The sequence below is a fragment of the uncultured Phascolarctobacterium sp. genome (genome assembly GCF_902463975.1).
GTDB lineage: Bacteria > Bacillota > Negativicutes > Acidaminococcales > Acidaminococcaceae > Phascolarctobacterium_A.
Genome location: NZ_CABQHJ010000019.1, coordinates 1 through 53463, shown reverse-complemented (window position 1 = coordinate 53463; position 53463 = coordinate 1). Strand labels below are relative to the sequence as shown.

The 53463-nt window shown below is 46.6% G+C and carries 46 protein-coding genes, 1 tRNA gene, 3 riboswitches and 1 other annotated feature; of the genes, 8 read left to right on the top strand and 39 right to left on the bottom strand.

The window, feature by feature from the left end; genetic code table 11:
- Positions 1-256 precede the first annotated feature (256 nt).
- The 19 genes from RDW05_RS06870 to RDW05_RS06780 form a co-directional block, all read right to left on the bottom strand.
- The gene (locus RDW05_RS06870) at positions 257-922 is read right to left on the bottom strand and encodes a hypothetical protein (RefSeq protein ID WP_307978356.1); all 666 of its coding nucleotides are present in this window, start codon (positions 920-922) and stop codon (positions 257-259) included.
- Positions 923-1051: 129 nt separating this feature from the next.
- Positions 1052-3706, bottom strand: coding sequence for a valine--tRNA ligase (locus RDW05_RS06865; protein ID WP_307978355.1), 2655 nt, complete (start codon positions 3704-3706; stop codon positions 1052-1054).
- Between the two features lie 41 nt (positions 3707-3747).
- Positions 3748-3960: a binding site (T-box leader), on the bottom strand.
- Positions 3961-4040: 80 nt separating this feature from the next.
- Positions 4041-4289, bottom strand: coding sequence for a hypothetical protein (locus RDW05_RS06860; RefSeq protein WP_307978354.1), 249 nt, complete (start codon positions 4287-4289; stop codon positions 4041-4043).
- Positions 4261-4518, bottom strand: a complete 258-nt coding sequence (locus tag RDW05_RS06855) for a DUF4160 domain-containing protein (protein ID WP_178872751.1) — start codon at positions 4516-4518, stop codon at positions 4261-4263. Before RDW05_RS06855 ends, RDW05_RS06860 begins: the two co-directional genes overlap by 29 nt.
- Positions 4511-4789, bottom strand: a complete 279-nt coding sequence (locus RDW05_RS06850) for a hypothetical protein (protein ID WP_307978353.1) — start codon at positions 4787-4789, stop codon at positions 4511-4513. Before RDW05_RS06850 ends, RDW05_RS06855 begins: the two co-directional genes overlap by 8 nt.
- A gap of 220 nt (positions 4790-5009) precedes the next feature.
- Positions 5010-5549 carry a hypothetical protein gene (locus RDW05_RS06845; protein WP_307978352.1) on the bottom strand — a complete coding sequence of 180 codons (540 nt, stop codon included), beginning with the start codon at positions 5547-5549 and terminating at the stop codon, positions 5010-5012.
- A 145-nt stretch (positions 5550-5694) separates the two neighbouring features.
- Positions 5695-6234, bottom strand: a complete 540-nt coding sequence (locus tag RDW05_RS06840) for a hypothetical protein (RefSeq protein ID WP_304106697.1) — start codon at positions 6232-6234, stop codon at positions 5695-5697.
- Between the two features lie 173 nt (positions 6235-6407).
- Positions 6408-7619 carry an OFA family MFS transporter gene (locus RDW05_RS06835; RefSeq protein WP_307978351.1) on the bottom strand — a complete coding sequence of 404 codons (1212 nt, stop codon included), beginning with the start codon at positions 7617-7619 and terminating at the stop codon, positions 6408-6410.
- Between the two features lie 826 nt (positions 7620-8445).
- The gene (locus RDW05_RS06830) at positions 8446-8616 is read right to left on the bottom strand and encodes a hypothetical protein (protein ID WP_009144802.1); all 171 of its coding nucleotides are present in this window, start codon (positions 8614-8616) and stop codon (positions 8446-8448) included.
- A gap of 14 nt (positions 8617-8630) precedes the next feature.
- The gene (gene feoB, locus RDW05_RS06825) at positions 8631-10778 is read right to left on the bottom strand and encodes a ferrous iron transport protein B (protein WP_307978350.1); all 2148 of its coding nucleotides are present in this window, start codon (positions 10776-10778) and stop codon (positions 8631-8633) included.
- 13 nt (positions 10779-10791) lie between these two features.
- Positions 10792-11013, bottom strand: a complete 222-nt coding sequence (locus RDW05_RS06820) for a FeoA family protein (RefSeq protein WP_298880274.1) — start codon at positions 11011-11013, stop codon at positions 10792-10794.
- 17 nt (positions 11014-11030) lie between these two features.
- Complete coding sequence (locus RDW05_RS06815; protein WP_363186546.1) at positions 11031-11240, bottom strand: FeoA family protein; 210 nt, start codon at positions 11238-11240, stop codon at positions 11031-11033.
- A gap of 243 nt (positions 11241-11483) precedes the next feature.
- On the bottom strand, positions 11484-13856 hold the full coding sequence (locus RDW05_RS06810; protein WP_374111020.1) for a heavy metal translocating P-type ATPase: 2373 nt from the start codon (positions 13854-13856) through the stop codon (positions 11484-11486).
- 1056 nt (positions 13857-14912) lie between these two features.
- A complete protein-coding gene (locus RDW05_RS06805) occupies positions 14913-15893 on the bottom strand; it encodes an ABC transporter ATP-binding protein (RefSeq protein WP_307978348.1) in 981 nt (326 codons plus the stop codon).
- Positions 15883-16677 carry an ABC transporter ATP-binding protein gene (locus tag RDW05_RS06800; protein ID WP_276864880.1) on the bottom strand — a complete coding sequence of 265 codons (795 nt, stop codon included), beginning with the start codon at positions 16675-16677 and terminating at the stop codon, positions 15883-15885. Before RDW05_RS06800 ends, RDW05_RS06805 begins: the two co-directional genes overlap by 11 nt.
- A 25-nt stretch (positions 16678-16702) precedes the next feature.
- Positions 16703-18268: an ABC transporter substrate-binding protein gene (locus tag RDW05_RS06795; protein WP_307978345.1), complete on the bottom strand. Its 1566-nt coding sequence runs from the start codon at positions 18266-18268 to the stop codon at positions 16703-16705.
- A gap of 76 nt (positions 18269-18344) precedes the next feature.
- The gene (gene nikC, locus RDW05_RS06790) at positions 18345-19181 is read right to left on the bottom strand and encodes a nickel transporter permease (protein ID WP_307978344.1); all 837 of its coding nucleotides are present in this window, start codon (positions 19179-19181) and stop codon (positions 18345-18347) included.
- A 6-nt stretch (positions 19182-19187) separates the two neighbouring features.
- Complete coding sequence (nikB, locus tag RDW05_RS06785; protein WP_293829774.1) at positions 19188-20129, bottom strand: nickel ABC transporter permease; 942 nt, start codon at positions 20127-20129, stop codon at positions 19188-19190.
- Between the two features lie 84 nt (positions 20130-20213).
- A riboswitch (adenosylcobalamin (AdoCbl) riboswitch) is annotated at positions 20214-20345 on the bottom strand.
- Positions 20346-20469: 124 nt separating this feature from the next.
- Complete coding sequence (locus RDW05_RS06780) at positions 20470-21777, bottom strand: MATE family efflux transporter (RefSeq protein ID WP_307978342.1); 1308 nt, start codon at positions 21775-21777, stop codon at positions 20470-20472.
- A gap of 256 nt (positions 21778-22033) precedes the next feature.
- Here RDW05_RS06780 and RDW05_RS06775 point away from each other — a divergent pair, with 256 nt between their 5' ends.
- The 3 genes from RDW05_RS06775 (at position 22034) to RDW05_RS06765 (ending at position 25248) form a co-directional block, all read left to right on the top strand.
- On the top strand, positions 22034-23008 hold the full coding sequence (locus RDW05_RS06775) for a M14 family metallopeptidase (RefSeq protein WP_307978340.1): 975 nt from the start codon (positions 22034-22036) through the stop codon (positions 23006-23008).
- Between the two features lie 177 nt (positions 23009-23185).
- Positions 23186-23280, top strand: a riboswitch (NiCo riboswitch).
- A gap of 76 nt (positions 23281-23356) precedes the next feature.
- On the top strand, positions 23357-24301 hold the full coding sequence (locus tag RDW05_RS06770) for a cation diffusion facilitator family transporter (RefSeq protein ID WP_307978338.1): 945 nt from the start codon (positions 23357-23359) through the stop codon (positions 24299-24301).
- 158 nt (positions 24302-24459) lie between these two features.
- Positions 24460-25248, top strand: coding sequence for a transporter substrate-binding domain-containing protein (locus RDW05_RS06765; RefSeq protein ID WP_307978336.1), 789 nt, complete (start codon positions 24460-24462; stop codon positions 25246-25248).
- Between the two features lie 199 nt (positions 25249-25447).
- Here the strand turns inward: RDW05_RS06765 and glpK are convergent, their stop codons facing one another.
- The 4 genes from glpK to dctP all read right to left on the bottom strand — a co-directional run bounded on the left by glpK (position 25448) and on the right by dctP (position 30006).
- Entirely contained in the window at positions 25448-26950 is a 1503-nt protein-coding gene (gene glpK, locus RDW05_RS06760; RefSeq protein ID WP_307978334.1) for a glycerol kinase GlpK, read from the bottom strand.
- Positions 26951-27092: 142 nt separating this feature from the next.
- A complete protein-coding gene (locus RDW05_RS06755) occupies positions 27093-28370 on the bottom strand; it encodes a TRAP transporter large permease (RefSeq protein ID WP_210684972.1) in 1278 nt (425 codons plus the stop codon).
- Complete coding sequence (locus tag RDW05_RS06750; RefSeq protein ID WP_307978332.1) at positions 28370-28852, bottom strand: TRAP transporter small permease; 483 nt, start codon at positions 28850-28852, stop codon at positions 28370-28372. The genes RDW05_RS06755 and RDW05_RS06750 overlap by 1 nt, the downstream gene beginning before the upstream one ends.
- Positions 28853-28965: 113 nt before the next feature.
- The gene (gene dctP, locus RDW05_RS06745; protein ID WP_374111019.1) at positions 28966-30006 is read right to left on the bottom strand and encodes a TRAP transporter substrate-binding protein DctP; all 1041 of its coding nucleotides are present in this window, start codon (positions 30004-30006) and stop codon (positions 28966-28968) included.
- A 250-nt stretch (positions 30007-30256) separates the two neighbouring features.
- On the opposite strand from dctP, the gene RDW05_RS06740 reads away from it, so the two are divergent.
- From RDW05_RS06740 to RDW05_RS06725, 4 genes are all read left to right on the top strand, one after another.
- Positions 30257-30985, top strand: coding sequence for a glycerophosphodiester phosphodiesterase (locus RDW05_RS06740; RefSeq protein WP_307978330.1), 729 nt, complete (start codon positions 30257-30259; stop codon positions 30983-30985).
- 48 nt (positions 30986-31033) lie between these two features.
- Positions 31034-32101, top strand: a complete 1068-nt coding sequence (locus tag RDW05_RS06735; RefSeq protein ID WP_307978329.1) for a LacI family DNA-binding transcriptional regulator — start codon at positions 31034-31036, stop codon at positions 32099-32101.
- Positions 32102-32174: 73 nt separating this feature from the next.
- Positions 32175-32870: an AzlC family ABC transporter permease gene (locus tag RDW05_RS06730; protein ID WP_307978328.1), complete on the top strand. Its 696-nt coding sequence runs from the start codon at positions 32175-32177 to the stop codon at positions 32868-32870.
- Positions 32867-33196: an AzlD domain-containing protein gene (locus RDW05_RS06725; protein ID WP_307978327.1), complete on the top strand. Its 330-nt coding sequence runs from the start codon at positions 32867-32869 to the stop codon at positions 33194-33196. Before RDW05_RS06730 ends, RDW05_RS06725 begins: the two co-directional genes overlap by 4 nt.
- A gap of 408 nt (positions 33197-33604) precedes the next feature.
- Here RDW05_RS06725 and RDW05_RS06720 read toward each other — a convergent pair whose 3' ends face one another.
- The 3 genes from RDW05_RS06720 to RDW05_RS06710 form a co-directional block, all read right to left on the bottom strand.
- Entirely contained in the window at positions 33605-34882 is a 1278-nt protein-coding gene (locus tag RDW05_RS06720) for an SLC13 family permease (RefSeq protein WP_303710960.1), read from the bottom strand.
- 16 nt (positions 34883-34898) lie between these two features.
- The gene (locus tag RDW05_RS06715) at positions 34899-35078 is read right to left on the bottom strand and encodes a hypothetical protein (protein WP_009144828.1); all 180 of its coding nucleotides are present in this window, start codon (positions 35076-35078) and stop codon (positions 34899-34901) included.
- A 459-nt stretch (positions 35079-35537) separates the two neighbouring features.
- The gene (locus RDW05_RS06710) at positions 35538-35717 is read right to left on the bottom strand and encodes a hypothetical protein (protein WP_293724114.1); all 180 of its coding nucleotides are present in this window, start codon (positions 35715-35717) and stop codon (positions 35538-35540) included.
- A 300-nt stretch (positions 35718-36017) separates the two neighbouring features.
- Here RDW05_RS06710 and RDW05_RS06705 point away from each other — a divergent pair, with 300 nt between their 5' ends.
- Complete coding sequence (locus RDW05_RS06705; RefSeq protein ID WP_210684980.1) at positions 36018-36950, top strand: LysR family transcriptional regulator; 933 nt, start codon at positions 36018-36020, stop codon at positions 36948-36950.
- Between the two features lie 799 nt (positions 36951-37749).
- On the opposite strand, the gene meaB is transcribed toward RDW05_RS06705, so the two are convergent.
- The 13 genes from meaB to RDW05_RS06640 form a co-directional block, all read right to left on the bottom strand.
- Entirely contained in the window at positions 37750-38925 is a 1176-nt protein-coding gene (gene meaB, locus RDW05_RS06700) for a methylmalonyl Co-A mutase-associated GTPase MeaB (RefSeq protein WP_210684981.1), read from the bottom strand.
- A 10-nt stretch (positions 38926-38935) separates the two neighbouring features.
- Complete coding sequence (gene scpA / locus RDW05_RS06695; protein WP_307978325.1) at positions 38936-41131, bottom strand: methylmalonyl-CoA mutase; 2196 nt, start codon at positions 41129-41131, stop codon at positions 38936-38938.
- A complete protein-coding gene (locus tag RDW05_RS06690; protein WP_307978324.1) occupies positions 41131-43356 on the bottom strand; it encodes an acyl-CoA mutase large subunit family protein in 2226 nt (741 codons plus the stop codon). Before RDW05_RS06690 ends, scpA begins: the two co-directional genes overlap by 1 nt.
- A 238-nt stretch (positions 43357-43594) precedes the next feature.
- Positions 43595-44017: a conserved domain protein gene (locus tag RDW05_RS06685; protein ID WP_009144834.1), complete on the bottom strand. Its 423-nt coding sequence runs from the start codon at positions 44015-44017 to the stop codon at positions 43595-43597.
- Positions 44018-44414: 397 nt separating this feature from the next.
- Positions 44415-44590, bottom strand: a riboswitch (cobalamin riboswitch).
- Between the two features lie 629 nt (positions 44591-45219).
- The gene (locus RDW05_RS06680; protein WP_307978321.1) at positions 45220-46257 is read right to left on the bottom strand and encodes an AbrB family transcriptional regulator; all 1038 of its coding nucleotides are present in this window, start codon (positions 46255-46257) and stop codon (positions 45220-45222) included.
- 5 nt (positions 46258-46262) lie between these two features.
- Positions 46263-46913, bottom strand: coding sequence for a ribosome biogenesis GTP-binding protein YihA/YsxC (gene yihA / locus RDW05_RS06675; protein WP_304271490.1), 651 nt, complete (start codon positions 46911-46913; stop codon positions 46263-46265).
- Positions 46906-49239 (bottom strand): endopeptidase La, encoded by a 2334-nt coding sequence (gene lon / locus RDW05_RS06670; protein ID WP_307978318.1) that lies wholly within the window; start codon positions 49237-49239, stop codon positions 46906-46908. The genes yihA and lon overlap by 8 nt, the downstream gene beginning before the upstream one ends.
- 125 nt (positions 49240-49364) lie before the next feature.
- Positions 49365-50612: an ATP-dependent Clp protease ATP-binding subunit ClpX gene (gene clpX / locus RDW05_RS06665; RefSeq protein WP_021719538.1), complete on the bottom strand. Its 1248-nt coding sequence runs from the start codon at positions 50610-50612 to the stop codon at positions 49365-49367.
- Positions 50613-50637: 25 nt separating this feature from the next.
- The gene (gene clpP, locus RDW05_RS06660) at positions 50638-51231 is read right to left on the bottom strand and encodes an ATP-dependent Clp endopeptidase proteolytic subunit ClpP (RefSeq protein ID WP_009144839.1); all 594 of its coding nucleotides are present in this window, start codon (positions 51229-51231) and stop codon (positions 50638-50640) included.
- Between the two features lie 36 nt (positions 51232-51267).
- On the bottom strand, positions 51268-52551 hold the full coding sequence (gene tig / locus RDW05_RS06655) for a trigger factor (protein ID WP_307978317.1): 1284 nt from the start codon (positions 52549-52551) through the stop codon (positions 51268-51270).
- Between the two features lie 177 nt (positions 52552-52728).
- Positions 52729-52803: transfer RNA gene (locus RDW05_RS06650), tRNA-Gly, on the bottom strand.
- Between the two features lie 97 nt (positions 52804-52900).
- A complete protein-coding gene (locus RDW05_RS06645) occupies positions 52901-53188 on the bottom strand; it encodes a hypothetical protein (protein WP_307978316.1) in 288 nt (95 codons plus the stop codon).
- Positions 53189-53191: 3 nt separating this feature from the next.
- Positions 53192-53463, bottom strand: a 272-nt coding sequence (locus RDW05_RS06640; RefSeq protein ID WP_307978315.1) for a hypothetical protein, incomplete at its 5' end; no start/stop codon positions are given.

Genomic DNA, 53463 nt, shown 5'->3' with positions numbered 1-53463 from the left:
ATAAGTGCGAGAGTAAAGCAACATACTTTTTCTCTTACACTTATATGGTACTAAATAACCGCCCCAATCCTGGCAGATTAGCGGTTATTTTTTAACAACAATCCAAAAGGGTTAACCGTCTATCGGCAGCACCTTTTCTACACTTATAATAACACAGATAAGCGCTTTTGACAAGCTAACCTAGCTTATTTCACAAATTCCGCACGGCTTTCGCCGTGCTTTTTTATTGTTCGCTTACCGCTTTTTACCAAAGTCTTTAATTTCTCTCCGGATGATAACCGGGCAATGCCGATGTTTTCAGCCCTAAACCATACTTGCGCAGCGGTTCAATGTTGCTTGCCACAGCACGCTTATAGGTTTCATTTCTCGCACTGTCACTGGCCATATCCAGCCAGCCCGCTTCAACATTATGGCCATAACGCTCCAGAGCAGTTATGCGGTGCTGAATTTCATCACCCAGCTCCTCATAACGGCACATATCAGGCTCTACCCAGCCAATGCCAGTCTCCTTGGCATGAGTACGCCATTTATCCATATTTTCATATTCCGCTACAAGGCGCGCGTTTGTCATCACATAAATGTTGGTACGGTTATCAAACCAATCCGGGCGCTCCTCAAATGCATCAGGAGGCAGCGGGTCCAGCTCGCCATAAAAAGCAGTCGGCACAGAACCATCAACCTTAGTTCGGGTAATTTTAACGCCCTGCTTTGCCGCAGCTGCATCTGCACGCTCTTCTTTAGTCATGCCTTGTTCGCTCTTCTTACTGCTATCCGTCTTTTTGCTACCGGAATGCATTGCACTGTCCACAGCCTTATTGGCAATCTTGTTGGCAATATTACCCAAGTTAAAACCAGCCTCTGCCTGCAGCGTAAAGCTCAGCAGCATTGCTACACTCGCACCTAAAGCTAATACCTTTTTCATGTCCACGCCTCCCTATATTTATTAACTTTATTATAACACACCCTTTCTGCAAAAAAAGAGAGCTACCGCAAATTTTACGGTAGCTCTCCCAAACTGTCTAAAATGTAACAAAAATCACTTCAGTCAGTCTTATAAGGTCTTCAGGTATTCCAGGCGCTCGTTAATCGCAGCCTTCTTACCATTCAGCTCTTCAGCCTTAGCCTTTTCCTTTTCGATAACAGCCTCAGGTGCTTTAGCCAGGAAACCGGCGTTGCCCAGCTTGCCTTCAACACGGCTCAGCTCCTTGTCGATAGCAGCCAGCTCTTTGTTCAGGCGGGCATTTTCCTTCTCGACATCAATCAGGCCTGCCAGCGGCAGATAAACCTCAATGCCTGCTACAACTGCAGCCATAGCATTTTCCGGTTTAGCAGCGTTGTCAGCCAGCACAGTCAGCTCGCTGATAGCGCCCATCAGGTGGATGTAGTCGGCGTTAGCCTCGATACCGTCCTTCAAATCTGCTGCAGCCAGCATGGTTGCCGGAACCTTCTTTCCGGGCGGTACGTTAACTTCTGCACGCATGTTACGGATAGCCTTGATGCTTTCCATGATTGCGCCCATCAGGCGTTCTGCCTCGTCGTCCATCAGAGCTTCGTCAGCCTCAGGCCACTTGGAAATCATAATGCTTTCTGCTTCATGCGGCAGGCATTGGTAAATTTCCTCGGTGATGAACGGCATGTACGGATGCAGCAGCTGCATAGCGCTGGTCAGTACGGTTGCCAGAACATGCTGTGCGGTTGCACGCTCTTCAGCGTTTTCTTTATTATACAGACGCGGTTTAGCAAGCTCGATATACCAGTCGCAAACCTCGCCCCAGATGAAGTCGTAAATCATGCGGCCAGCTTCGCCCAGCTCGAACTTCTCCAGCATTTCGGTAACGCTCTTAGCGGTGTGCTGCAGACGGGACAGAATCCATTTATCAGCCAAGGTATACGGAGCCAGCTTAGCGTTGGCATCGTAGCCTTCCATGTTCATCAGAGCGAAACGGGAAGCGTTCCAGATTTTGTTGGCAAAATTACGGGTTGCCTCTACACGCTCCCAGTAGAAGCGCATATCGTTGCCCGGGGTGTTGCCAGTAATCAGCATGAAGCGCAATGTATCGGCGCCGTATTGGTCAATAACCTCTAGCGGGTCGATGCCGTTGCCCAGAGATTTGGACATCTTGCGGCCTTGGCTGTCGCGAACCAGACCATGGATGAATACCTTGTCGAACGGAATCTCATGCATGAATTCCATACCCATAATCAGCATACGTGCAACCCAGAAGAAGATGATATCGTAACCGGTTACGAGCACGCTTGTCGGATAGAATTGCTTTAAGAGCGGAGTCTTATCCGGCCAGCCCATAGTAGAGAACGGCCACAGAGCGGAGCTGAACCAGGTGTCCAGTGCGTCCTCGTCCTGATGGATATGTGCGCTGCCGCATTTCGGGCAGACAGTCAAATCGGTGCGGCTGGCGCTCATTTCGCCGCAGTCATCGCAGTACCATACAGGAATGCGGTGGCCCCACCAAATCTGACGGGAGATACACCAGTCACGGATATTATCCATCCAGCCGGTATAGGTTTTGGTGAAGCGTTCCGGTACAAATTGTGTACGGCCGTCTTCAACGCAGTCCACAGCAGCCTTAACCAAAGGCTCCATCTTAACGAACCATTGGGTGGAAACCTGAGATTCAACAGCATGGCCGCAGCGTTGGCAGTGACCAACAGCATGGGAATGCTCTTCAACCTTAACCAGATAGCCGTCAGCCTTCAGGTCGGCAACGATAGCCTTACGGCATTCCTCACGGGTCATGCCTTCGTATTTGCCTGCTTCTTTAGTCATAATGCCGTCCATGCCGATAACAACGATGCTCGGCAGATTGTGGCGGATACCCATCTCATAGTCGTTAGGATCATGGGACGGAGTAATTTTTACAGCGCCGGTACCGAATTTGGTATCAACATAGCTATCAGCGATGATAGGAATAATTCTGTCGGTAGTCGGCAGACGCAGGGTTTTGCCAACCAGGTCGCCATAACGCGGGTCCTCCGGATTAACTGCTACTGCAGTATCGCCGGGCAGAGTTTCCGGACGGGTGGTAGCAATCATCAGGCTGCGGCCTTCTTCTTCAACTACAGGGTAGTTGATGTACCAGAGATGGCCCGGGTCATCCTTATGCTCAACCTCGATATCGCTCAGTGCGGTGTTGCAGTTTACACACCAGTTGGTGATACGGGTGCCTTTGTAAATCAGGCCCTTTTCAAACAGAGTGCAGAAAACCTCGCGAACAGCCTTGGAGCAACCTTCATCCATAGTAAAGCGCTTACGCTCCCAGTCGCAGGAAACGCCCAGATGCTTCAGCTGGTTGATAATGCGGTCGCCATATTGCTCCTTCCATTCCCAAACGCGTTTCAGGAACTCTTCGCGGCCCAGGTCATAACGGGTTTTGCCTTCCTCTTTTTTGATAACCTCTTCAACCTTAATCTGGGTTGCCAGACCTGCATGGTCATAGCCGGGCATCCACAGAGTGTTGTGGCCCATCATGCGGTGCCAGCGGATCAGGATATCCTGCAGGGTATTATCCAGTGCATGGCCCATATGCAGCTGACCGGTGATATTCGGTGGGGGGATAACAATACTGAAGGCTTCCTTGCCCTCTTCTACTTCGGCATGAAAATAACGATGCTCTTCCCAGAATTTATACCATTTCTTCTCTACGGAAGCAGGATCATAAACCTTAGGGATATTATGCTCTTCACACATAAAAAAATTCCTCCTTAAAATAAACAAGCCCTGTCCTTTACGGACAGGGCGAATAATCGTGGTACCACCTATCTTCCTTATGCTTTTTGCACAAGGCACTCAATGCACGTAACGTGTGCGCACGTTTTTGCCTACTGCAATGTTCAGCAAAACAGCTCCCGAGCTACACTCACCTCACCGCCACACAGCTTGCACCAACCGCTGCTTCTCTTTAGTGGCTTTACGGAGATAAGCCTCTCGTTCCTCGCCTGTAGATATTTTGCTATACTCTATATCTTAGCAAGGAACAGGTGGGATTGTCAAGAGGGAGAAAGGATTTATCGACTTCTTTACATTAATCCTTCTCCATATACTTTACATTAGCCTGATAAAGCTTATTAACCTTATACGCTTCAATATCGTCCATATTGGTTTCAATTAGCTCGTTGTTATAAAAACGGGCAAACTCATTTGGCTTATGCAAATTGATTATAGTAACACTGTCGCCTCTATCAAAAAATGCATATCCTTGAACGATAACCTCAGCAGCATCTGCTAAAGCATAAACATCTGCCTTACTGTCCAAAATGTCTGAACCACTCATAAATAATATCCTTCTTATTTAAGCTAATATACATCTGAATCTTTTTCAAATCCTTAGCAGGAATCTGCGCATCATTATGCTCCATAATAATCTCATCATCTTTTATCCAAAATTTTGCAGACACCTTTGACGGAGCGCCTTTGCATACATGAACATGAGGCGGTTCGCCATCTTCGCGCGACCAAAAGAAAAAGACATATCCCATAAAATCAAGTAACGCTTTAGGCACTTTTTTGCATCTCCTTCTCCTTTTCCCTCGCCATTTCCCAAATCAAAGGCATATTATTACGCAAATAACGCTCCTGCATCATAATATCATCCTCTGAAAAACCAAAGGCCTTAGTATTCGCAATGCACGGAAGCTGCCACTCCGAAAAATCAAAACCAGTAGCATTCGGACGTTCAAAACGAGCTACAATACTTGCAAAACCATCTTTGTTACGTGCAATATTAGAAAAAGTAAGAACAACCTCATTTATAGTGCTGTAATAGTTCGTCATAACAATTACCTCCATTCAAGTATCCTATCTATATATCATTATACCATAGACTTCATACTCTGAGTATTTATTTACCACTTCAAAAAGCCGCCACGCTTACGCGCAGCGGCTCACAGCAGTTTACTTATCTCACTACCACATATACTGCTTTTCATCGGCAGCTTGTAAAGATAAGCATTTCATTCTTAGCAAAGACCATAACACCATTTCAAAGTGCAGCTCAATCAAAGGATTTTCTCACAACATATGTAGTTTTGCCGTCAGGAATATCCGGATTCTGCTCGAAAATAGAGCATAGTACAGACGTTAATTTACCGGTAGCAGCCTCTACCTGCATATTGATGGTGTAAACCTGATGCTGATAAACTTCCTTCCCTTTGGAATTTTTAAACTTTATCTTCTTATTATGCTTGGGACCAATGGCATACAGATAAACAGCATGATATTTTTCATTAGGATTATTTATCTTGGAATCATTGACGAATTTACCATTGTAAGACGGGTGGAATTCAAGCGTCGATGCAAAATCATCAATGTACTTAAGCATTTCCGGCGTAATTTTAGGTGTTTGCGTTACATCCTTAATGTAACTGGGATATCTGTAATATTTTCCGTCCTGAGGTTTTACTACAACATTCTCCACCTTCTTATCGGGCTCAGGCGCAGGCTTTTTATCCTTGACATCATCACCGCAGCCTGCCGCCAAAAGCAGCGCTACCAGCAGACCTGCTGTAGCCAGATACTTCCATTGCTTTTTCATAAACTTCGCCTCCTTTTTTACATCTGCTTAAGCTTTTTGCTTTTCTCTACGCTTATTATATGCCAGAGAGCGAAAAAGCGCCCCACCCCAAAAGCCGTTTTAGGGTAGGACGCTCAAAATTTTTATTGATTTATGCTAAAGCAGGTTAATCAAATCTTTTTTTCACAACATATGTAGTTTTGCCATCAGGAATATCCGGATTCTGTTCAAAAATAGAGCATCTTACAGACTTTAATTTATCGGTAGCGGCATCTATCGTCATATTGATGCTGTAAACCTCCTGCTGATAAACTTCCTTACCTTTGGAATTCTTAAACTTGATCTTATTGTTATGATTTGGACCAAGAGCAGACATATTGATATAGTGAATTTTTTCTTCCGGATTCTTTATCAGGGAGTTATTGGTGAATTTGCCCTTGGAATCCGGGTGGAATTTAAGCGTCGAGGCAAAATCATCAATGTACTTAACTATTTCCGGTGTCATCTTCGGTGTTTTGGTCACATCCTTAATGTAATCGGGATATCTGTAATATTTTCCGTCCTGAGGTTTTACTACAACATTCTCCACCTTTTTCTCCGGCTCAGGCGCAGGCTTCTTATCCTTGGCATCATCGCCGCAGCCTGCCGACAAAAACAGCGCAGCAATCAAACCTGCCGTAGCCAAATACTTAAAATGCTTTTTCATAATGTACGCCTCCTTTATCCAGCAGAATATTTTTTTCTCTACGCTCATTATATGCCTGAGAGCGAAAAAGCGCCCCACCCAAAATGCTATTTTAGGGTAGGACGCTTAAAATTTTTCGTTTTTTTAGCTAAAAAAGTGATTTTACAATGTAAATAGCTTCATCAAACAAAAGCTCAGGCAGTTTTGCCCTTCAGCTTAAGCACTGCTGCCAGCAGCAGGCTTACTACAAAGCAGACGCTGAAGAAGTACAGGGTAAAGCTGTAGCTGTGTGTGCGCTCGTAAATTACGGATAAAAGCAGCGGTCCTGCAATACCTGCCAGGCCCCATGCTGTTAAAATACGCCCGTGGATTGCGCTCAGCTGCTTGGTGCCGAACAAATCGCTCAGATACGCCGGCATGCAGGAAAAACCGCCGCCGTAGCAGGTGATGATGATGAACACCAGCAGTTGGAACATAAAGCTTTCATTTACGCCACCCAAAAGGTAGAAGGCCACAATCTCGATAACGAAAAATGCCAGATACGTATTCGCACGGCCAATATAGTCGGAAACAGTGGACCACACAATACGACCGCCGCCGTTCAGCAGGCCGATAATACCAACCATAGACGCCGCCGCAATCGGAGACATACCGATAACCTCCTGTGCCATAGGCGATGCTACCGCTAAAAGGCCGATACCGCAGGTGATGTTCGTAAAGAAAATCCACCACAAAGCATAGAACTGCCAGGTGTGCATAGCCTCCTTCACGGTGTACTGCACATGCTCAGGCATCTTTACCTTAAACTGTCCTTTGCCTGCTGCAGTTTCCTGCTTCGGCGCCTCCAGATAAAGTGCGGAAGCAGTCATAACCACTGCATAAATGCAGGCCAGAATCACAAAGTTTTCTACCAGGCCGTATTTAGCAATCAAAATCTGCATCAACGGACCTGCAACGAGGCTGGCAAAGCCAAAGCCCATAATCGCCAGGCCGGTTGCAAGACCGCGATTATTGGGGAACCACTTTACCAGTGTAGACACCGGGGTAATATAGCCTGTTCCCAGACCGATACCGCCGATAACGCCGTAAAAAAGATATAACATCAGCAAGCTGTGCTGTGTCAGTGCGTAGGCCGTGCCCAACAGACCGCTTACGAAAAAGCACATGGATATCAGACCGCTGCGGCGCGGACCGTATTTTTCAACATACGTTCCCAAAAAGCCCGCAGAAGTACCCAGAAACAAAATCGCCAGTGAAAAGGTCCAGGTAACCTCCTTCAGCGAAAAACCCATAGCCTGCATAATAGGCTTCGTCAGTACACTCCATGCGTATACGCTGCCAATGCTGATGTGAATGCCGATGGCTGCCAGCACGATCAGCCATCTGTTTTTTGTCTGTTGCATCATGAATACCTCTCTTTATAAGTATTACCTAGTCACCCGGGTTTTCCTTTTGCTCCTTATAAAGAAAAAACGTCTGGGCGATTTTGCCCAGACGGTCGGCGCATACATTCATCTGCCTCCACGTGGTCAATTCCACTCATCCGTCAGGAAGCAGACTGCATTAGGTTATGACTCTATTATACACAAAATTCCGCAATTGTCAACATATAGTGTTTTATTAATATTTTAATACTATATAGTGTAGAAAAATTTCCCTTCCGCCTCACTTCGCTCGGCAGCTTTCCCTTATGGGACACAACCCTCAGTCATCGCCTACGGCGATGCCAGCTCCCTTGCAGGGAGCATATAGAAAGTTAGAGGTTCAATATATCATTATATCTTCCCTGAAAGGGAAGGTGGCTGCGAGCTTTGCGAGCAGACGAAAGGGTTGCGATATTTAATTGCGATGCACACATTCCCCTCTCCGTCATCGCTTTGCGATGCCACCTCTCCCCTAGGAGAGGCAAGAAGAAAGCTTAAAGTCAAAGACATGTTAACTGCAAAATGAAACAACCCTCAGTCATCGCCTGCGGCGATGCCAGCTCCCTTTCAGGGAGCATATAGAAAGTTAGAGTTTCAATATATCATTATATCTTCCCTGAAAGGGAAGGTGGCTGCGAGCTTTGCGAGCAGACGGAAGGGTTGCGATATATCAATTGCGATGCACACAGTCCCTTCTCCGTCTCACTTCGCTCGGCACCTTCCCCTATGGGGCAGGCAAGAAAAAGCTCTAACAAACATAAAAAGAGCCGCGCGAACGCGCGGCCCTTCAATACTCATCATACTAAAATTATTTCTTACGAAGATTTACAGTTGTCGTATGCTTGCAATGCGGGCAGCAAGCCTTACCGCCGCCGGCATCACAGCCAATGCAGCCACCGGTTTTATGTGCCTTGATGACCTGCTTGGATGCCAAATACACACAACCAACAATAATCAGACCAATAATCCAGGTTGCCATACGAAACACCTCTTTTATTTTGCATCAATGCTCATAACCGTCTCTTTGTTATATTTCTTAGCTGGACGGAAGAGCAGATACAGGAACGCAATCAGGAAAACAACAGCCACGCCGGTACCAAAGCTGAACGCTTCACCGCCGACAAACACTCTGCCGAACTGGTAAACCATCAGGCAAATGCTGTAAGCATACAGGTTTTGGAAGAGGATAGTTGCCCAGGTCCACTTCTTGCTGTTCATCTCCTGGCTCATAGTGGAAATCGCTGCCAGGCAGGGAGAATCCAGCAGGTTGAACACCAGGAAGGAGAACGCTGCAACCGCACTCGGGAAGAACGCCATAACAGCAGTCCACAAATCAGGCTCATCCTCAGCTGCATCAGCCAAGCCGGAGAGAATAGCCATCGTGCTGACGATAGACTCCTTAGCCACAAAGCCGGAGAAAGCAGCAGCCACAGCCTGCCAGCTGTCAAAGCCCAAAGGAGCGAAGATAGGAGCAAGACCATTACCGATATAAGCAACAAAGCTCTTTTCAGTATCAACCATAGCAACAGAGCCTTCATCAATACCAAAGCTTGCCAGGAACCACATAACAACGCAGCACAGGAAGATAATAGTACCGGCTTTTTTCAGGAAGCCTGCAACACGCTCCCAGGTATGCAGCAGCACGTTTTTGGCAGCAGGCAGATGGTACGGCGGCAGCTCCATAACGAACGGAGCAGGATCACCGGCAAACAGCTCAGTCTTTTTCAGAATGATGCAAGCAGTAATTACAGCGAAGAAGCCGACAAAGTACATAATCGGAGCCATGTACCAGTCACCGCCCATAATAGCACCGGAAAGCAAAGCAATAACAGGCAGCTTAGCGCCACAGGGGATAAAGGTTGTAGTCATGATAGTCAGACGACGGTCGGTTTCGTTTTCAATAGTACGGGAAGCCATGATACCCGGTACGCCGCAGCCTGCAGAAATCAGCAGAGGAATGAAGCTCTTGCCGCTCATGCCGAACTGACGGAAGAAACGGTCCATAATGAAGGCCACACGCGCCATATAACCGCAGTCCTCCAAAAAGCTCAACAGCAGGAAGACAATGGCCATCTGCGGAGCAAAACCGATCGGTGCGCCAATGCCGCCGATAATACCGTCAACAACAAGAGATACCAGCCAATCCTCACATTCGGCAGCCTCCATGTGCTCCTGCACCCAAGGCTGAATCCATTCGCCGAACAATGTATCATTGGTAAAGTCGGTTACAACAGTACCTACGGTTTCTACAGCAATGTAGTAAACCAGGAACATGATAATCGCGAAAATCGGCAAAGCCAGGAAACGGTTCGTTACAATACTGTCGATTTTATCGGAAATCGTCAGACCGGTCTGGCCTTTGACAACTGCATTGCTCATCAGCTCGCCAATGTAGTTATAACGCTCGTTGGTAATAATGCTTTCGGCATCATCATCCAATGCTTCTTCACAAGCTGCAACGATTTCTTCAATCTTAGCCTGCTCGCCCTCACTCAGGCCCAAAGCATCAGCAATTTTCTTATCACGCTCAAACAGCTTTACCAGCAGCCAGCGCTCGCTCATACCGTGCACCTTGTTGCCTGCTTCGCGGGCAATCGCAGTCAGAGCATCCTCAACTTCGCTGCAGAAGCGCATATATTTCGGTGCAGCACCGCCGACAGCTTTAATTGCTTTTTCGGCAGCCTCACCGGTGCCTTCACCCTGCAGTGCGGAGGTTTCCACAATCTCGCAGCCAAGCTCGGCAGCCAGTTTAGCGGTATCAATCTTATCGCCGTTCTTGCGCACGATATCAATCATGTTCAAAGCAATAGTTACAGGATAACTCATCTCCATAACCTGAGTAGTCAGGTACAGGTTACGTTCGATGTTGGAGCCGTCAACCAGATTCAGTACGCCGTCAACATCATTTTGCAGCAGATAGTTACGGGAAACAACCTCCTCCAAAGTGTACGGAGACAAGGAATAAATACCGGGCAGGTCAGTAATAATTACATCATCATGACCTTTGAGGCCGCCTTCTTTTTTCTCTACAGTTACGCCGGGCCAGTTACCAACATATTGGTTGGAACCGGTCAAATCATTAAACATTGTTGTTTTGCCGCAGTTAGGGTTACCAATCAGGGCAATCTTGATCTGTTTCATCTTTTCCCTCCAATTATTCTACAACGATGTGTTCAGCCTCGCCGTTACGCAGTGACAGCTCATAGCCACGTACTGTTACCTCCACCGGATCGCCCAGCGGTGCAACCTTGCGTACAAATACGCTCACACCCTTAGTCACGCCCATATCCATAATACGTCTTTTTACCGCACCCTCGCCAACGAGCTTGGCAACGGTAACTGTTTCACCAACAGGAACTTCTTTTAATGTTTTCATAGCATCCTCCACATACATCAGATAAATATTTTGGCTGCCATCTGCTTGCTCAGGGCAATGCGGGCATCCTTCACATTGACGATAAGGTTACCGTCAATTTCAGAAATAACAGTTACAGCTGAGCCTTCTACAAAGCCCAGGTTAGCCAGAAAGCGTTTGATTTCATCCTTGCCGCGAACAGCGCTGATTTTGTTAGTCTCGCCGCGACGGGCCATTAATAAAGGCATCATAATTCCCTCCAAAGAATTTGTTAGCAGATACTAACTTGACACGATTTTTTTAGTAGTTAGGCATTCCTAACTACTATTGAAAGTTTACGTCAGCTATAAATTTTTGTCAAGCATTTTTTGTAAAATCCTACGCTAATTTACAAAATTAGTTAGCTTATGCTGTTATGTTTACAAAAAATATCGGCTGACTTTATAGTCAGCCGACGTAAACCAAATCAGCATATTAGCTGTAGCTTTTTATTATATCTTTTTGTAGAGAATACGGATAGAATTCAGCACGCACAGCAAAGATACACCGGTATCCGCAAAGACTGCCGCCCACATAGAAGCGTAGCCCATAAGGCCTGCAATCATAATGATAACCTTAACAGTCAGAGCGAAAATTACGTTCTGCCATGCAATCGCACCGGTTGCACGCGCAATGGCAATCGCCTGCGGAATAGCCTTCACTTCGGAATTCATGAACACAACGTCTGCAGCCTCAATCGCAGCGTCTGCACCGCTGCCCATAGCAGCGCCGGCATCCGCACCTGCCAGAACCGGCGCATCGTTAATGCCGTCACCGACAAACATAACCGGGCCGTACTTGTTGCGCAGCATATTCAGCTCGCTGAGCTTATCCTGCGGCAGCAGCTGAGCGCGTACCTCGTCAATGCCTGCTTCCTTAGCCACAGCCTGCGCTTCCTTCTGCGCATCGCCGGTGAGCATAGCGGTTACCAGGCCTTGTGCCTTCAAAGAAGCAATAGCTTCCTTAGCATCTTCCTTCAATGTATCGTTAATCAGCAGCTGGCCCATATATAAGCCATTGTCGGCAACAAGCACCTCACTGCCGCTTTCGGTAGGAGTATAGCCGCCGTATTCAACGTTAAAGCGTTGCAGCAGCTTGGTATTGCCGCACAGAACCTTGCGTGCGCCAAAGTATGCAACCAAGCCTTCGCCGGCAATTTCTTCAAACTTATCGGGACGTACAAGCTCAAGCTTTTCAGCCTTAGCAGCCTCCACGATGCTTACGGCAATCGGGTGAGTAGAAACAAGCTCTGCACTTGCGCACAGGCGCAGCAGCTCGTCAGCTTTCATGCCTTCGGCAGCATTAACCTTCTGCAGCACGAAGTTACCCTTGGTAACGGTACCGGTTTTATCCATAACCACGGCAGCAATGTTTTTCAAAGCCTCCATAGCAACACCGCCCTTAAAGAGAATACCGTACTTGGAGCCGGCGCCGATGCCGGAGAAGAAGGCCAGCGGCACGCTTAGTACCAGTGCGCAGGGGCAGCTGATAACGAGGAAGGTCAGCGCAGTGTAAATCCATTTATTCCAGTCGCCGGTAATCAGGGACGGAATCACAGCAGTCAGTACTGCTGCAGCAACAACAAACGGAGTATAGATACGTGCGAAGCGGGTAATGAAGCGGTCGATGGTCGGCTTGCTGGCAGCAGCGTTCTCCACGCTGTCCAGAATGCGGGTTACCATGGATTCTTCCAAAACCTTTTCTACACGGATTTTCAGCATACCGGAGGTATTTACGCAGCCAGAAACAACCTCATCGCCATATTTACGCTTTACAGGCACAGGCTCGCCGGTTACCGGAGAGGTATCTACCAGGCTTTCGCCGTCAATAACAACGCCATCCAGAGGAATACGGTCGCCTACGCGTACCAGCAGAATGTCGCCTACGTGTGCGTCAGCGGCAGGAATAACCTTCACCTCTTCGCCTACCAGCAGGTTGACAACCTCAGGACGCATGTCAACAGCGTCCATAATCTGGCCACGGCTCTTTTCTACCGCACGCTGCTCAAAATATTCGCCCACACGATAGAAGAACATAACGCCAACAGCCTCTTCCCAAGCCTGAATTGCAAACGCACCTAATGTTGCAACGGTCATGAGGAAGTTTTCGTCAAATACATTGCCCTTCGCAATATTCTTCAAGGCAGTCAGCACAATGCGTCCGCCCAGCAGAATATAAGCAAAAATCAGGAAGTACATATGATATGCTTCCGGCACCAGTCCCAGCCATTCGGTGATGATGAATACTGCACCGCCAAGTACGATTTCTATAATTGTCTGTTTTTCGCTCAGCTCAGAAAGGATACCACCGGATTTTTTGCGTTCCTCCAGCTCGGGCGCCAGGGAAGGCTTGCTTTCAGCCTCCAGCAGCACAACGCCCTCTTCTGTCTTATCGGTTACAGCCTGCATTTTCTCTAGCAGACCGTTGTAATTTTTTGCACTTACGCGCAGCTTTTTCGTAGTAAAGGTCAGGATTGCTTCATCAATCTCAGGCATAGCATTCAGCGCGCGTTCAATCTTGGCACCGCAGTTAGCGCAGTCCAGATTTTTCACTAAATATACTCTGCTCTTGCCGCCTAATTGCGGACGGCGGTCACGCGGTACTACCACTACGTCGGACTCAATAGAGGTACAGATTTTCTGAATTTCCGGCAGCAAAGCCTCATGGTCTGCAGCGCTGAGGCGCAGCTGCTTGGTAGCAAAGCTTACGTTGGCATAGGTTACGCCCGGCAGCTCTTTAATTTTATATTCCATTTTGGCAGCGCAGTTAGCACAGCCAAGATTTTGTAAAATATATACGCGTTTTACCTTATCGGCATCCGGCATACGGCAGGTGCAATTAGCAAGGCTTTCACCGCATACATCGCAGTACTCCTCATGCGGATGGCAGATTTCGCATTGGCAATTATCAGGATGACCAGGAACGTGATGTCCGTGCGCATGACTATGCTCGTGGCTATGGTCATGACCGCAACCGCATTCGTCACCATGTGCGTGAGCGTGTTCGTGCTCATGACCGTGGTCGTGACCGCAACCGCATTCGTCACCGTGTGCATGAGCGTGTTCATGTTCGTGGCCGTGGTCGTGTCCGCAACCGCATGCGTCGCCGTGAGCGTGAGCGTGCTCGTGCTCATGGTCGTGTCCGCAACCGCACTCATCGCCGTGTGCATGAGCGTGTTCGTGCTCGTGTGCGTGGTCATGTCCACAACCACACTCATCGCCGTGCGCATGAGCATGAGTGTGTTCTTCGTGCTCATGGTCGTGTCCGCAGCCACATTCGTCGCCGTGTGCGTGCGCGTGAGCGTGTTCTTCATCTTCATGCTTATGGTCATTGCCACAGCAGCAGTCATCGCCATGCTCATGGGAATGCTCTTCATGGTCATGATCGTGGTCGTGCCCGCAGCCGCAAGCATCGCCATGAGTATGCTTGGGCACATGTCCCATAGTTTTGTGATCATGGTCCTTGCCGCAGTGACCGCAGGTACAGCCTTCCGGATGCTTGCTGTAATCCTCTACGCTATTGATATGGCCGTCAATGTGACGAAAAGCTCTTACATCGCCGGCACCGTTGCGGATATCTTCCAAATCTTGCTTCATTATATTTACCACCTTTCTTTTCAGGTTCTCTTGGTATTCATATGAGTGATTATTCATATATTGTGTAAAAAATAATAGGAAAGGTGACAGCACCTTTCAGTAAAATCCTTGATATCTCTATTATAACATAAATAACGTATGAGTCAATACTCACCTATAGAATTAGTGATAAAAATTCCTAAGAAAAAAATGGGTACAGCATTCGCTGTACCCACTATAAAAAATTGATGGAGAAAATTACTTTTAAAGAAGCTTTATGCTGACGCATATCGCTTCAGAACTACATTAGTCAAACAAATGGCAGGCAACCCAATGGCCGTGCTCAACCTCTTTCAGCTCAGGCTTAACCTGCACGCAATGCTCCGTGCAGTGCTCGCAGCGGCTGGCAAAGGGGCATCCAGGTGGCAGGTCCAGCGGACTCGGGATTTCGCCTTCCAAAGGCTCAATCTTTTCGCCCGGCTTGAAGTCTACCTTAAATACAGCACCCATAAGCGCCTTGGTGTACGGATGCTTGCAGCTTTCTGCAATGCGGCCGTGCTCCAGCCATTCTACTACGTTACCCAAGTACATTACCGCAACCTGATGGCACATCAGGTCTACCAGACCGAGGTCATGGGCAATGAACAGGTAGGTAATATTTTTTTCTTTTTGAATGCGGCACAGCAGCTCGCAGATTTTTTCCTGTACGGAAACGTCCAGCGCACTGGTCGCTTCATCGCACACGATAATCTTCGGTTCCAGTGCCAGAGCGCGGGCAATGCCCAGACGCTGACGCTGACCGCCGGACATGCTGTGCGGATAGCGGTCCTTGAATTCAGCAGGCAGCTCAACCATTTCCAGCAGCTCTGCTGCTTTAGCGTCTACCTCGCTGTTTTTTATCAGACCGAAGTTTTTCAAAGGCTCGGTGAGGATATCCTTAACAAGCATCTTCGGGTTGAAGGCAGCAGTAGGATCCTGGAACACCATCTGGATGTTCTTTCTGTCCTGACGCAGCTGTTCACCGTTAGATTTCATCAGATCGTGACCTTCGAAAATAGCTTCACCGCTGGTAGCAGGGTGAATACGCAACAGAGTACGCACCAAGGTACTCTTGCCGCAGCCGGATTCACCGATAATGCCCAGGGTACGGCCTTCGTATGCACGCAGGTTGATGTCATTGCAGGCAGTCAGGAACTTGCCGCCGTCAACTGCAAATTTTTTGGTAAGGTGGTTAATCTCCAGTACCAGTTTAGTACGTTCATAGGCCGGTCTTTCATTATTGCTCATAATATGTCTTACCTCCTATGACCGGAACTGCCCTCAGCAGCTGTTTTGTATAATCATCCTGCGGATTAGCAATAACGTCCTCACGCTTGCCATATTCCACAACATGACCGCCCTTCATAACCATCAGCTTGTTGGATACATAGGAAGCAACGCCCAGGTTATGCGTAACCATAATTACGGCAACGCCGTATTCGTCACGAATATCAACAATCTGACGGATAATCTGAGCCTGAGTAGTTACGTCCAGGGCACTGGTAGGTTCATCGGCCAGGAGGATTTTCGGGCTGAAAATCATGGCCATAGCGATACCTACACGCTGACGCATACCGCCGGACAGCTCAAACGGATAGCTGTTCATGATATTTTCCGGGTTCGGCAGACGCACGTTAGTCAGCATATCACAGCACATCTTATAAGCCTGGTCCTTAGACTTGTCAGGCTGATGCGCCTGAACGTAGTCAATGAACTGTTGGCCGATACGGCGGATAGGATTAATCATATTGCCGCTGTCCTGGAAAATCATGGACATCTCGCTGCCATACATTTTGCGCCATTCATCGGGAGTATTTTGTAATACATCCTTGCCGTCAAAGATGATGCTGCCGCGGCTAACGCGGCCGGCACCAGGCAGGCAACCCATAATAGCGCGGATAACGGTGGTTTTGCCACTGCCAGACTCGCCAACGATGGACATAATCTCGCCCTTATCCAATTCTAAGCTGGCACCGGTTACGGTGAGCTTGTCACCGTAGCTGATGTCTAAATCTTTTACTTCAAGTAGCATTAAGCGTTACCTTCTTTGTAAATTATTAGTTAGCAGATTTGATATCTTTGGTCAGCCAGTAGTAATCGCAAGGCAGGATTTCTGCGTTAGCAATAGATTTGTTGGAAACCATGTTGGTTTGCGGATGACCGAATACCAGGGAAGCTGCATCGTCGAGGATAACCTTTTGCATTTCGATAACCAGCTCACGACGTTTAGCCGGGTCAAATTCTACGCCCAGTTTATCGGACAGAGCATCAAATTTCGGATTGCTGTAGCCGGAACCGTTCTGCTCTTGACCGGTCTTGAGGTACATGTTCATGAATACTTCAGGATCGCCGGCCTGCAGAGTCAGTACGTTGGAAATCAGCAGGTCATAATCACCTTTACGGCCGATACCATCCAGTACGTTGTAGTCAACGTTCTTCAGGTTAACTTTAATGCCGACTTTCTTAGCGTCAGCCTGAGTAGCTTCTGCATACAGAGGCAGCTCAGCACGGCCGCTGTAGAATACGAAGTTCAGTTCCAGGTTTTTGCCGTCTTTATCAACAAAGCCGTCGCCGTTGGTATCTTTCCAGCCAGCTTCAGCAAGCAGCTTTTTAGCGCTTTCAACATTGTATTGGTTTTTGTCGTATTTGTACAGTTCATCATAACCGTAGTCAACAGAAGGCGGCAGATACGGACCACCGGGAACGAAGGTGTCTTTCAGCAGAACCTTGTTGTAGGTTACACGGTCCAGAGAACGCAGCAGAGCTTCGCGGACTTTGATATCGCCCAACGGTCTGTCAGCACGTACATTCAGACGAGCAAGTACGTCACGCAGGGAAGCGATATTGGAGATGTTGTATTTGTTTTTGTCTTTGAACAGCTGGAGGTCGCCTGCTGCAATGTTAATAGCGAAGTCGATTTCGCCTTTTTGCAGAGCCATAGCACGGGTGTTAGGATCGTCGATAGTCAGGATATCAACCTCTTTGAACGGAACTGCGCCATCCCAGTATTTTTCGTTTCTAACCATTTCAGCTTTAGCTTTGCTGTAGGATTTTACTGTATAAGGACCGGTGCAGATAGCGCCTTGTTTTGCAGTATCGCGGTCTTTAATGGTTTGGGTATCAACGATAATGAACAGAGGGTCACCGAGCATACCGGGCAGAGTCGGTACCGGTTTTTTAGTTTTGATAATTACGTTTTGCCCTTCACCCTTGATGGATTCAAATTCGAACATGGATTTTGCACGAGCTGCTTTTTCAAAGGTACGTTGGATAGAAGCTGCTGCCAGCTCACCGGTCAGTTTTGTGCCGTTGGAGAAGCAAGCCTTATCGTTGATGTGGAAGGTCCAGGTCAGCTTATCATCAGAAACGGTCCATTTATCAGCCAGCCAAGGAATAGCATTCATTTTTTTATCGAATTTAACCAGGCATTCGCCCAGGCCGTAGCGCATTACAATCCAGCCAAAGTAGTTATCGGTGGTTTCCAGGGAGTCAGCGAAGTTGGTAACACCAAATTTTACAACTTCCTTGTGCTCAGCTTTTTTGTCACCGCCACAGCCTGCTGCTGCAAATGCCAGTAAACCGATCATAGCCGCTGCTGCGGTAGCTTTAAACATTTTTTTCATTTGTCATCTCTCCATTTCATATACTCATTTAAACCGGCAGACTTCTGCCGGATATCAAAAACTAAGGCAAAAATAATTAATCCTGTACGTCATTACGCGGGTCAAGCACATCACGCAGATTATCGCCCCAAAGATTGAAAATCATAACGGTAACAAAGATTGCCAAACCGGGGAAGAACATCAGCCACGGTGCAGTCTGCAGCTGCTGACGGCCTTCGTTCAGCATCAGGCCCCATTCAGGAGCAGGCGGTTGGCTGCCGAAGCCAAGGAAGGACAGGCCTGCAAGCTCCATCATCAGAGCACCGATATCTGCTGCTGCGGTAATAACCATCATCGGCAGGATATTCGGCAGGATATGTACCCACAGGATATGGCTGGAAGTACCGCCGTTAACGATTGCTGCTTCTACATAGTCACGACGTTTAATCTGCAGTACCAGGCTGCGGGATAAACGCGCATATTTTGTCCAGCTTACAATCGTCAGCGCGATTACGGCGTTTACAAGGCTGCCACCCATAATACCGGCAACAGCGATAGCCAAAATCATGCCAGGGAAGGAAATCATCATATCGGAGATACGCATGATAACCATATCAACTTTACCACCGAAATAACCGGAAATAACACCCATAGAAGTACCAACGATAAATACGCTGGCTACCAGAAACAATACACCGCTCAGGGAAGCACGCGCACCATAAAGTACACGGCTGAAGCAGTCACGGCCCAGCTTATCTGTGCCGAACAAATGGCTTCCGCCAGGGGCCATAAAAGCATCCTGCATCGTTGCATGAGTCGGGTCATACGGAGCAAGAACAGGTGCAGCAAAAGCAATAGCAATCAGCACCAATACCAGAACTGAGGTTACGGCAAAAGCACGGTTGGTTTTAAAACCATTAATAATTGTTTCCATTTGCTCTTACCTTACCTTTCTCAGACGCGGATCAAGATAGTTATAAGAGATATCAACAATGAGATTGATAACCATATACATCAACGCAATCCACACAACAACACCTTGTACCAGCTGGAAATCACGGTAGGTAATTGCTTCAATCGCCAGACGGCCAAGGCCGGGCCATTGAAAAACAATCTCGATAACCGCAGCACCACCCAGAAGGTTACCTAAAGACAGACCTAAAAGCGTAATCAGCGGCAGCAGAGCGTTCGGAAGAACCTCTTTCCACAGAATATGGCTTTCACTCATACCACGCGCGCGTGCACCGACAACATAGTCCTGATGCAGCTCTTCCAGAATAGCAGCACGCACCTGACGTGTGTACTTGGAAGACATTGCAAAGGCCAACGTTGCCGCAGGCAGGATAATCGTGTCAACACCAATCGTACCGCCAACAATAGGCAACAGGTCAAGTTGCAGACCAAAAATCCACAGCAGCATCAAGCCAACCCAAAAGCCCGGCATTGATACGCCAAGGAAAGTAAAGCTGCGTACTATATAGTCAAACCAGCCACCGCGCTTAACTGCGGAATAAATGCCGGCAGGAATAGATACCACCAGCATCATTGCAATGGAAGCCAGAGACAATAGGATAGTACCGGGCAAACGCTCGAACAGCTCCTCAACAACAGGCTTTTTAGCCATGAAGGAGAAACCGAGGTTGCCATGCAGCGCACGACCCAACCAATCCAGATACTGGAAGAAGAAGGGCTTGTCAAGACCTAATTCTGCACGCAGTGCATCAATTTCGGCCTGACTAACAATAATATCCTCGTTACCTGCAATCATCTGACGAGCTACATCGCCAGGGGCCAGCATTACCAAAGCAAAGGTAATAAAGCTGATGCCCAAGAGGACGAGGATGATCTGCCCCAGTCGGGACAGAAGCTGCTTTTTCGTCAAAGCACATCATCTCCATCAAAAAAATTACCCTTCCTGCAAAAGAGCGCAGAAAAGGTACATACTTACAATGTGCACTATTGTAAACATATATATATTTCCGTCGCTAGCAGGAATATATCAACTGAGGAAATCAACCTGACTTAGCCTTGCGGCATCACAGTGGCTTGACCGCTACGGATTTGCACCGTATTCCGATTATTACCTGCATAGGCAGGCACCTCAGAAGAGTATAGATTTGTAAAAGGTCTTTATATCGGCAAAAAAGAATAATCTAACACTTATAAATTTATAATAGCACGAATTCTCATTATTTGCAACAAATTTGTTACAAAAGGGTTGCTTATGCAAACTCTCTTCTCAAAGAAGACAAATAGAATAAAAGTATTATTGACTGAGACAGCATAAAGCCCAGCAAGGCCAGCCACAGTCCGCTGTTGCCCCAAAGCGGCACCAGCTGCCACTGCAAAAGGTAAAATACTAAGAGTGCCATCAGCATCATGTTGCGTACCGGTGCGGTTTGAGTAGCTCCGCAGAAAACTCCGTAAAGCACCATGCCGATACCGGCGCAGACAGGATAGAACAAAACGAAAATATTATAAGTTATAGACGTTGCTACAACCTCTTCAATATTGGTAAACAGGCGGATGAAAAATTCATTGCCCAGATGATAGCCGAGCATCAGAATAGCGGCCAGCACTACCAGCCATTTGAAGGTCATTTTTATGGTAGCGGCAAACAGCTTACCGTTCTTCGCACCTACCGCACGGCCGCTGAAAATCGCCGCGCCGTTCGCCATGCCGTCAATCAGGTAGCTCATTATATCCTTGAGCTGCAGCAGTACAGCGTTGGCTGCCAGTACCACAGTACCAAAGGAAGCTCCGACTGCCGCAATAATATTATTTACAGTCAGAAGGCAGGCAGTACGAATCATCAGGTTGACATTCACCTGCAACATGCCGATAAACTCACGCCAGTCCAGCAGCTCGCTCCAAGGCAACGCCTTGTAATCAAAATCACCGTAATAGTACATCAGTACTACGCTCAAGATACCGCCGTAAAGCTGGCTGAGCAAAGTAGCAAAAGCCACGCCCGTAATATCCATATGCAGCAAAAAAACAAACCAGATACTCAATGCCATGTTCAGCACATTCATGGAAACCTGCATAAACACACTCGCCCGCACCCGTGTCTGCCCCATAAGCCAGCCCAAAGCCACATAATTGCCCAACACCAGCGGTGCCCCCCAGATAAGAATGTAATAATAATCACGGCACAGCTCGTTGACCTCCGGTGCAGCGCCAATCATAGCCAGATACAGTTCCAAAATCGGTTTTTGGAAAAGGATGCAGCAGGCACTTATCAGCATTGCCAGAACCAAGGGCTTAAAAAAGGCGAGCATACCCAGTCTTTTATCGGCAGCGCCAAAGGCCTGTGCCGCATAACCGGTAGTACTCACACGTAAAAAACCAAATAACCAATATAAATTGTTGAATAAAATAGCTCCAAGGGAAACTGCTGCAATATATTTAGGGTCCGGAAGCTGTCCCATAACTGCCGTATTCACCGCACCCATCAAAGGCTGTGTCATTGTCGACAGCATAAACGGTACTGTCAGTCCCAAGTATTCCCTATCAGTCAGAAGGTTCACTCTATCTGTCCCCCCTTGTTTATTCGCACTAAATTTTATTTTAAAAAAACATCTTGTGTGAATAGCTTATCATATGTTATAATTTATTGCAAGTAAAAAAAGTAGCAATTGCCAAAAATATTTCTGCGGAAAATTTGCCATTCTTCGCAAAAGAAAAATTTATACGCTATTGCTTAATTTTTTAGGCTTCAGTTAGCTGACGCTAATAGAAAAATTATTATAAAAAGTATGAGAAATATATCAAAGGAGTGAGCACATGTCTGAAACACTAAATATATGCGGACTGACTATCGAACGCGGCACTAAACTGCGCACGTATCTGCCCATACCGGACACCAATGTAAAAATCCCCCTGACTATTATCAACGGCGAAAACGATGGCCCTACACTGCTTATTACCGCAGGCATCCATGGCGGCGAATATCCCGGTATCGCAGCAGCAATGGAGCTGGGCCGTGATATTGAGCCCGAGCACGTTACCGGCTGCCTGATTATGATGCACCCTGTCAATATCCAGGGCTTTTGGGCACGCCGCGAAATGATTGTGCCCGAAGACGGCAAAAACCTGAACCGCGTTTTCCCGGGCGATCCCACGGGAACGCTTGCCGATAAAACTGCATATTTAATCAGCAACAACTTTTTCCCGATTGCTGATTTTTATGTAGACATGCACAGCGGTGATATCCACGAAAGCCTGCATCCCTACGTTTACTATCCCGGCCAGCCCACTGCCGAAGTAGAAAAGAAATCACGTTCTGTAGCGCGCGTACTCGATATGGAATATATGGTACGCTCGTTGGCAACAGGCGGTGCCTATAACTACGCCGCCAGCACCGGACTGCCTTCTATCCTTATTGAACGCGGCGGCGCCGGCCTCTGCCTGCACGAGGATATCGAAGCCTATAAGGACGATATCCGCAATATCCTGCGTAAGCTGAAAATGTTCTCCCTGCCTGTAAAGCCACGCCATCACTCTCCGCGTGATGTAGAAAACCTTATTTATTTGGAAGCATTGGAAACAGGCTGCTGGCTGCACCACATCCATAGCGGCGACTTTGTTGAGGAAGGCCAGGTTTTGGGACGCATCACCGACGTTTTCGGCAACACACTGACAACCTATTACGCAGAGCAGACAGGTGTAATTCTTTACGTCTGCCCGGCACTGGCATCTCCCAAGGGCACCATTCTTGTAGCCTACGGCACCATCAAGGAATTTGATGACGAAGAGTAAAAATTGCTTGATGGCCTTTATCGATTAGCCATAGGTATCCTCCTGCTTAAGTTAGCACTTAATCTCTATGCAGGAAATTTTTCTCTGCGAACTGTAAAATATTTTACAAAAACTGCTTGACAAAGCCTTTGCTAACCGCTTATAATTCAGATAATCTCTTTGCACTGCAATTTAGCTACAGTACAAACTGATCAGGCGGTAAACCTTCTTCCGGGTTTTTGCAGCCGGGCCCTTTGGGCAGCAGACCTTGACGCAACGTCTGCGGGACAGTTAACTACTATCTCGCAGGCGTTTTTTATATGTAAAAAGGCCTGCAAAAATGCAAAGACCACTTTAGGAGGTTTTATTATGAAATTTGAAAACGATGCCGAAAGAATCGCTATGATTGTTTCCATCAACAGTATTATCGGTAATCTGCTCTTGTCGCTTGGTAAACTGATTGCCGGTTTCGTCGCCCAATCCGCTGCCATGGTTTCCGACGGTATCCACTCCGCGTCTGATGTTTTCGGTACCCTCATTGTTATGGCCGGCGTAAAATTTTCCAACAAGGCTTCGGATGAAGAGCATCCCTACGGTCACGAACGTATTGAATGCATTGCCGCTATTCTTTTGGCAATAATCCTGACGATTATTGCCCTGCTCATCGGCTACAGCGGTTACGAAAAAATTGTAGGTGACCCGGCTGAGCTGGAAATCCCCGGACAGCTTGCTCTGTGGGCAGCAATTATTTCCATTGTTGCCAAAGAAGCAATGTTTTGGTACACCCGTAACGCTGCACAAAAAATCAATTCCGGCGCCCTGATGGCAGAAGCATGGCATCACCGCAGTGACGCTATGAGCTCCGTAGGTGCTTTCATCGGTATTTTGGGCGCACGCATGGGCTATCCTATTTTAGACCCGATTGCCAGCTTAGTTATCTGCGTGATGATTTTATATGCTGCCTACGAAGTATTCAAGGATTCTATGGATAAGATGGTTGACCGCAGCTGTGATGAGGAAACAGCAACCGCTATGGAAGAGCTTATTTCCCGCGTTCCCGGCGTAGAGCATCTCGACAGTCTGCACAGCCGTCTTTTCGGCAGCCGTATTTATGTTGATATTGAAATCAGCGTCAAGGATAACCTTACCCTACTGCAGGCACATCACATCGCTGAAATGGTGCACACAGCCGTTGAAGCCAACTTCCCGCTGGTAAAGCATTGCATGGTCCATGTCAATCCTTTGAGCGAGGACAGCCACGAAGCCTGCACTATGCTGCCGCCAGATTTACGTCCGCACAATCTGCATAATTAAACAAACGCTTCTTAATTATATATACAATAATTTTTAATAATATTTTTTGATATACCCTCTTGACAATCCCTAGAAAGGGGGTATATAATTTAGGCAACTAATGAGCAACTGCTCATATGAGTAGTTAATTTAATAAATTATATTGGAGGTATCTGCTAATGAAAAAGATGTTATTTATCCTTGTCAGCATGCTGTGCCTGCTTTTATCAGCCGGCTGCGGCAGCGACAAACAAGCAGCGCAAGCACCCGCTTCCGACAAGGTACTGCGTGTAGCAACATCACCTGCTTCTCCGCCCTTTGAGCTTTATCTCAAGGAGCAAAACAAATTTACCGGCTTTGATATCGATTTAATCAACGATGTGGCCAAAAAAATGGGTTATGACAGAGTTGAATTTATTAACACCCCGTTCGACGAGCTTCTGCCCGGCCTGAATCATAAAAAATATGATATCGCCATGAACAACTTCAGTAAAACCAAAGCACGTACCATCGATTATGCTGCAAGTGATTCCTATGCCAAAGCTGCTTTCTCTATCGTTGCCAAAAAAGGCAGCAACCTCAAAGCAGATATCGACAGCATGAACGGCCGTAAGGTTGCCATCAAAAAAGGTGCTTCTGCTGTACGCGTAGCAAAATCCTTCCCCGGCAGCATCATTGTTGAATATCCGGAAAACGCCAGTGCTTTACATGCAGTAGAAACCGGCGAAGCTGACTACGCTATCTGCGGTAACCTCACTACTGCTTTCTATATGACTCACACCGATGACGACAATTGCCTGCAGGTTGTAGGCCATTCCGAACGCCAGGATGATCTTGTTGTCTATGCTGAAAAAGGTAATGAAGAGCTGATTAAAAAATTCAACGTTGCTTTGAGCGACTATAAAAAGAGCGGTGAATACAAAAAACTCATCAACTTCTACTTCGGCGATATCGAAAAACAATCCTAAAACACCCCTAACTCAGCTAAAAGCTTAATGCTTTTATATATCACACCCCTATAATACTCTTTTTATAATACTCCTATAATACTCCTTATCAGCCGGCATCCCCTAAAGCCGGCGAACAAACACTCAACTCATCAAAAACAGAAAAGCCTTGCAGTAAGTCCAAACTGCAAGGCTTTTTTGCTGTATTTTTATATTTAGCTTAATCCTCCGGATGCAGCTTAATGCAGGACGCACGCACCGCCCTGTGCCAGCCGCGCAGCAGATGATTACGCTTTTCTTCATCCATATCGGGCATAAAGGTCTGCTCAATAACGTGATTGCCCTTAATCATTTCCTTGTCATCCCAATAGCCAACTGCCAGGCCTGCAAGATAAGCAGCACCCATAGCAGTTGTTTCAATGCAGCTCGGGCGTTCTACCTTAACGTTGATAATGTCCGCCTGCGTCTGCATCAGGAAGCTGTTGGCGCACGCACCACCATCAACCTGCAGCGAGCTCAGCTTAATACCGCTGTCCTCTTCCATAGCCTTCAGTACATCGTACACCTGATAGGCAATAGCTTCGAGCGTTGCACGTACAATATGATTACGGTTAACACCGCGCGTCAGGCCGACAATCGCACCGCGCGCATACTGGTTCCAATTCGGTGCACCCAGGCCTACAAAAGCAGGCACCATGTAGCAGCCGTTGGAATCAGGCACAGATTTCGCCATAGCCTCGGACTCGGCAGCATTGCGAATCAGGCCCAGCTCATCACGCAGCCATTGGATAGCAGCGCCGGCAACGAAAATAGAGCCTTCCAGCGCATATTCTACCTTGCCGTCTACGCCCCAGGCGATAGTTGTAACAAGGCCGTTTTTGCTGTCTACAGGCTTTTCACCGGTATTCATCAGCATAAAACCTCCCGTGCCATAGGTATTTTTTGCTTCGCCGGGTGCAAAGCAGGTCTGACCGAACAGCGCACATTGCTGATCGCCTGCAGCGCCGGCGATAGGAATAGATGCCTCAAACAGCTTGGCATCGGTGGAGCCGTATACGCAGCTGGAGGGCTTAACCTCCGGCAGCATCTGGCGAGGAATGCCCAAAACAGTCAGGATTTCGTCATCCCACTGCAGAGTATGAATATTAAACATCAATGTACGGGAAGCATTGGAATAATCCGTAACATGAACCTTACCGCCGGTCAGCTTCCAGATAATCCAGCTGTCGATAGTACCGAACAGCAGCTGGCCTGCTTCCGCACGCTCGCGTGCATGAGGCACGTTTTCCAAAATCCAGTGCAGCTTGGTACCGGAGAAATAAGCATCCAGAACCAGACCTGTTTTTTCACGGAACATATTGGCATAGCCACGGATTTTCAGCAGATCACAATATTCCGCGGTACGACGGCACTGCCAGACAATCGCCTTGCAGATAGGACGACCGGTGTTCTTGTCCCACACTACGGTAGTTTCGCGCTGATTCGTAATACCGATGCCGGCAATATCAGCCGGAGTAACATCCAGCTTGCTCATTGCCTCGTACATCAGGCCTACCTGAGTAGCCCAGATTTCCTCGGCATCGTGCTCTACCCAGCCTGCCTGCGGATAATACTGCGTAAACTCCTTTTGTGCTACGCTGCAGATTTCTCCATGCTTGTCAAATAAAATACAGCGGCAGCTGGTAGTTCCCAAATCCAGTGCCATGATATATTTATTTTTCATGCTTTCACGACCTTTCCTTGATATTTTTAAGTATAACACAAAACATAAGGAGCCGCCACTTTCGTAGCAGCTCCTGAAAAAGCATATTTAATTATATGTGATTGGGAATCCTGATGAAGTATACGGTGCCTTATCGCACTTCTTATAAATTAGGCAAGAACATTACCAACCCCGGCACATAAGTAACGATGAGAAGTGCTACTAACAACGCTACGATAAACGGCCAAACTTCCTTGAAGAATTCGCCGAGCGGCGTTTCCGTTATCGCACAAACCGTAAACATCATCGAACCGAACGGTGGCGTCAGACCGCCGATCATAATATTAACAATACAGATAATACCGAAGTGTACAGGGTCTACACCCAGCTTAGTTACAACAGGAACCAGCAGCGGAGCCAGAATAATCAGTGCAGCGCCACCCTCCAGGAACATGCCCAGAATCAGCAGCAGGATATTTACCAGCATCAGCATCATGTACGGATTGCGGGTAAAGTCAAGCATTGCTGAGGTGATATGCTGCGGAATACGCTCCCAGTTCAGGTAATAGCCAAAGAAAGAAGCTGCTACGATAATCAGTACAACGGAGCTGGTACCGTAAATAGTTTCCTTCATAATCGGCCAGGCATATTCCCACTTCAGCTCCTTGTAGATAAAGGCACCTACCAGGATGCAGTATACTACTGCTACAGCACCCGCCTCGGACGGAGTGAACATACCCATGCGCAGGCCGGCGATAATACCGAAGGGGAACAGCAGCGCCCAGATAGATTCCTTGAGCTGAGTCATAATTTCACCAAAGGTGGCAGCCTTTTCACGAGATGGCTTGTAGCCACGCTTCTTGGAAACAATAGCAACAACAATCATCATAGATACTGCCATGAGAATGCCGGGAACATAGCCTGCCATAAACATTTTGGTTACGGATACGCTGGCAATCAGTGCATAAATAATCAGGTTAATTCCGGGAGGAATAACAGGCGTACTTGCGGAGGACGCAGCTGTTACCGCAGCACTAAAGGCTCTGCCGTAACCGCGCTTTTCCATTTCCGGAACAAGCATTTTACTCTGCATAGCAGCGTCAGCGTTAGCACTGCCGGACACGCCGCCCATCAGCAGGCTGAGCAGTACGTTAACCTGAGCCAGACCACCGGTCATATGACCCATGAGTACGTCGGTAAATTTCATCAGCTTATCGCTGATACCGGCATAGTTCATGATGGAGCCTGCCATAATAAAGAAGGGAATTGCCAGCAGCGGGAAGGACTGCGTGCTGGTAATAATGCGTTGGAATACCAAATGTGCAGGAGAAGTCGCATCCAGGAAGGTAAAGTAGGAAATCGTTGCACCGAACAGCGCATAAGCGATAGGAATACTGGAAAAATAAAGGACAAAGACAATGATGACGGGCAAATAAGCCATTATTTTTCCTCCTTTCCGGAACCGGCAACATCCTGCCAGACAAATTTAATAGAATACGCGGTCATGAGTACAAACGCAATCAGTACAGATGCACTGATATAAACGGAAGAAATACCCAGTACCGGGGTCATTTTCGTATAGGATTTGGAAATATAGATAACAGAAAGATAAGACATGTAGCCATTAAGCGCTACAAGAATAATATCGGTAATCAGGCCAACAGCCTTCTGCATAGCCTGGGGCATTTTTTTAACGATAATATCAACGCCAACGTGACCGCGATGCTTGAATACAGCGACAGCGCCAATGAATACCGACCAGACAAAGCAGCCGGTAGCAACCTCTTCGGACCAAACCAGGCCGGAGTTAAAAACGTAACGCAGAACAATATTGATGACAACAAGAATAGTGGTGATGCTGATGAAAAATGCAGCAACTAAATCTTCCAGATTATTTAGCACGAAGCTCAGGTTTTTACCCAAAATTTTACCTCCATTTTTATAGTAATACTTATGCAAAGGAAGGAGCTGTCACGCTGCATGCAGCGTGGTAGCTCCTTAGTGTTTCATTATGACTGTTAAAGAATATCTACAGCTTATTTTGCAGCGCGGATTTTTGCCAGCTCAGCTTTCAGCTTTTCATAGATGCCAGGAGTTGCGCCTTCTTTTTCTTCCATCTGTTTGAATACAGGCTCGGTAGCTTTTTCGAAAGCAGCATGGTCAACATCGTTGAATTTAACGCCCTTGCTTTCCAGTTCCTTATAAACCTTGTTATAGGATTCGGTGGAAATCTTGGTCATTTCTTTACCGCCGTAAGCAAATTCTTCAGCAACGATCTTCTGATCTTCCGGAGACAGGCTGTTGAATACTTTGGTGGAAATGTATACGCCGCAGGTACCCAGGAAATGCTTGGTGGTAGCTACGTTTTTAACGTGCTCATAGCATTTGGTGCCGATGTTGGTGAATTCGGAGCCTTCCAGACCATCTACAACGCCTTGGGAAACGCCGGACAGAGTTTCGGAGAACGGCAGGCTGGTAGCAGTTGCGCCCATAGCATTGATGGTATCAATGAACAGCTTGCTGCCAGGAGTACGCAGTTTCAGGCCTTTCATATCTTCAGGTTGGGTAATAACCTTGTTGGTCATAACATTACGGAAGCCAAAGATGTAGTCCAGAGCCAGAACCTTAATACCTTTTTCTTCAGCTTTCTTTTCCATGTCCTTAACCAACGGAGTTTCAATCATCTTCTCATATTCGTCATAGGATTGATACAGCATCGGGCCAACCAATGGTTTGAAGTCAGGTACATAGTCGCCCAGGTAAGACGGATCTTCTACAGAAATAAAGTTAGCACCGTTGGCAACCTGCTCCAGGCCATCCTTATAGCAAGCCAGCTGGTTTTGACCAAAGCATTGAATTTCTACACGGCCATTGGTTTTCTTGTTGATACGTTCAGCAACCAATTCCATGGATTTGTACAGCTGCTCATCGGGAGAAAATACATGGCTCAGCTTCAAAACAACCTTTTTGTCAGAACCTGCAGCCTTTTCATCTTTTTTGTCAGAACCGCCGCAACCGGTAAGAGCCAACATCATTACAGACATTAACAGAAGAGCTACGATCTTTTTCATGTTCATCCTCCTAAATCCCTTGTTGAATTTTGTTGAAATTTGTTGTGATAGAGATTCCCGTTTTGAATCTGATACCATATTATCAGAGTGACACAAAATTGTCAATAATTTTACGCATTTTTACTAAAGCCTCATGTGTTCTTACTTTTGGCCGTTTTTTATCCCTGTTGGTCTTATTGTGTCCCACTTGTTTTTTACCTTTTCTTGTGCTAATATATTGTTGAATATTGTTGAAAAAACTTAAGGAGGAATAGAAATGGTTCAAATTTTTGCGCACCGCGGCTTCAGCGGCTATTATCCTGAAAATACAATGCTTGCTTTTCAAAAGGTAGCAGAAGAACCTGTTGCTGACGGCATTGAATTAGATATCCAGCTTACTAAGGACGGCGAAATCGTCATCATGCATGACGAAAAGCTCGACCGCACTACTAACGGCAGCGGTTGGCTGAAGGATTACACTCTGGAGGAGCTGAAAACTCTTTCCGTTGGCGTTAATGTCAAGGGCTTCTTCCCCCGCCAAACCATTCCTACTTTACGCGAATATTTTACCTGGCTGAAAACCACCAAGCTGATTACCAACATTGAACTCAAAACCAGCGTTTTTGAATATGAAGGTATCGAAGAAAAGCTCATCGCCATGGTTAAGGAATTCGGTCTCGAAGAGCAGATCTGGTATTCCTCCTTTAACCATTACACCATCGCTAAAATCAAAAAGCTGATGCCGGAAGCAAAATGCGGTCTGTTGATGGACACCTGGCTGATGAACGTCGGCGCTTACGCTGCCTCCCAAGGTGCTGCAACCGTAAACGCCTGCAGCTTCTTCTGCTGCAAGGAAGGCGTTGCTGCTGATCTGCACGCGCACAACGTAGGCCTGCAGGCCTGGACTCCTAATGACGCTGAGCTGATGCAGGAATTGATTGATGCCGGCGTTGACGTCCTGATTACCAATTATCCTGACATTGCTGCTAAAGTTGCAGGAAAATAATTCATTTCCACCGCTTTACGCTAATTGACATTAGAAAGGATTGTATTTATGCCTAAGAAGGTTACCCTGAAGGATATTGCTGCCAAGGCAGGTCTTTCGCCTGCCAGCGTATCGATGATTCTCAACAGGCGCAGTATTGACCGCTTCAACGCGGAAACTGTTGAGCAGGTCTACGCTATCGCCACTGAGCTCGGCTACAAAAGCAGCAAGGAAAAGGCCTACGCCCTCGTCAGGCCCTCAGATACACTAATCATTATTATCTGTCCTTCATTATTCAATCCTTTCTATACTACTATTATCCAGGGTATTGAAATCACTGCCCGTAAGCAAGGCTTTGTCACCTCCGTCCGCACCACCTATTGGGATACAAATACGGAAAAATTTATCATGGAACAGGCCCGCAAATTTAACGTTGCCGGTGTCATCTTCGCCATGATTCCCCAACAGCCGCAGCTGGCGTACAAGCTCAGCAAATATCTGCCCGTTGTTGCCATCGGTGACAGACGCAGTGATTTGGAGCTTGCTACTGTAGACATGAATAACTTTACTGCAGGCCAGCTCATCGGCAAGCATCTTACGGATTTAGGCCATAAGCATGTTGCCTATCTTTCTACAACGCTCAACGACCAACATACCTCGCGTGTGCGCCGCTATCAGGGTTTGGAGGATGCCTGCAAGGCAGCAGATGCCAAGCTTTCCCTCTTCACTCAAGAGATTACTTCTGACTATGAGCTTTCGCACGTTGAAGTAGAATACAGTACAGGCTATGAGCTTGCCAAACGCTGTCTTGAAGCATTGCCGGAAACAACAGCGATAGTCGCTATCAATGATATGGTTGCCTACGGTGCATATAATGCCATTATCGACAGAGGCCTGAAGATTCCCGAGGATATCAGCCTTTGCGGTTTCGATAACATCTTCCCCTCGCATCTGCGCGGCGTCAACCTCACAACTATCGATAACTCGCTGACAGAATGCGGCAAAAGTGCCTTCAAGCTGTTGCAGGAGGAAATTGCCAGCTATGAGCACCACGGCAAATTTGAGCCTATCACTCATGTAGAATACAAATGCCGTCTTGTTGCCCGCTCCAGCAGCGGTCCGGCTCCCAAGCGTTGACAATTACCGCAGGATACTGTACAATAAAGCCTACATAGTTTCTATGAATTAAAGAATTGTGCAGGTTTTCATTATGAACAACAAATATAGCAAAGCACTCAAAGCTGCTTTTCCACTAACGCTGCCAATTTGCGCAGCGTTTCTTTTTTTAGGCATCTCCTACGGCTTTTATATCTGCAGCAAGGGCTTTTCTCCCTGGTATCCGTTTTTTACCAGTGCTCTCGTCTTTGCCGGCAGCATGGAATTCGTTCTGGTCACAATGCTGCTTAGTCCCTTCAATCCGCTGTACTGCTTTTTTATGGCACTGATGATTAACTCTCGCCATCTGTTCTACGGCCTGAGCATGCTTGAAAAATTTAAGAATACCGGTCTGAAGAAATTTTATCTTATTTTCGGCATGTGTGATGAATCCTTCGCCATCAACTGTAATACCGTTATCCCCGAAGGCATCGACAAGGGCTGCTTTATGGTCTGCGTAAATCTGCTGAACCAAATCTACTGGGTAGCGGGCGCAACCATCGGCGGTCTTTTAGGCAACAGTCTGCAAATCAATACCAAAGGCCTGGATTTTGCCCTCGTCGCTCTCTTCACGGCAATTTTCGTCAGCCAATGGCAATCGACAGAAAATCACACTCCTGCTGTTTTAGGCATTGTCATTCCGTTGGTTTGCCTGGTGCTCATCGGTCCCCAAAGCTTTATTCCGCCGGCTATGCTGCTTCTGCTGCTGGTATTTATCACAGCATATTACAAAGGAGGCATCAAATTATGACCTTTACCGAACAAATCATAACTATTGCCGCCGTTGTAGCAGGCACGATGTTAACGCGCTTTCTGCCCTTCATCCTGTTTCCGGCAAACAAAAAAACGCCGCCTCTGGTAGCATTTTTAGGTAAAATGCTGCCTGCGGCCGTTATGAGCATGCTTGTTGTCTACTCCCTCAAGGATACGCAAATTCTTAGCGGCAGCCACGGCGTTCCGGAAGCTATCGCCGTAGCGCTGACAGTTATATTGCAGGCAACCCTGCGTAATCTGCTGCTGACGATAGCAGCAGGCACTATAGGCTATATGCTGCTGGTGCAATATGTGTTTATGTAAAAAATGTTCGAAAGCAAGCACAAAGATATCAGCAAAGCTGTAATACAGAAGATAATATTCCCCATATATATAATGGTAAATTAATTTTCTACTATTATATGTAGTATAGGGGAATGTTTTTTATCTGCTGTACAAAATTAAAACTACCCTTCACCATGCTCTGTCCAACATGACGAAGGGTAGTCTTTTCATTTATATCCTATATATATTGCCAATGTCCCCTAAGCAAATATATACAGAAAGAAGGAATTTGTAATTGTAAGCATCTTTGAAGCTTTGTGCGTCAGGGCAGCTTCCGCCCCGTCTATAATAAATTGTTCTCTATCCAATTTACGTCTGCTGACCACTCCCATTTGGGAGCGTTGCAGACATTTTAAGAAAGGTGGTAAGACCTGAGTCTTTAATTAATTATGCTGCAGTCGGGAAGAACGGCCATACGATAGGAATAACGATGATTGCAACAATCATGCTGACTGCTACCAGACCGCCGCCGCATTTAACATAATCCATGAATTTGTACTTGCCAGGGCCAAGTACCAGGGTGTTCGGAGGAGTACCTACCGGAGAAGCGAATGCGCAGCTGGAAGCAATCAGGATTGCCATCAGTACAGCTTTCGGAGATGCACCCATTTGTGCAGACAGTGCAATGCCAACCGGGCACAGCAGAGCTTTAGAAGCGGTGTTGCTCATAAACTGAGTCAGGATAACTGCCAAACCGAAAAGTACTGCAGTTACCAGGTACGGAGACGGGTTACCGCCCATCAGGCTTACGGTAAATTCAGCAATCAGCTTGCCAGCGCCGCTGGTGTTCATAGCTGTTGCAACAGGAATCATGCCTGCAAACAGGAAGATGGTAATCCAGTCGATGGAGTTATAGGCTTGTTTTTCAGTGATGCAGCCTGTCAGTACGCACAGTACCGCTCCGACAACAGCAGCCAGTTCCAGAGGAACTACGCTGGTTGCCATAGAACCGATAACGCCAACCATGATGATACCGCAGATCATCTGTTTTTTAGGAGTAGTGTTAGTAGCATCAATCTCCTGCTCTACATCTGCAACCTCATCGGTTTTAGCTTCCGGCAGGATATATTTGCCAAGGAACATCATGTAAACGATGCCGGCAACAGTAATAGGAATGCCGATGTAGGCATATTCAAAGAAGCCAAATTGCAGCTCCGGCATACCAGCTGCTTTCAGAGCAACGTTTGCCAGAATGTTCGGCGGGGTACCAATCAGGGTGCAGGTACCGCCAAGGCCGGCAGCGAAAGCCAACGGCATCAGCTGACGGGAAGCGGAAAGCTTTGCTTGTGCGCAGATACCCATAACTACAGGAATCAGGCAAGCGGTGGTACCGGTGTTAGACAAGAACGCAGACATAACAGCTGCAATAACCATAAGACCAAACATCAGGCTGTTTTCATTGGTACCAAACAGCTTTACTACAGCGCCGCCAACCTTTTGAGCAAGTCCGGTGTAAAACATAGCAGCGCCAACGACGAACATACCGCCAAAAAGAACTACAGTAGAATCTGCCAGGCCAAGGAAGATTTGGTTCTCAGGAACCAGGCCCAATGCACTGCAGGCTATAGCAGCCAGAACCGCGGTCATTGCCAGCGGAATCATTTCGGTAACGAATAACAGTGCAACTACTGCTAACAGAATTAAGCATTTAATTGCTGGTGTCATAAAAATTTCCCTCCACTTATTTCTTCTTAAATAGGTTTACATATTGAAAAGTGTTTACAAAGAGCTTACCATCTTCGCCTCGATGCGGGAAGACTTTACCTTCCTTTTTCCTGTTCTCGATAGCTCGATAGTAAAACTTCTTGTCTACCTGTTTCAGGTACTCCCGAATCTTAGAATCTTCTTTTTCATCATTCATGATAAGTGCAATGTCCAAAACTTATCAGCTCCTTTCTTGTTCTTTTTGGAGAGTGCCTTTCACTGTTAGAGATTATACAACATATTCCAAAATAATAAAAATACCTAGTTGGAATAGAAGTTATATGAATTAAGTATATTTCAGAAAGTAATTAAATGTATTTTGAAACTAATTTCCACTTGTTTTTTATAGCAGGCAGTTTTATATTATACGACAATTATCGCCGGAACAAAAATACCTATGTAGCATTATTTATATATCCGTCAGGAATATTTTAGGCAAACAAAAAGCCAGTCTGCCAACGACGTACAAGGAGGTAGGCTATAACGTCATCGCTCGCGGACTGGCATATTACAATGCTGCTGTATAAAGCTTAAAGCAAAATATTCTTAAACCATTTACTATAGTATTCTCTGTCCAACTCTTTGAGATAGTTCAGTACAAAGCTCATCTTTCTTCTTAACCTCTTTTTAATGCTTTCAGGGATGCTTCGCTCAGTTTGAAGCCCTGTACTCTTCTGCTGAAGGCAAAGCCTTTTTCACCACAATGCGGGAATACTTTTGCTGCACCGTTGCGTTGACGGCACAGATGTGCGAATAAACCGATTTCTTTTTCGACTGCCATTTTTGTTTCAGCCATGATTGTTCTCTCCTTTGCTTTGAATAAGTCAATTTGTCAATTTGCTCTGTATAAGGCCTCTGCTTTATACGCATTTAGTATAACAGATATTGCTTAATAAGAAAAATAGCTAATAGGAATTATAGATATGACATTTTATTATTGCTTTTTAGCTTTCTTCTGTTCTATAATAGCCTTAATCGTTGTAATTCTTGAAAATACACTAGCAATATGATAAACTAATTATATTATACCTATATTTAGAATCTATTACTGTTTCTATTTTACATAAGTTTAGTATTAGTTGGAGGTCTGCAAAACATGGAATTAGACAATTACAGAAACTTTTTGGCAATTATCGAAGCCGGTAGTTTTACCGGTGCGGCTGATTACGTACATATCGCTCAGCCGGCCCTCAGCAAGCAGCTGCGTGCTCTGGAAAACTATTTCGGCACCAAGCTGATAATTACCACCCGCGGCAGCCGTCAGATTCTCCTGACCGAAGCAGGACGCGTCCTCTATCAAAAAGCAAAGTACATGTGTGCTTTGGAGGATCTTGCCAAAAGCGAAATCGAAAACATCATGGGCGGTGTTGTAGGTACGCTGCGTTTCAGCATTGCCAACTCCCGCAGTGCTTTATTCATCAAATCCTCCCTCAAGGATTTCTGTGCTCTTTATCCTAATATCAAATGTGAGCTGTTTGAAGCAAGCATAAACGAACAGACACAGCAAATGCTTAACGGTATTACCGAACTGGGAATTTTGAGCGTACCGGTAGAGCATCAGGATAACTTTGAGGTTCTCTTCCGTCGCGATGAAGAACTGACAGCCGTTTTCCATAAAAACTCTGTTTTTCTGGATGACAGCAAAAAGGTTGTCACTCTTAAGGAATTAGAGGATGTACCTTTGAGCATCAGCTCAGGCTGCTCCGAAATATTCCTCAAAGCCTGTGCGCAAGCATCTATCGTTCCGCGTATCACCTGCACTAGCACAACCCGCAGCACTACATTGGAATGGACACGCGTCAAGGCAGCCGTTTCTATCGTGCCTGTAGAGCCCGGAGAGGACCTTGGTGAAGAATTTATCACCCGTCCTATATCCGATATCAAGGCAGACGTTTACAAGACCGTAGTAAAGGTTAAGGACAGACCGCTTTCCGTCGTTGCCCAGCATTTCCTCAAATTCTATTCCAAGACACGTAATTCACAGCAGGTATGCAATCTGGACGAGGTTCTGAAGAATTCTTCTTTATAAAACAAAAACCGCCTCACGGCGGTTTTTTTATTATACTAAGCTTATCTTTCCTTGCGAAAGCAATAAAAAAGCCGCCTTACCCGGCGGTTTTTTTATTGTTGCATTGCCACACCCCTGTAACAAGCTACACACGATAAAATTGGAGGAGAAGGAGAATTTGAAAAATCTTTACGTAACAGAACAGCAAATTGTCCGATTTGCTTAGTTTGTTCTAATGTTAGGGAAATCAATATTTCGACCCACATTTGATAGTTGAAAAAAACCGTCTTTGCAAGCAAAGACGGTTAATGCGCACAATTAAGATAGCTGCCACTCTCACATAAACAGTATCTTGTCTGTTAACATCTTCTCCTGTCGCTCGCAGGTCAAGCATATGCTTGTACAAAGTACTTTGCTGACTCCAGGCAAGCCTGTTACAGCGGCGGGACCGTGTGGATTTTCACCAATTAGTGCTTTATACGAAATATTGATTTGTTGCTTTTAATTATACTAAGTCCGATTAAGAATGTCAAGACTTTAGCGAAAAAGTTCTCGAAAAAAATATTGTAAGAACTTATATCACTAAAGAGGCGCTTATTTGTTGACAATAAAAGAATTAGCATCTCTTACTCTTTTTAGGTTAAAAATTCTCACGCCCCGCTTTGTTTTACATTGTGTTTTTACACTTTTATATTAATGTTTTGCAGCACCTAGAAGCCATTATAAAAACCAAAAGGCTGTCTGCTGATGAAGCTTCATCAGTGACAGCCTTTTGTTTTTGCCGGTCAAAAATCACCACTGGGTGCTTTCTTGCCGGACTTTATTTGTTTTGATTGCGATGCCTCATTGAAGCACGATCGATATCAAAGGCGTTAATCAGCTCGGTAACAGCCTGACTTGGGGATACCACCCCATTAACAGCTGCTTCCATTACTGCCGGTAAGCGTCCTTTAATCATCGGGTCTTCAAAGAACAGGTTATGTAAATGCTCGTCAATCATGCTGTTAACCCAAGAAATAGTCTGCGATTTACGACGTTTGTCGAAGGAACCGCATTCCTTGGTAACCTTTTCGAACTTGCGCATTACTGCCCAAAGCTCAAGCAGGCCTTCCTTGGTCAAAGCAGAGCATCTGTAGGCATGAGTTTTCCAGCCTTCGGTAGCAGGACGGATGAATTCAATCATACGCTCATACTCACCCTGGGTAACGATAGCTTTAGGCAGATTGTCACCATCGGCTTTGTTGACAACGATAGCGTCGGCAACCTCCATGATGCCTTTCTTGATGCCTTGCAGATCATCACCGGCACCGGTCAGTACTACCAGCATAAAGAAGTCAACCATCGAACGGACAGTGATTTCGGACTGGCCTACACCTACGGTTTCTACTAAGATAACGTCACAGCCTGCAGCCTCGCAAAGCAGCATAGTTTCACGGCTTTTACGGGCAACGCCGCCCAAGGTACCCTTTGCGGGGGACGGACGGATAAAGCAATTAGGTTCACGCGACAACATCTGCATACGCGTTTTATCACCCAAAATAGAGCCACCGGTAATAGAGCTTGTGGGGTCGACAGCAAGAACTGCGACCTTATAGCCCTGATGACACAGCATCTGACCAAAGGACTCGATAAAGGTACTTTTGCCGGCACCCGGTACACCGGAAATGCCGATGCGCAAAGCTTTGCCTGTACGCGGCAGAAGAGCCTGCAGGACACGCTGTGCTTTATCAAAATCCCTCGGTGCATTGCTTTCTATAAGAGTAATAGCTTGAGATAAGGTTTTACGATCGCCTTCACTGACTCCTTTTATTAACTCTTCCGGACTAGGCTTTTTCCTCAAGGGGAATTTCCTAATTTTATCCACAGGGTTATACTTCTCCTCGCTGACAGCGTTTACGGCACTGTCAATCCCGCCCATTACAGAGCAGGCAAAGTTAGGGTCTTTTTTCAGGGGTACCCAACTCGGCCTAATATCTTTTTCACCAGTTTCAGGCATTTATATCACCTCAGTCTTCAGCGTGTTCAGCTTTTGCACGGTCAACCAACATTTGCAGTAATTGGATGCAGCACTTAGGAATGTTGGTACCAGGGCCAAAGATGCCTGCTGCACCATGTTCATACAGGTAGTCGTAATCCTGTGCAGGAATTACGCCGCCGATACATACCATGATATCTTCACGGCCACGTTTCTTCAGTTCTTCAACGATTGCCGGCAGCAAGGTTTTATGACCTGCAGCCAGGGAAGAGAAGCCAACCATATCAACGTCGTTATCTACAGCGTCTTGTGCAGATTCTTCCGGAGTTTGGAACAGAGGACCAACGTCGACGGTCCAGCCCATATCAGCGAAGGAGGTTGCCAGAACTTTTTGTCCGCGGTCATGACCGTCTTGGCCCATTTTAGCCAGGAAGATACGAGGACGACGGCCTTCAAGTTGTTCAAACTCATCAGCCAGTTTGGTAGCTTTTTCCATGTCATCGTTGCCGCTGAATTCACTGGAGTATACACCGGATACAGTGTGGATTACAGCATTGAAACGACCGGATACTTTTTCAACTGCGTCAGAAATTTCACCAAGAGAAGCACGGTCGCGAGCAGCTTGTACAGCCATTTCCAGCAGGTTGCCGTTATCACGGGTTTCTGCTGCGCGGGTAATAGCTTCCAGATCACGTGCAACAGCGTCGTTGTCGCGTTCTGCTCTCAGTTTTTCCAGACGTTTAATCTGAGCGTTACGTACAGCGGTGTTATCGATGGACAGTACGTTCAGCGGATCTTCCTTAGCCAGACGATATTTGTTCAGGCCAACGATAGTTTCCTTACCGCTATCGATGTTAGCTTGACGACGAGCTGCGCACTCTTCGATACGCATCTTCGGCAGGCCGGTTGCAATAGCTTTTGCCATACCACCGAGTGCTTCAACTTCCTGGATATGAGCCCAAGCACGGCGAATGATTTCGTTGGTGAGGTATTCAACATAGTAGGAACCGCCCCACGGATCGATAATCTTGCAGACTTTGGTTTCATCCTGGATGTACAGCTGGGTGTTACGAGCAAGACGAGCGGAGAAGTCGGTCGGCAATGCGATAGCTTCGTCCAATGCGTTTGTATGCAGGGATTGGGTATGGCCCAGAGCAGCAGACATAGCTTCCATACAAGTACGGGAGATGTTGTTGAACGGATCCTGTTCGGTCAGAGACCAGCCGGAAGTCTGGCTGTGAGTACGCAGTGCCATGGATTTCGGGTTCTTAGCGCCGAAGCTCTTAAGAATCTTAGCCCACAGAACACGAGCAGCACGCATTTTTGCAACTTCCATGAAGTAGTTTTTGCCCATATCCCAGAAGAAGGACAGACGTTTTGCGAATGCGTCTACAGGCAGGCCTGCAGCTTCACCAGTACGGATATATTCCATACCATCGGCCAGAGTGTAGCCTAATTCAAGGTCGCAGGTTGCGCCGCACTCTTGAATATGGTAACCGGAAATGGAAATACTGTTGAATTTAGGCATATATTTGGTGGTGTATTCGAAAATATCACCGATGATACGCATGGACATAGCAGGCGGATAAATGTAGGTGTTACGTACCATGAACTCTTTCAGAATATCGTTCTGAATGGTACCTGCCATGATAGATTTATCAACGCCTTGTTCTTCACCGGATACGATAAAGAATGCCAGTACAGGCAGTACTGCGCCGTTCATGGTCATGGATACGGACATCTGATCCAGAGGAATACCGGAGAACAGGATGTTCATATCGAGCATGGAGCAAACAGATACGCCTGCTTTACCAACGTCACCAACTACACGCGGGTTATCAGCGTCATAGCCGCGGTGAGTCGGCAAGTCGAACGCGATGGACAGGCCTTTTTGGCCTGCAGCCAGGTTACGACGATAGAATGCGTTGGATTCTTCCGCAGTGGAGAAACCTGCATATTGACGTACAGTCCACGGACGGAATACATACATTGTGGAGTAAGGACCACGCAGGAACGGAGGAATACCGCTCATGAAGTCCAAATGGTTACATTTATCATAGATATCCTTGGTGTACAGCGGAGCTTTAGGAATACGTTCCAAGGTAGTATCATAAAGGGCATCATAATTTTCGCCCATTTTTTCTTCCAGATTTTTCTTCCATTCGTCATAAGAACAAGAAGGATGATCAGGAAGGGCTACTTTAGTGAAATCCGGATTAATGCTCATTATTCAATCATCCCTTTCTTCTTTTGCAGCATCTTCAGAGTTTGGAAGCAGTTAGCTTTTACGCTGATGAAATCGTCAACGCCAGCATCTTTGTAAACTTGTTCCATGTCTTTCGGAGCAGCGCCGGCCAGGAACAGAGTAGCGGACGGTTTCATAGCTGCTTTAATCATCGGAGCCAGTTTCGGAACGATTTCCGGATAGGTAGCATCGGTGGAGCAGATAACTGCAACATCGTAGTCGCCTTCTTTGAAAGCTTTGAGGCATTTTTCGTATTGATCGCCATCTTCGCCGTCTTGGAAACCATCGTTCAGATGAACGTTGAATTCACCAACCTGCAGGAAAGAGGTGGAGAAGTCGGCACGAGCTTTATGTTGAGGAATCGGTCCCATGTTGCACAGGAATACTTCAACATTTTTGCCTGTTTTCTTAACATAGTCTTCAGTTTCGAAACGCAGTGCTTCATAGCGCTCGGTCCAGTGATGAGCAGCGATTGCTTCAACGGTTTCCGGAGCTTCAGCCTTGCAGGATGCAGCAGCAACCTGGCCGATAGTAGCACCATTGCTGAATGCTTCGATTGCGCCTTCAACAGTTTCAACGGCAGCCAGCTTGCCGGCCAGATAGTTGGTGTCGATGTCAGCAACATAAGCAGCAACAGCAGCTTCGCGTTCTTTCTTCAGTTTCGGAGTGTCCTCTTCGCGGCGCTCCAGAGGTTCTTCGGTCATGTTCGGGTACATGTTTACGCCAACAGCGCGATCGCTGCGCATTTCCAGAGCTTTGAAGCGCTTAGCCAGAACGTCAGCAACTTGTGCTTGCGGATAGCCAGCTTCCAGAGCTTTAATGATGCCGCCCATTTCCTCAACCTTTTGGAACTCAGCCCAGATTTTTTCGGTGATCTGCTTGGTCAGGGTTTCAACGCCCCAAGAACCGCCGGCAGCATCGATTGGGCTCAGCATACCAAATTCTTCTTGCAGCATTACATGCAGGTTACGAGCGATACGACGGGAGAATACGTCGCCTTTACGGATCAGCTCGTCAAACGGCGGGTTGTCATAAGTGCAAACGCCGCCTACAACGCTGGAGAAGGTTTGGGTGCAGTTACGCAGCATGTTTACATACGGGTCAACAACGGTTTTGGTGAAGCGAGCGCAACGGCCATGAACTTTAATAGCACGGTCTGCTTCTTCAGCACCGAATGCTTCCATAATAGCTGCCCAGATCATACGCAGGGAACGCAGTTTTGCGATTTCCATGAAGAAGTTAGCACCTTGGTTGAAGCAGAAATACAGGGAGTTAGCAATATCGTGCAGCTCAACGCCACGTTTTTGCATTTGACGTACATATTCAACTGCAGTAGCGAAGGTGTAAGCAACCTCTTGTACTGCTTCAGCACCGCCATCGGTGTAAGCATCACTGTTGATGAAAACAGTGCGCAGCTCCGGAGTATTAGCTTTAGCAAATTTAATGGTTTCAGCCATTTCATCATACAAAGCATCCAGAGAGGTTTCGGTTTTACCGGTTTTTACCAGCTCGCCAATCGGGTCGCCGCCGATAACACCGCGCAGGGTTTTAACATCATGACCGGCACCCTTCAGAGCAGCAACAGTCAGAGCCAGCAGGTTTTTAGCGCCGGCACCGGTGTACATCATAATAGGATATTTGTCAAGTTTCAGACCATTCAGCAGAACGCTCATATCTTCAACAGTAGTAACGTTCACGCCAATATCGCCGGGTTTTTCTGCATCTTTAACGTCTACGCCGTTTTTGGTTGCAGTATCCAGTTTGATATTGTAAACAGTGGAGCCCTTGGAAATTTCTTCCTTCAGCAGCTCGTTGTTTTCAGCCGGCAGGGTTTCATCGCAAGCTTGTGCAATGCCCCAAGGCTCGTGTACATAACCGTTAACAGTTGCGCCACGCAGGAAATCACCCATACCGGGATAATCGTTGGTCGGCAGAATTGCATCAGTGCCTTTACGAGTATAAATCGGGTCAAAGGTAATGCCCTCGTAGTTTTTGGTATACATGATCTTGTCAAAGGGTTTGCCCTTCAACAGTGCATTACATGCCTCCACCCATTCATCCCAGGTGGGTTCGGTAAATTCATCAAAAGTTACCTCCGGGAATTCGGTTACTTTCTCTGACTTACGCAACATGGCTTCCAGTTCTTTGTCTGTCAACGGTCTTTCACCATTAACGACTGCTGCAGTTTTTTGTTGTTCATCAGCCATTCAAATAATCCTCCTTTAATAATTTAATCATTACTGTGAAAAGCTCACAGCACCAAGCTGAAACGCATATCACCTCCAGCCAATCTCGTCTGCTGATGCAGCTCTGTATCCGACCGCTCTCACCCGGTCATCAGGGGACATGTGCCGCATCCTTGCTTGGATAGATTTTAAGAAGCAAACAGCATTTATATACACGGTCACGGTTGTCCAGGCCGTATATAACAAAATAACAGGCAGTTTAATCTGCCAGGAACTCCTGCAGACGTCCATAATTAATCTGGACTCTGCGCAGCTCGTTTTCTTCAGGCATGGTATCATTAAGAATCATGTTGCCTAAAGCAGCACCCGGCTCTGCGCCGCGGTTCTGCATAAAACGGGCATAGTATTCAATCTGCGGAACATCTTCAGCAGCCTTGTAAATAACAGCAGCCTGTTCCAAAGGATCTTCTGCGATAATATAGGGATTTACACCCTCATTGAAGTATTTTTTCAAAAGCTCGCAGATATCAGTCTTTTTGGGATTATATTGTACACGTACGCACTTTACCTCCAGCTCTCCGCTGGCCTTAGCACGTCCGGCCACAACCTCTTCAACGCCTTTCATACCTTCAAAGGCTGCAAGCAGCTCAGCAATTTTGCCTGCCAAATATAATTCTTTCATATCAATAACCTCCCTTTAAACAGCAAAAAATAAAGCCACCACATTTGTGATGGCTGGATTGTCAGCACGACAGCGCACCCCTACGCTGTCGTACTTGAGAGGAGAAAGGAAATGTTCTCAGCTAAAAGAAAAATTTGAGAATGGGATTTGAAAAAACACGATATGTCCAGTACCGTGGACAAGAAGATTGATAGCATCGATGGCCCGGCCACTCTCCAAAAGGTCACAGCCATCACGTGACCTTCAATGGCATAAGAAACAGAAAACCGTTTCTCAAAAAGAATCCTTCACCCAATACGGGCGGGACTTTTGAAAAACGGCGAAATATCAAAAGCTACTAGGCGCACAAACCTATACTACAGCTCTACGACATCTCTCCCCGTCTCTCGCAGGTCAAACGACGATGCATCTTACAGGCAGTTCTTCTGGCTTCGCTTCTTCACGTGTTTCACCTTCCCAGAGGACCCCTCCAGTGGTATAAACGAAACACGCTCCACGTCACAGCGGCGGGACCGTGCCGGACTTTCACCGGCTTCTCTATTGAGCTTTCGCACCTGTAATATCAATATCAACTTGTTGTCTTAATTATAGCAGTTACTATTTACCTTGTCAACCTTTTTCGTGGATTTTTATTTTTGTATTTGTATTCCATGTATGTAACAGTCTTATGTATATTTGTGTCCATTTCTGATTAACTGTTCTTTGTGTTTAATTTACATATAATACAATAAAAAATCTATTATATCAGCAGCAACCGGCTTTAAGGCAATAAAAAACGCCTACAGCTCAGCTGCAAGCGTCTTTACGATTTAGCAATCTTCATTTTTATACCACCTGTTAATGGATATAGTAGAAATTCATTTCATATAAAGCTTTGACAAATTTTTCCAGCATTATTCTCACCTCCCAAAATCAGTGAATCATATACCATTTAAAGTTGCACAGAGTTTCAACAAATTTTTCAAAAGTCATTTTTATATCATCCCTTCTGCTTTATTTTAAGGTCTTGCCTTAATATGCATTAAGTATAACACCTTATGACGTTTTTGTCCACTATGGACTTTTTATGTCCCATTAAATGGTTGAGAAGCTCCAAAGCCTTATAGCATGGTGCTTTACAAGGATTTTACATTGAAAAACAAAGAGGACTGCAAGAAAAATTTTTCTTAAATCATGACAAATTTTTCTGCAATCCTCTAAAATTATGCCTGCTTAGCCTTAAACCACCACGCCAGCAGCGGCGGGATAAAGATATTTATCACCAGCACACGCACCAGCTGATAGGTCAGGATAATCGACACATTCTCACCCATACTCATACCGGCCAAAGACATTTCAGCTATACCTCCCGGCGCCATCGCCAGAAACGCCGTTACCAGCGAAAAGCCGTAGCGTGCTGAAAGCACATTAGCCATACCGATGCTCACAACAATGAGTATCGCCGTACCGATAAGAATATAGGGCACCATTTTTTCGGTTTTTACGATGCGGTCCGCATCAAGCTGCATACCCATAAACAGACCGATGCTGGCCTGCGCCGCCGCCATGAGCCAAAAAGGCACAGGCTGCACACCGCCAGCGAAGACGGAAAATGCAGCCGTTACCAAGATAGGTCCCAACAGTTTCGGCGTCGGCATATGTATTTTCGTTGCTATAAAGCTACCCAATATAGACAAGGGCACTACAACAAGCCAATGCATCCCGCCATGGTTGGGCAATGCTACGCTGCTGCCTGTCACCTGCGCATGCAAAAGCCAGATTACAAGAAACGGCACAGTAATAACTACGCCCAGCAGACGCAGCACTTGCATCACCATGACAACGTTGGGGTTGACCTCCTTGTCGTCCTCGCAAAGCAGCATCGTCAGCGTCATGCCGCCGGGAAGCATACCCATGATGCAGCTTTTGAGGTTTTCCCGCGCCAGCTTTGCCGTAATAAAGGCCAAGGCAATACTAGCGGCTAAAATAACTATCGTTGCCTCCGCTACACCAACCAGCTCAGCCAGAAAGTTATTCCAGGTATCGGCTGTAAAGGTAGAACCGATACCATAGCCCGCAACCATCAATGCATATTCGCGCCATTGCTTAGGCCAGCTCACATCTCTGCGATGCGTCAGTGTTTTGCAAAGCAAAGCAGTCAGCAGACCGCCCAACAAAAACGGTATCGGCAAATGCATACGCACCAGCAGACTGCCCAGGCAAAGCGCCATGATAAAAAGCAACAAGCGGTTTAAAAACATGATTTTTACTCCTGCTCTACGCCGTTAGCAGATAAAGCCTCCATAATACGCGCAATCAGTTCACCGCGCATGGTATGCTGCGAGGAGGAATAAGTGATAATCTCATGCTCCTTCAGGCCCATTTCACGCTTGAAGAGTGCCTTTTGGGACATCGCCGCATTTTTAGACAGCTTATCGGATTTGGTCAGCACAACCTGCACCTTCAGGCCACAGCTGCGCAGCCAGTTGAAGCATTCCATATCACTGTCCATAGGCTTATGACGGATATCAATCAGCTGGCAGACAACACCGAGGTTTTCACTGCCGGATAAATATTTGCTGATAAAGCCGGACCATTGGTCCTTATTATTATGGTTTGTTTTAGCAAAGCCGTAACCGGGTAAATCTACCAGATAAAAAGATGCCCTTTCATCCTCACCCTCAACTACGCGCTTAGCCTCCAGCTCGTAAAAGTTGATGGTCTGCGTTTTGCCCGGAGTAGAGCTTACGCGTGCCAGGCCGTTGCGGCGGCAGAGTGAATTGATAAGCGACGATTTGCCGACATTACTGCGGCCGATAAAGGCAGCCTCAATAAGAGCAGGCTGCGGATATTGGTCTGCGCGTACTGCAGAGGCCACATATTTAGCACGGATAATATCCCAATTATCTTTACTCATTTTTATCCTCCAATGCCAGCTTCAACACATCATCAAGATGCTCAACAGGTATAAACTGCATTTCCTTACGAATATTTTCCGGCAGCTCATCCAGATCCTGCATATTGCGCTTCGGCAGCAGTGCTGTTTTTACACCATACCGGTAAGCGGCAAGCATTTTTTCCTTGATGCCGCCAACAGGCCATACCTTGCCGGACAGGGAAATTTCGCCGGTCATCGCCAGCTTGCCCTTAACCTTTTTACCTGTTAGCGCCGACACCATGGCAGTAACCATAGTTACACCGGCAGACGGACCGTCCTTCGGTACAGCGCCCTCCGGCAGGTGGATATGAATATCCATCGTTTCGCCAAAGTTGGCAGGAATCCCCAAGGCTTCAGCGCGACTGCGAATATAAGTGTAGCCAGCCTGAGCCGACTCCTTCATTACGTCGCCCAGCTGACCGGTAAGCGTCAGATTGCCCTTGCCCTTAAACGCCAGCACCTCTACCTTCAGCAGCTCGCCGCCGACGCTGGTCCACGCCAGACCATTGGCAACGCCAACACTGGATTTCAGACTGATATCATCATCAAGATAAATAACAGGTCCCAGATATTTTTCCAGATTCTTTTCTGTTACCTGAGCACCCTTACCCTTGCCCTTGACAATCTTGAAGGCAACCTTGCGGCAGATACCTGCCAGCTTGCGTTCCAGATTACGCACGCCTGCTTCCCTTGTATAGTCGTGAATTACACGGCGGATAGCCTTTTCGCTGACGCTGACCTTGTATTTTTCCAGACCGTTGAGCTTAAGCTCCTTAGGCAGCAAATGCAGTTGTGCAATCTTAACCTTTTCTTCATCAGTGTAGCTGCTCAGCTGGATAATTTCCAAACGGTCCAAAAGAGCCGGCGGAATAGTATCAACAGCATTTGCTGTTACAATCCAGAATACATGTGATAAGTCAAACGGGAATTCTATAAAGTGGTCACTAAAGCTGTTGTTCTGCTCCGGATCAAGCACCTCTAAGAGAGCAGAAGCCGGATCGCCACGAAAATCAGAAGCCATTTTATCAATCTCGTCCAACAGGAAAACCGGATTCATGCAGCCACAGGTCTGCATACCATGAATAATACGTCCCGGCATAGAACCGATATAGGTACGACGATGACCGCGGATTTCAGCTTCATCACGCACACCACCCAAAGAAATACGGGTAAATTTACGCTTAATAGCCTTGGCAATGCTGCTCGCCAAGCTTGTTTTACCAACACCCGGAGGTCCTACCAGACACAGGATCGGTCCACGTGTACTTTTGGACAGCGCACGTACTGCCAGATATTCCAGGATACGCTCCTTAACCTTTTTCAGACCGTAGTGATCCTTATCAAGAACGTCCTGCGCCTTATCTATATCAAAATTATCCTTGGTGAATTTGCCCCAAGGCAACGCAAGCAAAGAATCAATATAGGTACGGATTACCGCTCCCTCCGGTGTCATCGGCGGCATTTTTGCCAGACGTCCCAGCTCCTTATTGATTTTTTCTGCCACGTTTTGCGGCATCTTCAGCTTGGACATCTGTTCCTTGTACTCAGCGATTTCTGCCTGTACGTCTTCGTTTTCGCCAAGCTCCTTGCTGATAGCCTTAATCTGTTCACGCAGATAATATTCCTTCTGATTCTGCTCCACCTGCTGGTGTACCTGGTCAGAAATATTTTTGGCTACATCGGCAATTTCCTGCTCACGCACCAGAATCTCGTATAATTTACGCAGACGCAGCTTCAGCGGCGCCATTTCCAACAGCTCTTCCTTTTCGGTCAAAGACAGCGGCAGATAACCGACAATAATATCAGGAACCTTGCTTACATCAGCACGCGACTTTAAGGACTGCACTGTATCAGGATTAACCTTTTTCGTAAGCAGAGTCCATTGCTCAAAGGCGTCCAACAGCAAGCGACGCAGTCCTTCCGCTTCAGCATCCACTGCATCGACAGCAGGAACCACTTCTACCTCACCGACAAAGAAATCCTGCTCATTCTCATGAACCTCTGCCGCATGCAGCACATGTACGCGCTCTAAGCCTTCTACCAGCAAACGAACAGCGCCGTTCGGCAGCTGCAGCTTTTGCTTGATGGTTGCCAAAACGCCCCATTCATATAAATCAGCAGCAGTAACATCTTCCTGCTCAGCCTGTTTTTGTCCGACCAGGATAATCTGTTTATCTGTCAATTCAGCTGCGTCAATAGCAGCCATAGATTTTTCTCGGCCGACATCAATATTGGCAATCATGCCAGGAAAAATCAAGATGCCCCTCAAAGCCAGCAGGGGCTTTGTAATTATCAAATTAGCCATATAATCCCTCCTTAAGCTCCCAAAACAAGAGAGAAATTTATTGACAGTACACCATTAAGCGTATACCTGTCATAGCGATAAAATAAGGGAGAAGGTATAATAATCCTTCCCCCTTAGATATTTTGTTATTTTGTAATCATTTGCGGTTCGCAATGCTGGCGTATAGTAGCTTCAGTAACAATGCACTTTGTTACATCATCACGGGAAGGAACATCATACATTACGTTACGCATGGTAGATTCGATAATCGATCTCAGACCACGCGCTCCGGCATTACGTTTCAATGCTTCCTCAGCAATAGCAGTCAAAGCACCAGGCTCGAACTCCAGATCTACGCCATCCATTTCCAGGAAACGCTGGTATTGCTTAACTAAAGCATTACGCGGCTCAGTCAGTATTTGCACCAAAGCAGCCTCGTCCAACGGATTGAGCGTTACTACTACCGGCATACGTCCTGCAAATTCCGGAATAATACCGAACTTCATGATATCCTCGGGCAATACCTTGGCAAATACAGCCTCGTTATCAACCTCTTCCTTACGGCGGATATCAGCACCAAAGCCCAGGTTTTTCTTGCCGACACGGGCATTGATGATATGCTCCAGTCCTGCAAAGGCACCACCGCAGATAAACAGGATATTAGTTGTATCAATATTGATAAACTCCTGATGCGGATGCTTACGTCCTCCCTTAGGCGGAACGCTGGCAACAGTACCCTCAAGGATTTTCAGCAGAGCCTGCTGCACACCTTCACCGGAAACATCACGGGTAATAGAAACGTTTTCAGATTTGCGGGCAATCTTATCGATTTCGTCGATATAGATAATACCACGCTGAGCAGCTTCAATATCATAATCTGCATTGCTGATCAGCTTGAGCAGAATATTTTCAACATCCTCGCCTACATAGCCTGCTTCCGTTAAGGTAGTAGCATCAGCAATAGCAAAGGGAACCTGCAAAATCTTTGCCAAAGTCTGAGCAAGCAGTGTTTTACCGCTACCGGTAGGACCGAGCATCAGAATATTGGACTTCTGCAGCTCCAGGTCACGTTTAGACTCCGGATTCTGGATTTCGTAATTGATTCTTTTGTAATGATTATATACAGCCACAGACAAGGTCTTTTTAGCCTCATCCTGGCCAATAACATACTCATCTAAGATTGCCTTGATTTCCTGAGGCTTCGGCAGATCAGCATTAACCAACTGTTCAGCAGCATCGCTTTCTTTTTCCTCTTCAAGCATTGATTTGCAGAAATCGACACACTCATCGCAGATGTAAACACCGCGACCGGAAATCAGTCTTTTAACCTGACCTTCACGCTTGCCGCAAAAGGAACAGCATGGGTTTCCATCATGTCCTTCATTAAAACTCATATTTTAAATCTCCTTATAGTATATCTTACTCTGCAGATTTACTACGGGAAACAACCTCGTCAATCAGGCCATATTCCTTAGCTTCTTTACTTGTCAGATAATGATCGCGCTCAGTATCAGCAGCAATTTTTTCCACTGTCTGACCGGTATGCTTTGCCAGTACCTGGTTCATTTCTTCACGGATACGCAGGATTTCACGGGCATGGATTTCAATCTCCGTTGCCTGGCCCTGTGCACCACCCAAGGGCTGGTGAATCATAACACGGGAATACGGCAATGCAAAACGCTTACCCGGCGCGCCTGCTGCCAGGAGCACGGATGCCATGCTGGCAGCCATGCCCATGCAGATAGTAGAAACGTCAGGCTTAATATACTGCATCGTATCATAAATAGCCATGCCGGCGCTTACGCTGCCACCAGGACTGTTAATATACAGATGGATGTCTTTGTCCGGATCCTCGGACTCCAGGAACAATAACTGAGCAATGACAACATTTGCCATATTGTCATCAATCGGACCGGTAACGAAAACAATCCTATCCTTCAAAAGACGTGAATAAATATCATAGGAACGTTCTCCACGACTAGATTGTTCAACAACGATAGGCACATAATTCATTTTGTCACACCCCTTTACTGTAAGTATAACCCCAAATTATTTTGCGCTGTCAATAACAACGTGTGCAGCTTTGCGGCGCAGGATGTTAGCCAGCAGCAGGCCCATGGTACCGTTGCCTTTGATGATTTTCTTAACTTCTTCCGGAGCAGCGCCGTGTTGTGCGGAAATAGCAGCGATTTCTGCATCAACGTCAGCCATGTCAACCTGAATGTCTTCAGCTTTAGCGATAGCGTCCAGAACCAGGTCGGTCTTAACGTTTTCTTCAGCAACCGGGCGTTGGTTTTCACGGATTTTAGCCATGTCCAAACCGGTGTATTGCATGTACATGTCCAGGCTCATTTTACGGCTTTCCAGGCTCATTTTCATTTCTTCAACCATTTGGCTGATTTTGTCTTCGATCATGATTTCCGGAACGCTGAATTTAGCGTTAGCTACAGCCAGGTCAATCAGTTCATGCTCGTATTCAGCTTTAGCGTTAGCTTCAGCAGCTTTTTGCATACGCTCTTTGTAGTTAGCACGCAGCTCTTCTACAGTTTTGAAGTCGGTCTTGGAAGCAACATATTCGTCGTTCAGTTCCGGCAGCTCTTTGCGTTTTACGTCTTGGATGTTTACTTTGAAGATAGCTTCTTTGCCAGCCAGGTCTTTAACAAAGTAATCTTCCGGGAAGGTTACTTCTACGTCAGTGGAATCGCCTTTGGACAGGCCAACCAGCTGATCTTCGAAGCCGGGGATGAAGGAGTTGGAGCCAACTTCCAGAGGATAGCCTTTGCCTTCACCGCCGCTGAACGGTTCGCCGTCAACAGTACCTGCAAAGTCGATGATAGCGAAGTCGCCTTTTTCAATTACAGCGCCTTCTTCAGCAACTACCATTTTAGCGTCGCGGCCCATCATGTCTTTAATTTGAGCGTCAACCTGCTCGTCGGTTACTTCAACTTCTTTTTTCTCTACATGCAGACCTTTGTATTCGCCCAGTTCCGGTTCCGGTTTCAGGGTTACTTTAATGGTCAGTTCCATATCTTTGCCTTCTTCGAAGGTAGATTCTTCAACTTTAGGATCGGATACAGGGATCAGTTTTTCCTGGTCCAGAGCTTCGCTGTATGCTTTGTTAGCAACAATTTCAAAAGCTTCTTGTTTTACAGCTTCTTTGCCATAGTGCATTTCGATGATAGCACGCGGAGCTTTGCCTTTACGGAAGCCAGGGATATTTGCCTGGTCAGCAATTTTTTGTACAGCCTTTTTATAGCCTGCGTTTACCTCAGCAGCCGGAGCGGTAATTTTTAAAGTTGCCTCATTTTCTACTCTTTCAACAGTAACGTTCATTAATAAAATCCTCCCTTAAATTTATGTGGGTAAAAAATAATATAATCGGATTAAACTGTCAGCCTTCCTTAGCGAAAATGTGCTGACACAAATCGCTCATAATATCATATCACAATGCTCGCTTCTTGACAATACCAAAAAACCCGACAGACTCAATCTGTCGGGCAAATTTTTAAGTGGAGCGGAAAACGAGATTCGAACTCGCGACCCCCTCCTTGGCAAGGAGGTGCTCTACCACTGAGCTATTTCCGCATGCATCAGCAACGAATATAAGTATAAGGCATTACCGTGTTTTTGTCAACACCTTTTTTGAAAAAAGTTGCGATTTTTTTCAAGTTTTTTCTCGGCCCTATCCTAACCCATTACAACGTGCCAAATCATCATAGACAAGCGCCGCCAAACGCTGCGTCAATTCTTGGTTTTCCGCACAAAGCTTCGTCTGCGACAGCAATGCTTCTAGCTTAGCCTTGTTGCACATCATGCAGCAGCAGGGCATAATGATTTCGCTGACCATATAGGCAGCGGCGCGCAAAGACATTTCATCCTGCAGCAGACTGCCGCTTGCTGCCTTGGATGCGAAAACCGCAAGGCGTATATCCAACGCCCGCGCCAGCTGTTTTTCCAAAACACCGGCCATAGCTTAACGCATGTTTTCGATAAAGTCTTCAAAGGTGTTGATCAATACAGTGTGACCGGTAACCTTCAAATCGCGCAGGTAAGTACCGTAGGATTCATAAACCTCGTCACTCAGCTCCATTTTCAGGCCTTCCTTAACATATTCATCCATCATTTTCAGGATAAAACGGTTAACTTCATTGGTACCGGGCTTAACATTCAAAGGAATAATGCGGCTTTCAGCCTCATATTTTTCAACAACAACCTTCCAGCCACCGGGAACAGGCGGCAGACGGG

Bases quoted from the DNA above. Each gene is read 5' to 3' on its own strand.
- RDW05_RS06870 (WP_307978356.1), bottom strand. From the start codon at position 922: ATGAAAAAGGTATTAGCTTTAGGTGCGAGTGTAGCAATGCTGCTGAGC.
- RDW05_RS06865 (WP_307978355.1), bottom strand. From the start codon at position 3,706: ATGTGTGAAGAGCATAATATCCCTAAGGTTTATGATCCTGCTTCCGTA.
- RDW05_RS06860 (WP_307978354.1), bottom strand. From the start codon at position 4,289: ATGAGTGGTTCAGACATTTTGGACAGTAAGGCAGATGTTTATGCTTTA.
- RDW05_RS06850 (WP_307978353.1), bottom strand. From the start codon at position 4,789: ATGACGAACTATTACAGCACTATAAATGAGGTTGTTCTTACTTTTTCT.
- RDW05_RS06845 (WP_307978352.1), bottom strand. From the start codon at position 5,549: ATGAAAAAGCAATGGAAGTATCTGGCTACAGCAGGTCTGCTGGTAGCG.
- RDW05_RS06840 (WP_304106697.1), bottom strand. From the start codon at position 6,234: ATGAAAAAGCATTTTAAGTATTTGGCTACGGCAGGTTTGATTGCTGCG.
- RDW05_RS06835 (WP_307978351.1), bottom strand. From the start codon at position 7,619: ATGATGCAACAGACAAAAAACAGATGGCTGATCGTGCTGGCAGCCATC.
- RDW05_RS06830 (WP_009144802.1), bottom strand. From the start codon at position 8,616: ATGGCAACCTGGATTATTGGTCTGATTATTGTTGGTTGTGTGTATTTG.
- feoB (WP_307978350.1), bottom strand. From the start codon at position 10,778: ATGAAACAGATCAAGATTGCCCTGATTGGTAACCCTAACTGCGGCAAA.
- RDW05_RS06820 (WP_298880274.1), bottom strand. From the start codon at position 11,013: ATGAAAACATTAAAAGAAGTTCCTGTTGGTGAAACAGTTACCGTTGCC.
- RDW05_RS06815 (WP_363186546.1), bottom strand. From the start codon at position 11,240: ATGCCTTTATTAATGGCCCGTCGCGGCGAGACTAACAAAATCAGCGCT.
- RDW05_RS06810 (WP_374111020.1), bottom strand. From the start codon at position 13,856: ATGCCGGATGCCGATAAGGTAAAACGCGTATATATTTTACAAAATCTT.
- RDW05_RS06805 (WP_307978348.1), bottom strand. From the start codon at position 15,893: ATGAGCAATAATGAAAGACCGGCCTATGAACGTACTAAACTGGTACTG.
- RDW05_RS06800 (WP_276864880.1), bottom strand. From the start codon at position 16,677: ATGCTACTTGAAGTAAAAGATTTAGACATCAGCTACGGTGACAAGCTC.
- RDW05_RS06795 (WP_307978345.1), bottom strand. From the start codon at position 18,268: ATGAAAAAAATGTTTAAAGCTACCGCAGCAGCGGCTATGATCGGTTTA.
- nikC (WP_307978344.1), bottom strand. From the start codon at position 19,181: ATGGAAACAATTATTAATGGTTTTAAAACCAACCGTGCTTTTGCCGTA.
- RDW05_RS06775 (WP_307978340.1), top strand. From the start codon at position 22,034: ATGTCTGAAACACTAAATATATGCGGACTGACTATCGAACGCGGCACT.
- RDW05_RS06770 (WP_307978338.1), top strand. From the start codon at position 23,357: ATGAAATTTGAAAACGATGCCGAAAGAATCGCTATGATTGTTTCCATC.
- RDW05_RS06765 (WP_307978336.1), top strand. From the start codon at position 24,460: ATGAAAAAGATGTTATTTATCCTTGTCAGCATGCTGTGCCTGCTTTTA.
- glpK (WP_307978334.1), bottom strand. From the start codon at position 26,950: ATGAAAAATAAATATATCATGGCACTGGATTTGGGAACTACCAGCTGC.
- RDW05_RS06755 (WP_210684972.1), bottom strand. From the start codon at position 28,370: ATGGCTTATTTGCCCGTCATCATTGTCTTTGTCCTTTATTTTTCCAGT.
- dctP (WP_374111019.1), bottom strand. From the start codon at position 30,006: ATGAACATGAAAAAGATCGTAGCTCTTCTGTTAATGTCTGTAATGATG.
- RDW05_RS06740 (WP_307978330.1), top strand. From the start codon at position 30,257: ATGGTTCAAATTTTTGCGCACCGCGGCTTCAGCGGCTATTATCCTGAA.
- RDW05_RS06735 (WP_307978329.1), top strand. From the start codon at position 31,034: ATGCCTAAGAAGGTTACCCTGAAGGATATTGCTGCCAAGGCAGGTCTT.
- RDW05_RS06730 (WP_307978328.1), top strand. From the start codon at position 32,175: ATGAACAACAAATATAGCAAAGCACTCAAAGCTGCTTTTCCACTAACG.
- RDW05_RS06725 (WP_307978327.1), top strand. From the start codon at position 32,867: ATGACCTTTACCGAACAAATCATAACTATTGCCGCCGTTGTAGCAGGC.
- RDW05_RS06720 (WP_303710960.1), bottom strand. From the start codon at position 34,882: ATGACACCAGCAATTAAATGCTTAATTCTGTTAGCAGTAGTTGCACTG.
- RDW05_RS06715 (WP_009144828.1), bottom strand. From the start codon at position 35,078: ATGAATGATGAAAAAGAAGATTCTAAGATTCGGGAGTACCTGAAACAG.
- RDW05_RS06710 (WP_293724114.1), bottom strand. From the start codon at position 35,717: ATGGCTGAAACAAAAATGGCAGTCGAAAAAGAAATCGGTTTATTCGCA.
- RDW05_RS06705 (WP_210684980.1), top strand. From the start codon at position 36,018: ATGGAATTAGACAATTACAGAAACTTTTTGGCAATTATCGAAGCCGGT.
- meaB (WP_210684981.1), bottom strand. From the start codon at position 38,925: ATGCCTGAAACTGGTGAAAAAGATATTAGGCCGAGTTGGGTACCCCTG.
- scpA (WP_307978325.1), bottom strand. From the start codon at position 41,131: ATGAGCATTAATCCGGATTTCACTAAAGTAGCCCTTCCTGATCATCCT.
- RDW05_RS06690 (WP_307978324.1), bottom strand. From the start codon at position 43,356: ATGGCTGATGAACAACAAAAAACTGCAGCAGTCGTTAATGGTGAAAGA.
- RDW05_RS06685 (WP_009144834.1), bottom strand. From the start codon at position 44,017: ATGAAAGAATTATATTTGGCAGGCAAAATTGCTGAGCTGCTTGCAGCC.
- RDW05_RS06680 (WP_307978321.1), bottom strand. From the start codon at position 46,257: ATGTTTTTAAACCGCTTGTTGCTTTTTATCATGGCGCTTTGCCTGGGC.
- yihA (WP_304271490.1), bottom strand. From the start codon at position 46,913: ATGAGTAAAGATAATTGGGATATTATCCGTGCTAAATATGTGGCCTCT.
- lon (WP_307978318.1), bottom strand. From the start codon at position 49,239: ATGGCTAATTTGATAATTACAAAGCCCCTGCTGGCTTTGAGGGGCATC.
- clpX (WP_021719538.1), bottom strand. From the start codon at position 50,612: ATGAGTTTTAATGAAGGACATGATGGAAACCCATGCTGTTCCTTTTGC.
- clpP (WP_009144839.1), bottom strand. From the start codon at position 51,231: ATGAATTATGTGCCTATCGTTGTTGAACAATCTAGTCGTGGAGAACGT.
- tig (WP_307978317.1), bottom strand. From the start codon at position 52,551: ATGAACGTTACTGTTGAAAGAGTAGAAAATGAGGCAACTTTAAAAATT.
- RDW05_RS06645 (WP_307978316.1), bottom strand. From the start codon at position 53,188: ATGGCCGGTGTTTTGGAAAAACAGCTGGCGCGGGCGTTGGATATACGC.